This window comes from Bacillus norwichensis, from assembly GCF_014836955.1.
In the GTDB taxonomy this organism is placed as follows: Bacteria; Bacillota; Bacilli; order Bacillales; family Bacillaceae_C; genus Siminovitchia; species Siminovitchia norwichensis.
Genome location: NZ_JACSPV010000008.1, coordinates 14,783 through 72,453, shown reverse-complemented (window position 1 = coordinate 72,453; position 57,671 = coordinate 14,783). Strand labels below are relative to the sequence as shown.

At 38.6% G+C, this 57,671-nt stretch carries 52 protein-coding genes (1 of these 52 cut by a window edge); 14 read left to right on the top strand and 38 right to left on the bottom strand.

Going from position 1 to position 57,671, the window contains the following annotated elements; translation table 11 throughout:
- The 3 genes from H9631_RS06680 to H9631_RS06670 all read right to left on the bottom strand — a co-directional run.
- Positions 1–482: the 5' end (the start) of an LTA synthase family protein gene (locus H9631_RS06680; RefSeq protein WP_191811189.1), read on the bottom strand. It extends 1,465 nt beyond the left edge of the window; only the first 482 of its 1,947 coding nucleotides appear in the window; the start codon lies at positions 480–482; its stop codon lies off the left edge, out of view.
- A gap of 731 nt (positions 483–1,213) precedes the next feature.
- Positions 1,214–1,438, bottom strand: coding sequence for a sulfurtransferase TusA family protein (locus H9631_RS06675; RefSeq protein WP_191811187.1), 225 nt, complete (start codon positions 1,436–1,438; stop codon positions 1,214–1,216).
- A 12-nt stretch (positions 1,439–1,450) separates the two neighbouring features.
- Positions 1,451–2,518, bottom strand: a complete 1,068-nt coding sequence (locus H9631_RS06670) for a YeeE/YedE thiosulfate transporter family protein (protein WP_191811185.1) — start codon at positions 2,516–2,518, stop codon at positions 1,451–1,453.
- Between the two features lie 509 nt (positions 2,519–3,027).
- Here H9631_RS06670 and H9631_RS06665 point away from each other — a divergent pair.
- Both H9631_RS06665 and H9631_RS06660 read left to right on the top strand, forming a co-directional pair.
- On the top strand, positions 3,028–3,708 hold the full coding sequence (locus H9631_RS06665) for a YjjG family noncanonical pyrimidine nucleotidase (protein WP_191811183.1): 681 nt from the start codon (positions 3,028–3,030) through the stop codon (positions 3,706–3,708).
- Positions 3,709–3,926: 218 nt separating this feature from the next.
- Positions 3,927–4,871, top strand: a complete 945-nt coding sequence (locus tag H9631_RS06660; RefSeq protein WP_225220904.1) for an MBL fold metallo-hydrolase — start codon at positions 3,927–3,929, stop codon at positions 4,869–4,871.
- Between the two features lie 85 nt (positions 4,872–4,956).
- Here the strand turns inward: H9631_RS06660 and H9631_RS06655 are convergent, their stop codons facing one another.
- The 17 genes from H9631_RS06655 to glsA all read right to left on the bottom strand — a co-directional run bounded on the left by H9631_RS06655 (position 4,957) and on the right by glsA (position 24,643).
- Entirely contained in the window at positions 4,957–5,295 is a 339-nt protein-coding gene (locus tag H9631_RS06655; protein WP_191811179.1) for a helix-turn-helix domain-containing protein, read from the bottom strand.
- 76 nt (positions 5,296–5,371) lie between these two features.
- Complete coding sequence (locus H9631_RS06650; RefSeq protein WP_191811177.1) at positions 5,372–6,328, bottom strand: ATP-grasp domain-containing protein; 957 nt, start codon at positions 6,326–6,328, stop codon at positions 5,372–5,374.
- Between the two features lie 22 nt (positions 6,329–6,350).
- On the bottom strand, positions 6,351–7,655 hold the full coding sequence (locus H9631_RS06645; protein ID WP_191811175.1) for a type III PLP-dependent enzyme domain-containing protein: 1,305 nt from the start codon (positions 7,653–7,655) through the stop codon (positions 6,351–6,353).
- A 71-nt stretch (positions 7,656–7,726) separates the two neighbouring features.
- Entirely contained in the window at positions 7,727–8,575 is an 849-nt protein-coding gene (locus H9631_RS06640; protein ID WP_191811173.1) for a GNAT family protein, read from the bottom strand.
- A gap of 20 nt (positions 8,576–8,595) precedes the next feature.
- Positions 8,596–9,525 carry a beta-1,6-N-acetylglucosaminyltransferase gene (locus H9631_RS06635; protein WP_191811171.1) on the bottom strand — a complete coding sequence of 310 codons (930 nt, stop codon included), beginning with the start codon at positions 9,523–9,525 and terminating at the stop codon, positions 8,596–8,598.
- Between the two features lie 159 nt (positions 9,526–9,684).
- On the bottom strand, positions 9,685–10,857 hold the full coding sequence (locus tag H9631_RS06630; RefSeq protein ID WP_191811169.1) for an aminotransferase class I/II-fold pyridoxal phosphate-dependent enzyme: 1,173 nt from the start codon (positions 10,855–10,857) through the stop codon (positions 9,685–9,687).
- Between the two features lie 83 nt (positions 10,858–10,940).
- Positions 10,941–11,555 (bottom strand): sugar transferase, encoded by a 615-nt coding sequence (locus tag H9631_RS06625; protein WP_191811167.1) that lies wholly within the window; start codon positions 11,553–11,555, stop codon positions 10,941–10,943.
- Positions 11,539–12,609: a UDP-glucose 4-epimerase GalE gene (gene galE, locus H9631_RS06620; RefSeq protein WP_191811165.1), complete on the bottom strand. Its 1,071-nt coding sequence runs from the start codon at positions 12,607–12,609 to the stop codon at positions 11,539–11,541. The genes H9631_RS06625 and galE overlap by 17 nt, the downstream gene beginning before the upstream one ends.
- Positions 12,610–12,661: 52 nt before the next feature.
- A complete protein-coding gene (locus tag H9631_RS06615; protein ID WP_191811163.1) occupies positions 12,662–14,611 on the bottom strand; it encodes a right-handed parallel beta-helix repeat-containing protein in 1,950 nt (649 codons plus the stop codon).
- A 46-nt stretch (positions 14,612–14,657) separates the two neighbouring features.
- On the bottom strand, positions 14,658–16,223 hold the full coding sequence (locus tag H9631_RS06610; RefSeq protein WP_225220902.1) for a lipopolysaccharide biosynthesis protein: 1,566 nt from the start codon (positions 16,221–16,223) through the stop codon (positions 14,658–14,660).
- 58 nt (positions 16,224–16,281) lie between these two features.
- The gene (locus tag H9631_RS06605; RefSeq protein WP_191811160.1) at positions 16,282–17,487 is read right to left on the bottom strand and encodes an O-antigen ligase family protein; all 1,206 of its coding nucleotides are present in this window, start codon (positions 17,485–17,487) and stop codon (positions 16,282–16,284) included.
- Positions 17,488–17,534: 47 nt separating this feature from the next.
- Positions 17,535–18,686 carry a glycosyltransferase family 4 protein gene (locus H9631_RS06600; protein WP_191811158.1) on the bottom strand — a complete coding sequence of 384 codons (1,152 nt, stop codon included), beginning with the start codon at positions 18,684–18,686 and terminating at the stop codon, positions 17,535–17,537.
- Between the two features lie 4 nt (positions 18,687–18,690).
- Complete coding sequence (gene galU, locus H9631_RS06595) at positions 18,691–19,569, bottom strand: UTP--glucose-1-phosphate uridylyltransferase GalU (protein ID WP_191811155.1); 879 nt, start codon at positions 19,567–19,569, stop codon at positions 18,691–18,693.
- 12 nt (positions 19,570–19,581) lie between these two features.
- The gene (locus H9631_RS06590; protein ID WP_191811153.1) at positions 19,582–21,414 is read right to left on the bottom strand and encodes a polysaccharide biosynthesis protein; all 1,833 of its coding nucleotides are present in this window, start codon (positions 21,412–21,414) and stop codon (positions 19,582–19,584) included.
- A gap of 611 nt (positions 21,415–22,025) precedes the next feature.
- Positions 22,026–22,637, bottom strand: coding sequence for a CpsD/CapB family tyrosine-protein kinase (locus H9631_RS06585; protein ID WP_191811152.1), 612 nt, complete (start codon positions 22,635–22,637; stop codon positions 22,026–22,028).
- Positions 22,624–23,343: a YveK family protein gene (locus tag H9631_RS06580; protein ID WP_191811150.1), complete on the bottom strand. Its 720-nt coding sequence runs from the start codon at positions 23,341–23,343 to the stop codon at positions 22,624–22,626. Before H9631_RS06580 ends, H9631_RS06585 begins: the two co-directional genes overlap by 14 nt.
- A 370-nt stretch (positions 23,344–23,713) precedes the next feature.
- Positions 23,714–24,643 carry a glutaminase A gene (gene glsA / locus H9631_RS06575; protein ID WP_191811148.1) on the bottom strand — a complete coding sequence of 310 codons (930 nt, stop codon included), beginning with the start codon at positions 24,641–24,643 and terminating at the stop codon, positions 23,714–23,716.
- A 266-nt stretch (positions 24,644–24,909) separates the two neighbouring features.
- On the opposite strand from glsA, the gene H9631_RS06570 reads away from it, so the two are divergent.
- Both H9631_RS06570 and H9631_RS06565 read left to right on the top strand, forming a co-directional pair.
- Positions 24,910–25,185 carry a hypothetical protein gene (locus tag H9631_RS06570; protein WP_191811146.1) on the top strand — a complete coding sequence of 92 codons (276 nt, stop codon included), beginning with the start codon at positions 24,910–24,912 and terminating at the stop codon, positions 25,183–25,185.
- 130 nt (positions 25,186–25,315) lie between these two features.
- Positions 25,316–26,197 carry a DMT family transporter gene (locus H9631_RS06565; protein ID WP_191811144.1) on the top strand — a complete coding sequence of 294 codons (882 nt, stop codon included), beginning with the start codon at positions 25,316–25,318 and terminating at the stop codon, positions 26,195–26,197.
- A 146-nt stretch (positions 26,198–26,343) separates the two neighbouring features.
- On the opposite strand, the gene H9631_RS06560 is transcribed toward H9631_RS06565, so the two are convergent.
- The 5 genes from H9631_RS06560 to cyoE form a co-directional block, all read right to left on the bottom strand.
- On the bottom strand, positions 26,344–26,847 hold the full coding sequence (locus H9631_RS06560; RefSeq protein WP_191811142.1) for a PadR family transcriptional regulator: 504 nt from the start codon (positions 26,845–26,847) through the stop codon (positions 26,344–26,346).
- A 4-nt stretch (positions 26,848–26,851) separates the two neighbouring features.
- Complete coding sequence (locus H9631_RS06555) at positions 26,852–29,314, bottom strand: ABC transporter permease (protein ID WP_191811140.1); 2,463 nt, start codon at positions 29,312–29,314, stop codon at positions 26,852–26,854.
- Positions 29,283–30,002, bottom strand: coding sequence for an ABC transporter ATP-binding protein (locus H9631_RS06550; protein WP_191811138.1), 720 nt, complete (start codon positions 30,000–30,002; stop codon positions 29,283–29,285). The genes H9631_RS06555 and H9631_RS06550 overlap by 32 nt, the downstream gene beginning before the upstream one ends.
- A gap of 403 nt (positions 30,003–30,405) precedes the next feature.
- On the bottom strand, positions 30,406–32,547 hold the full coding sequence (locus tag H9631_RS06545) for an ATP-dependent helicase (RefSeq protein ID WP_191811136.1): 2,142 nt from the start codon (positions 32,545–32,547) through the stop codon (positions 30,406–30,408).
- 86 nt (positions 32,548–32,633) lie between these two features.
- Complete coding sequence (gene cyoE, locus H9631_RS06540) at positions 32,634–33,548, bottom strand: heme o synthase (protein WP_191811134.1); 915 nt, start codon at positions 33,546–33,548, stop codon at positions 32,634–32,636.
- A 259-nt stretch (positions 33,549–33,807) separates the two neighbouring features.
- Here cyoE and H9631_RS06535 point away from each other — a divergent pair, with 259 nt between their 5' ends.
- Complete coding sequence (locus tag H9631_RS06535; RefSeq protein WP_191811132.1) at positions 33,808–35,853, top strand: bifunctional diguanylate cyclase/phosphodiesterase; 2,046 nt, start codon at positions 33,808–33,810, stop codon at positions 35,851–35,853.
- Between the two features lie 116 nt (positions 35,854–35,969).
- On the opposite strand, the gene H9631_RS06530 is transcribed toward H9631_RS06535, so the two are convergent.
- The 3 genes from H9631_RS06530 to H9631_RS06520 all read right to left on the bottom strand — a co-directional run bounded on the left by H9631_RS06530 (position 35,970) and on the right by H9631_RS06520 (position 39,258).
- Positions 35,970–36,581 carry a response regulator transcription factor gene (locus tag H9631_RS06530; protein WP_191811130.1) on the bottom strand — a complete coding sequence of 204 codons (612 nt, stop codon included), beginning with the start codon at positions 36,579–36,581 and terminating at the stop codon, positions 35,970–35,972.
- Position 36,582: 1 nt separating this feature from the next.
- Positions 36,583–37,719 carry a sensor histidine kinase gene (locus H9631_RS06525; RefSeq protein WP_191811128.1) on the bottom strand — a complete coding sequence of 379 codons (1,137 nt, stop codon included), beginning with the start codon at positions 37,717–37,719 and terminating at the stop codon, positions 36,583–36,585.
- A gap of 486 nt (positions 37,720–38,205) precedes the next feature.
- Positions 38,206–39,258 (bottom strand): fatty acid desaturase, encoded by a 1,053-nt coding sequence (locus H9631_RS06520; RefSeq protein ID WP_191811126.1) that lies wholly within the window; start codon positions 39,256–39,258, stop codon positions 38,206–38,208.
- 244 nt (positions 39,259–39,502) lie between these two features.
- Here H9631_RS06520 and H9631_RS06515 point away from each other — a divergent pair, with 244 nt between their 5' ends.
- Positions 39,503–40,858, top strand: coding sequence for an Nramp family divalent metal transporter (locus H9631_RS06515; protein WP_191811125.1), 1,356 nt, complete (start codon positions 39,503–39,505; stop codon positions 40,856–40,858).
- A 47-nt stretch (positions 40,859–40,905) separates the two neighbouring features.
- On the opposite strand, the gene mnmH is transcribed toward H9631_RS06515, so the two are convergent.
- From mnmH to H9631_RS06495, 4 genes are read right to left on the bottom strand one after another with little or no spacing between them, the layout of a single operon-like run.
- Entirely contained in the window at positions 40,906–41,949 is a 1,044-nt protein-coding gene (mnmH, locus tag H9631_RS06510; RefSeq protein ID WP_191811123.1) for a tRNA 2-selenouridine(34) synthase MnmH, read from the bottom strand.
- 16 nt (positions 41,950–41,965) lie between these two features.
- Positions 41,966–43,015, bottom strand: coding sequence for a selenide, water dikinase SelD (gene selD, locus H9631_RS06505; RefSeq protein WP_191811121.1), 1,050 nt, complete (start codon positions 43,013–43,015; stop codon positions 41,966–41,968).
- A gap of 59 nt (positions 43,016–43,074) precedes the next feature.
- Positions 43,075–43,554 (bottom strand): DMT family transporter, encoded by a 480-nt coding sequence (locus H9631_RS06500; RefSeq protein WP_191811119.1) that lies wholly within the window; start codon positions 43,552–43,554, stop codon positions 43,075–43,077.
- 12 nt (positions 43,555–43,566) lie between these two features.
- A complete protein-coding gene (locus tag H9631_RS06495; protein ID WP_191811117.1) occupies positions 43,567–43,998 on the bottom strand; it encodes a DMT family transporter in 432 nt (143 codons plus the stop codon).
- A 147-nt stretch (positions 43,999–44,145) separates the two neighbouring features.
- Between H9631_RS06495 and H9631_RS06490 the strand changes: the two genes are divergently transcribed.
- The 7 genes from H9631_RS06490 (at position 44,146) to adhP (ending at position 49,208) form a co-directional block, all read left to right on the top strand.
- Positions 44,146–44,337 (top strand): YbxH family protein, encoded by a 192-nt coding sequence (locus H9631_RS06490; RefSeq protein WP_191811115.1) that lies wholly within the window; start codon positions 44,146–44,148, stop codon positions 44,335–44,337.
- Between the two features lie 310 nt (positions 44,338–44,647).
- On the top strand, positions 44,648–44,692 hold the full coding sequence (locus tag H9631_RS22815; protein WP_106408210.1) for an erythromycin resistance leader peptide: 45 nt from the start codon (positions 44,648–44,650) through the stop codon (positions 44,690–44,692).
- A gap of 291 nt (positions 44,693–44,983) precedes the next feature.
- Positions 44,984–45,844 (top strand): 23S ribosomal RNA methyltransferase Erm, encoded by an 861-nt coding sequence (gene erm, locus H9631_RS06480; RefSeq protein ID WP_191811113.1) that lies wholly within the window; start codon positions 44,984–44,986, stop codon positions 45,842–45,844.
- A gap of 374 nt (positions 45,845–46,218) precedes the next feature.
- Positions 46,219–46,542 carry a PadR family transcriptional regulator gene (locus H9631_RS06475; protein ID WP_191811111.1) on the top strand — a complete coding sequence of 108 codons (324 nt, stop codon included), beginning with the start codon at positions 46,219–46,221 and terminating at the stop codon, positions 46,540–46,542.
- A 4-nt stretch (positions 46,543–46,546) separates the two neighbouring features.
- Complete coding sequence (locus H9631_RS06470) at positions 46,547–47,209, top strand: DUF1129 family protein (RefSeq protein WP_191811109.1); 663 nt, start codon at positions 46,547–46,549, stop codon at positions 47,207–47,209.
- A gap of 19 nt (positions 47,210–47,228) precedes the next feature.
- The gene (locus H9631_RS06465) at positions 47,229–47,978 is read left to right on the top strand and encodes an HAAS domain-containing protein (protein WP_191811108.1); all 750 of its coding nucleotides are present in this window, start codon (positions 47,229–47,231) and stop codon (positions 47,976–47,978) included.
- A 219-nt stretch (positions 47,979–48,197) separates the two neighbouring features.
- Positions 48,198–49,208: an alcohol dehydrogenase AdhP gene (gene adhP / locus H9631_RS06460; RefSeq protein ID WP_191811106.1), complete on the top strand. Its 1,011-nt coding sequence runs from the start codon at positions 48,198–48,200 to the stop codon at positions 49,206–49,208.
- 248 nt (positions 49,209–49,456) lie between these two features.
- Here adhP and H9631_RS06455 read toward each other — a convergent pair whose 3' ends face one another.
- The 6 genes from H9631_RS06455 to H9631_RS06430 all read right to left on the bottom strand — a co-directional run bounded on the left by H9631_RS06455 (position 49,457) and on the right by H9631_RS06430 (position 56,949).
- Positions 49,457–50,896, bottom strand: a complete 1,440-nt coding sequence (locus H9631_RS06455) for a sigma-54-dependent transcriptional regulator (protein WP_191811104.1) — start codon at positions 50,894–50,896, stop codon at positions 49,457–49,459.
- A gap of 13 nt (positions 50,897–50,909) precedes the next feature.
- The gene (locus H9631_RS06450) at positions 50,910–52,568 is read right to left on the bottom strand and encodes a sensor histidine kinase (protein WP_191811102.1); all 1,659 of its coding nucleotides are present in this window, start codon (positions 52,566–52,568) and stop codon (positions 50,910–50,912) included.
- Between the two features lie 11 nt (positions 52,569–52,579).
- Positions 52,580–53,728, bottom strand: a complete 1,149-nt coding sequence (locus H9631_RS06445; RefSeq protein ID WP_191811101.1) for an iron-containing alcohol dehydrogenase — start codon at positions 53,726–53,728, stop codon at positions 52,580–52,582.
- Between the two features lie 335 nt (positions 53,729–54,063).
- A complete protein-coding gene (locus tag H9631_RS06440) occupies positions 54,064–54,213 on the bottom strand; it encodes a hypothetical protein (RefSeq protein WP_191811099.1) in 150 nt (49 codons plus the stop codon).
- Positions 54,214–54,233: 20 nt separating this feature from the next.
- Positions 54,234–55,115, bottom strand: a complete 882-nt coding sequence (locus tag H9631_RS06435) for a helix-turn-helix transcriptional regulator (RefSeq protein WP_191811097.1) — start codon at positions 55,113–55,115, stop codon at positions 54,234–54,236.
- 166 nt (positions 55,116–55,281) lie between these two features.
- Positions 55,282–56,949 carry an ABC1 kinase family protein gene (locus H9631_RS06430; RefSeq protein WP_191811095.1) on the bottom strand — a complete coding sequence of 556 codons (1,668 nt, stop codon included), beginning with the start codon at positions 56,947–56,949 and terminating at the stop codon, positions 55,282–55,284.
- A 211-nt stretch (positions 56,950–57,160) separates the two neighbouring features.
- On the opposite strand from H9631_RS06430, the gene H9631_RS06425 reads away from it, so the two are divergent.
- A partial coding sequence (locus tag H9631_RS06425; RefSeq protein WP_191811093.1) for a coiled-coil domain-containing protein occupies positions 57,161–57,671 on the top strand: 511 nt, incomplete at its 3' end.

Below are 57,671 nucleotides of genomic sequence, written 5' to 3'. Positions count from 1 at the left end.
ACACCTGAAGTCAAAACGATCAAAGGCTTGCGAATCTTGATACGATCCGTGGACCAATTTCCCTTCGCCTTGACAAAAAAGGCAACCATGATGATAATATCCAGCGCATAAAAAATATCATGCCAAGCCACTAGGTTCGCGATACTTCCACCAAGACTCCCAAAATTGCTTGTTTGGGTCAAAGTCGGGATGGTGATAAAATCGCTATTAAAGCGATAAAAAACAACATTGGCATACAGTAAGAAGCTAAGTGCTGAATATATAGAAATCAGCCATACACCAATACGTTTACCCTTCGCAAATAAAGCTAGGCCTAAAAAAATCAGCGCGGAGTTCAGCGGGTTAAAGAACAGCAGGAACTGCTGCATTCCATTTTTTATTCCCAGGTTAAATTCAGTTTGATAGATAATATACGTTTTAATCCAGAAGAAAAGCACCATTACAGTAAAAAAGCCCGTTTTTGTACTCAAGAATTTCTTCATTGGTCTCACCTCAAATATTTTAGGGCTGTTAAATTACAAAAAATAACCCAAAACAGAGACATTAAACATCCTGCCTTGGAGTTTTAAAACTGTTACATTTTACTTTATATGAAACTCATCATTAAAAATTGATACCTAACTATTAAACCACATGTTGGTCAATCAGTAAACCCAAAAGATAAAGTGCAAACGCTATTATCGAAAATAAATTTGTTAAATGGTGGGGAATTAGCGGGGAAACTGCGGTAAACCAGCAAAGAAAAAGCTGTCTTAGTACTGATTGAGGCAATGTGATAAAATGTCGAACTTTTTCTTGATCAAGTGCTCCTTGGCATATCTGCGCCCAGATTTTATCGAGCTTTGCTCAATAAATTCCCTCTGAAAATCTGTGGCATCCGCTGGAGACCTTAACTTCTTTCAGCCGGGGGTTGAACCCCCAATTCATCTCACTACTTACAGAAGCGGGAGACGTCTGCCAAATAAGTTCTCCATCCCTAGAACCATAACGATCGTGAGTGAAAATATCGGATATCCCGATTTTAGTGTAGATAAAATAGGATAGCTGACTTTTGTTTACTATATTTAATAGTAAAATCAGGCTAATACCTAATCAAAGAAAAAGGCAGTATTAGTATTTAAATTAACCGCATCCTTAATAAATAAAAGAATAAAAGCAAAAAGGCATGATCAAAACTTGCACGCTTTGGTCATACCCCTTCTAAATGTGCAGATTATTTCTTTTTTATGGTTATTGTCCAAGCAGCCTCACTTAGCAATTCAAAGTTAGTGACTTCATAGCCAGATTCAGCCGCCCAGCGCGGAATGCTTTCAGTCGCTTGTGTACAGTCAAAATTGATAACCAACTCATCTCCAACTGAAATCTTCTCAATTGCCTCTTTTGCTTCCACTAACGGAAATGGGCAAACTTGCCCCATTACATCCAAAGTTGTTGACATTTGAAACTCCTCCTACGCGGTGACAGTTGTATCGGATACAACTGTATTCTTTTTGGTTTTTGGGCGGACAAAGACAAAATACGAGGCCGTCCACGTTCCTAAAATGATAAATAATAGAGAAACCCAGCCTTGCCATGTCATCATAGCAGTCATGACCAAGCCATTTCCGATAGAGCATCCCCCGGCAAGGCTTGCACCGAATCCCATTAAGTTACCGCCAATGAAACTTGAGATTCCTGTTTTTACATCAGGCATTCTAAAACGAAATTCCCTGCTTCCTTTTGCTGCAGTAAAAGAGCCTAAAAATATCCCTAGTACAAGAAACACACCCCAGTTAACATACTCCTGATTGCCACTTATAAGAAACTGAAGAATATTAGCAGAAGGAGTTGTGATTCCCAAACCAGCCATTCTTCCAGTCGCTTCACTAAGCGGCCAAGCCAAAATGGCAATTCCTCCGATGAGAAGAGCTGTAAAAAATGGATGCCAACGTTTTTCGAAAAGCAAATGGCTCAATCCTGTACGTCTAGGCTTCATTGTCGGAATGGCAATCTTAGGTTTCTTCAATTCTCTTACAATAAGCCAAAGAACAATCGCAATAAATCCAACAATATAGATCCAAACAGAAATTCCAGTCGATTCTGCAATGGAGTTAGTAGATATTTTCACAGACTTCATTGATTGATCAATCGGAACCAAGACTCCTGACTTCATCACTGCACTCATAAACATATACCCGAACAAAGCAATCCAACTGCCAAGAAGTCCTTCTCCTGCGCGGTACCATGTCCCTGTCGCACAACCTCCAGCAAGCACAATGCCTACTCCAAAAATAAAAGATCCACTGATAGTAGCCACCCAGGAAAATTCTCCTGCCGTAAATTCAATAGCTCCAAATTGGATTAATGTATAAACACCGATGCTTTGAACAGCAATGGCGATTAATAACGCATAAAACATGCGGTAATCTTTAGCAATATACATATCACGAAATCCGCCAGTTAAGCAAAAACGACCCCTCTGCATGACAAAACCTAGCAGCGCTCCGCACAGAAGACCCGTGACAATCATTTGAACCATTCTTTTATCCTCTCCTTCTCAAATGAGCCTTGACGTATTTGCGCCCAGATTTTATCGAGCTTCGCTCGATAAATTCCCTCTGGAAGTCTGCGGCATCCGCCGGAGGCTTTAACTTTGTTCAGCCGAGTTTTGAGCCTCCACTGAATGGAATAGCAGTAAGCTTTCATCTCACCACTTGAAGTCGGGAACTTCTTCTGAAGTTAAACCACAGTAATTACATTGGTTTTATAAGATAATTTTAATTGTTTCATAATCTGTCGTCAAGAGCGCAATTTTCTTAGAATAATATATGGTAATGTGGATTAGATTACTTAGTGCTTTCAAACTTGATAGTGGCCACGGTCAACCGAGAAATCTGAATAAATCCCAACGATCGAGTAAAATCAAAAATAGGCAATTGTACTTATTGTTGTCATTCAGAGATTTAGTGTGAACTATCCCCTAAAATTATTGGTATGTCGTCGAAGCTATTTCAGCTTCTACAATCTCGATAAACGATGGAGGTAAATATGCAATACGAAGTAATACTGTTTGACATGGATGATACCTTGTTTGACTTTAGACTTTCAGAAGAAGAGGCTTTTGAAAAAACTTTTTTGGAATTTGGTATGACAGAAGGTGGAGTAGCTTACCGTGCAAGTTACAGAGACATCAGCTCTATATTGTGGAGGGAGCTGGAACAAGGTATGATTAGGCTGTCCGAACTGAAGGTGGAGAGATTCAGGAGGCTTTTCCTGAAGCATGAGCTTGAAATAGATGCCAAAAAATTCGGAAACAGGTACCTAGAAAATTTAGGAAAAGGCGCCTACCTTAAGACAGGTGCAGAGAACTTATGTAGAAAACTTTCTGATTACCGCCTAGCTGTTTTATCAAACGGCTTTCATGCTGTCCAAGATTCCCGAATCAAAAGATCGGCTCTTCACAATACATTCGTGGATTTAATTACGTCCGAAAGTGCTGGATACCAAAAACCAGACTCAAGGATTTTTGATTATGCCTTTTCTAAACTCCAAATTGAAGACAAAGATCAAGTGTTAATTGTTGGTGATTCTTTGACTTCTGATATTAAAGGAGGATTAAACTACGGAATTGATACGTGCTGGTTTAATCCCGATCACCGAAAAAACCTTACTGATGTTCAGCCAACCTATGAAATTCAGGAGTTGACAGACCTGCTAAAATTTGTCTAAAAGTTCAATAAGGGACAGCTTAAAAGTTTTATTACCGAATAATCATTTGAAAAAGGATCGGCATCAAATACCTCCAATATTTTTAAACAAAGCAATGACAAAAATGAATGCGAAAGAAGCTTTCTGCATTCATTTTTGCCTTACTTTGAATTATAGGAGAGCTGCATTATATTTAACCTGTGCTATCATAAAGTTATCTAATTTAAGGAGTGACTAGATTGTTAGAAATATTCCCGATCATCGTTCCGGTCAAGTCTTCTTTAAAAAGTATTAATTTCTATTTAATTAAAGCTGATCAGTCCCTCCTATTGATTGATGCTGGTTTAAATAATGACGATTGTTGGAGGGCTCTAAACAAAACATTAAGTAAAAACGGCTTTGACATAAGCGACATCACCCATATTTGCCTGACTCATCATCATATTGACCATGTCGGACTCGTGAACAGAGTGGTCTCTGCTAAGCCAATTCCGGTATTCGCGCATCCTCTCTCTTTTCCTCGATTAAAAAGGGAACCGGAATTTATTCAAATGAGGATTGAATTCTTTGATAAACTTTACAGAGAAATGGGATGCGGAGAGGCTGGACAAAAACAGGTAGAACATCTGAGAAAAGCGGCGAAAATGAACCAGTCGCAAAAAATCGAATGTGATTTGCATGAATTAGCCACAGGGTCCTTTGAAAATTTCAAAGTTCTGGAAGTACCTGGTCATGCTCCTGATCAAATAGCATTCTACCATTCGAATACACGGAAACTTTTTGCTGGCGATCTTCTAATCAGCCATATTTCCAGCAATGCCCTCGTGGAGCCTACCGGAAATGGGAAGAGAACCCAATCACTCTCTCTTCATTTAGATTCAATGAAGAAATGCTTAGAACTCTTTGTTGGCACTGTTTTCTCAGGGCATGGCGTGGTAATAGAAAATCATCGTGAACTGATCGAAAGAAGAATCGCGGGGGTTGACAGAAAGGCGGATAAATTTCTTTCACTGATTGATGCAGGCTGTGTAACTGCTAGCGAGGTGGCAAAAAGATATTATGGGGATACATATGAACAGCAATTCTCACTCGTTATGTCAGAAGTAATTGGACACCTGGATTATTTAGAGGAAAAGGGGAAAATTGGGAGATCTCTTAAAAATGGGGTTTGGACTTACGAATAACGTTTGATACATATCGCCAAGTAGTTTGTGATACTTGGCGATATATCAAGTCTAGATATCCATAACTGATTTATATTTTACAGAATCATTCAGTCATTTTTTCTTTCTGCCATTTAATAAATTCAATTAATGTTCTGTATTCTTCAATTTGATTTTTATCAATTCCTGTTTCTTTTAGCTCACTGACAAATTCCCACCATTCACTTTCTATACATTCCTGTGGCTTCCCCTCCGATTCGATTAGTGTTGTTACGTTCACTTCCAAAATAGCAGCTATTTTGTTTATGACTTGAATAGAGGGGTTATCATTTATATTTCTTTCAAGTCCACTTATATAAGATTTTGAGATATTTGCTCTCTCTGCCAGCTCGGATAATGTCATGCCTCGCTTCTTTCTTAATTCTACAATTTTTCTCCCTATCATAGATTCATACCTCAACGTTCTATAAATTTTTTCGGAAGTGAAAGATCAAGCTTCTCCCGTCATTTTGCATAATGACTTAGATAACCATCACATGATCATATTTGACCATGGTACTTCCCTCTGTATAATCGCCTGCCGGAATATTGGCTTCTCCCCGAATATTATTGATAATATTATTAACGAAATTCTGCCCCATTTCGTGGGCGTGCAGGTATCCTCCTCCGAACCTTGGATTGATTTCTGATACAGCATACCCGGCTTCCGTTTTAAAACAGTCAATATCTATAGGGCCCAAAGGCTGTAAAGCTTCAATTAGCTTTTCAATCACTTGCTTTAGTATGGGATCTTTGACAGCTATGGATTTATCAGTTTCACCGGCTCTCATATTAATCTTTCTTTTGAGAAAAACATTAGTGGTTTCCTTTGAAAGTAAATCTATATAACAATCAGCACCAAATTCCTCCCCATCCATATAAGGCTGAAAAATATATTCCTGCTGTCCTGTCTTGAAAGGCTCCATTTCTTTTATACAATTCACTAGATGTATTCCGATACTGGCACTGCCATTTCTAGGCTTAACGATGATAGGAAAATGGATTTTTTTGCTGTCTATGTCTTTTAGAACATCATTCATATTAATATAGGTTGGAACCGGAGCTATACCATTTGCCCGTAAAAATTGGTAGGTCCGATACTTGTCATAGCAAATATCAACCACTCTTTTTTCAGGGACTATAATTTTTATGCCATCATTTTCAAACTGTTCTTTAACACTGGCTAATAAAGATAATTCAGGATCTATCAATGACAAAATGCCCTTGATGTGATATTTCTTGCACAGTTTTTTTAAATATGGAATATAATCGGGATGGTCTATACGAGGTACAATCTCAAATATATCAGCGTGATATAAGGCCGCTGCAGTCTGATCACAGTCTGCAGCAACTACTTTTCCGCCAATTTTATAAAGCTCCTCTTTAAAATATTGAATCAGCTTCACCCTGCGCCCAACACTGCAAATTAATATATTCATAAACATCCCCCTTCAAACGTTTTTAGAAAACATATATTTCTTCATTGAAAAACTGCCTAATCGTCTCTTTTTTCCGTGCGACAACGACTTTTCTATTATCCATGGCTACTATTCCAGGGCGTTCTTTAATAAAAGGAGGATTAAAAACAATTGTATAGGCTCCGACATTTTCAAAAATTATATAGTCGTCTTCCATTGGCAGCCTGTCTTTGATTTCAGAAGCAAGATAATCCTTCTCCATACATGTGTATCCCACGATATTAAAAGTTTTCTTCCCCCTACTGCAATCATGCTTTCTTCTTATAATCCTCATCGGAAGATTATTTTTATGCAGGGTTGGTTTTACGTTATGGACACTACCGTCCACCAGCACAAAATAGTCATTCCTGATTTTTTTGCTTTCGATCACTTTTGCAATAAATAAAAAAACATTGGCAACCATCGCTACTCCTGGCTCCAATATCAAAAAAGGCTTCTTATCAACATCCTTGAATTCTTTATTCATAATTCCGCAGATTGTTTCCGCATAATCGTCAAATGTCGGAACGAATAGGTCATAAGGTTTTGGCAATTCTCCGTATATCCCTCCGCCGATGTCAATATACTCCAGACTGTCCAAAATATTTTCTTTAGCCAGTTTGCAAAGGTTCTGGGTAATAATTTTATAAGATTCTATGCTCCTGTCTTTCGTAGAAAAGTGCCCATGTAACCCTATTATTCGAATATTTTCTTGCTCTCTTAATTCTGATAAAGCATATTCCAAGTTCCCATTGTCGACACAAATTCCGAACCTGCTGTATTTATAGCCTTCCTGAAGTTCACTGACACCATTTTGAGAAATATCAAAGTTAACCCTTAACCCAATCGGCACCTCGATTTCGGGGTTCCTAGCTGCGAAGCTCTTTACAAAGTCGATTTCATACAAGGAGTCGATATTGAGAATACTCTTATTGCTCAAGGCAAAATAGATATCATCTATATTTTTTAAGGGGCCGTTGAAAATAATCCGTGTTGGATCCTCACCTATTTTCAGCGCCAAATCGTACTCCAGGCGTGAAACGACCTCAGCGTATGCTCCTAACCTAGATAATTCCTTGCACAAATGCGGTAAATAATTTGTCTTATAGGAATAGCCAATAATCAAATTTTTATATCTGCTTCTAAAAGCCTCATCTATTTTTCTGTAATTCTCTTTTAGCTTGTTAACGTCTAACACATAAAAGGAAGAGCCAAGTTCATCCTCTAGTTTCTGAATACCGTCATAGTCTAACAATTCATGTTCCAATCTCGGGCTGCTTCTTACTGTACTTGTAATTGAACGTTCCACAAATTTCCCTCCATTAATTTCTCCGTAACTAGTCGCAGAAGCAACCAGTCTCTTTTTTTCAGGAAATACGTTTATTTCTGTGAATTGGACACAGTTTCAAAAGTAAAAGCGTACTCTTCTTTTCGTCTCCATTTATAGTAAAAATGTAAAATGAGTAAAAAGAGCTTTCCACGAATTCCATTCGCATTATATATTCTTACATCATAGCCATTAACAGATCCGAAAGATTTTTTATATTGATTGACATTTCTTCCTTGTTCATTATTTTCTCCGAAAATCTTTCCACCAAAGTTATACCAACTGCACCCTCGTTTTTTTGCACTTTGTATATTTTTCCAATCCAAATATTTATTGGCCCTGCCAATTATCTGGCCATTTTTGGAATCACCCTTTTTATATCGTCTCAATACAGAATAAATCCCGTATGCCTGCTTGGTATTAATTAAATAGGCGTGTGCACAAAGAACTTGATGATCCTGATTCGTGATATATGAAATCACTAATGCCTCTTTATCCCTTATTGCTTTTAGCTTCCTTATATTGCATCTCTTTATATTGATTTCTTTTGCAAACTCATTGTAAAATTCACTAAATTTTCCGATCTCTTCATCTGTAGGATTCTCAAGCTCTGTCAATATAAACTCCTCATTATTAATAGCCTTTCTGATATTCCTTCTTGTACTCCGACTCATATTACTGAAAATTATTTCCTCAGACTGCCTTAAATCAATTAAGTAATTAGGGAGTAATAAACATACTGATCCCTTAGGCTTAACAAAATTATCTAAATCCTCATCTGAAGTAAAGAGCCTCATATTTAATGAAACCTGCATTCTAGATTTCATTAAATTGGGAGCACTTCCTTTTCCAACCCGCTCCATAACATTTAAAAATCCTATTTTATAATTAAAAGTTAACATTTTTCCTCCTAAACAATGCTTCAAACGGAACGTAGTTCTTGTTTGTCATAATTGATGGTTCCAACACTGACCTTATGCGCGAAATAATCTACCACTGAACAGTCGATATCCTCATCAAATTTCCGGGCAAAATATTGACCTGATTTCTCAATTGACTCTATATCCTCTTCTTTTAAATAAAGAGGGGAGTTGCGCGTTTGAATGGTATTGCCCCAATTGACATACATAAAATTCTCATTGACTACCTTTTCCCTGTAATGGGAATTCATAATGAGTGTATGAAAGAACCATTCATCTGGACATAATGTATTCTCAAAATATTGGTAATACCAAGGGTTTGCATCCATAAAATCGATCATATATTGAGCTACTTCCAACGGCATAGAAAACCATTGCGCTCCATTATACAGTTGATAATCTTCTGGCCACTCATTTTTGTTTGGAAATAAGTTGAGCCCCTTCCGGTACAAGCTTTGGACAATGCTCCTATATACTCGAACAGGGTGAAATGATGTATACCTTCTTCGTGTGACCTTGGGCCAATGTATCTTCATCAAACCTGAATTTTTTTTATCTACTTTTCTCAAAGTCATATAAATGTTTTTTTTGTTCCTTTCCAATGCCTCCTTAAACCCATTCTTGACCAACAGGTCCTGACCGCTTCTCAAACATATGAAATCATAATCCTTCTGCGCAGCTAAAACTTCTCTTATCAATAGAAGAGTCGTATCAACTTGACTAATATCGCCCCATTCACATACAATCGCCTTGTCTAATACTTTTACATTTTTATTTTTTATCAATTTACTGCCAATTTGATCGTTCCTTTTATCAATATGGATATACACATCTGCCTGATCATTCGAAATCAGCTGATGAATAAACTTGTTTACTTGCCCAGGATTTTTGTGTATTTGTAAAATAAAGGCGGTCTTTTGAGCAGCACTCACTTTCATATCCCCTTTTCATCTAAGAAAATGATCAATGACCAAGTTTAGATTCAATCCTTCGAATAACTTCATTGATTAGTTCCTTTAATCCCAACTCTTCTGCTTGTTTAACTCTTTTTTGCGTATACAGTAAAAGTTGATATAGCTCACTCTGCGTCATTAAATGATTTCACCCTTGCAAATGTCATTTATGGAAAAGAAGTCCAAAATTCTATTAATCACTTTCGCTTGCTGTCCTTTAGTCATCCCAGAACCAGAAGGAAGACAAATACCTTTTTCAAATAACTCTACCGCTACATGTTCGTCTTCATTATGAGGGTAGTAGGCAGTCCCTTTAAATAGAGGCTGTAAATGGAGAGGCTTCCAAACATGTCTTGCCTCTATATTGGCTTCATGTAAAAAATTCAACAAGTCACACTTTGAAACTCCCTGACTCTCATCTATCAATAATGATGTCAGCCATCGATTCGAAAAGGAGTTTTCCAGCTCACTCATGAAGGTGATCCCGGGCAATCCTGATAAATAAAATTTATATTGATTGAAAATCAATCTTCTTGACTGAACTCTATGTTCAAGCACCTCTAATTGGGCCCTTCCAATGCCAGCCAGAATATTACTCATCCTATAGTTAAAGCCTATTTCACTATGCTCATAATGGTCAGCATTATCTTTTGCCTGCGTTGCCCAAAACCTGGCTTTATCTAAGGCATGCTGATTGTTCGAAACGAGCATCCCCCCTCCAGATGTTGTGATGATTTTATTTCCGTTAAATGAGTAGATTCCGAATTCTCCCATCGTGCCGCCCGCTCTACCTTTATAAGTAGAACCAAGAGACTCCGCTGCATCTTCTATGACTGGCACTGAAAACTTGTTGCATATATTTAAGATTTCATCCATCTTTGAAATTTGACCGTAGAGATGGACAACTAGAATCGCTTTCGGGAGTGCACTATCCGCCTTCGCATCTTTTAAGGCCCTTTCTAATGCTTGTGGTGACATGTTCCATGTATCCGGTTCAGAATCAATAAATACTGGCTTTGCCCCTAGATACAAGATGGGATTAGCGCTGGCTACAAAAGTAAGCGTTGAGCAAAGTACAGTATCTCCGGGGCCAACGCCCAGAAGCCGTAAAGCCAAATGAATTGCCGCAGTTCCTGAATTGACAGCAACAGCACCTTTCACCCCTACTGAGGATGCAACCTCCTTTTCAAACTGATCCACATTCGGTCCCAATGGTGCAATCCAGTTCGAATCAAAAGCATCTTGTATATATTTCTGTTCATTTCCACTCATATGTGGCGGTGAAAGATAAACAGTCTCTTTTTTATTCATCACTTTTTCCCACCTCGCAAAGCTGATTAAAGAATCATTCTATTGAATTTTTCCGCATGGTTCTTTTAACGCATCAATCAAAATTAATAGGAAGTTCGTTTCTTATTTCCACAATCTCCTTCAAAGTCTGGCATAGTAACATGGCTGCCATTGTTAATCCCCTCAGATTTCAATACCTTTTTAATCGTTAGTAAAAGTATCTTACAATCTAAAAAAAAGCTTTGATTCTTGACATACCAAATATCCAGCTCAAACTTTTCTTCCCATGTTATCGCATTCCTTCCATTTACCTGAGCCCACCCTGTCATTCCTGGTTTGACCAGATGCCGTTGGGCCTGTTCCTCAGTATATAGCGGGAGGTATTTCATCAGTAATGGCCTCGGCCCTATTAAACTCATCTCTCCCTTCATAACATTTACCAGCTGCGGCAGCTCATCCAAACTTAACTTTCTAATCACTTCGCCAAATAGACTCAATCGTTTATGTTCAGGCAGTAAATTTCCATCTTCATCTCTTTCATCTGTCATCGTCCGAAACTTATACAACATGAATGGTTCACCATTCAAGCCCGGCCGCATCTGTTTGAAAATAACCGGACTGCCTAGCTTCATTCTGATTAACAAAGCCGTTAACACTATTAAAGGTAGGAAAAAAGTAAAACAGGTTGTAGAGACAATTAAATCAAAGGCTCTCTTCATAATTCACCACCGTATTTGCACTCGTAATGTAATGAAGTTTATGCGTAATATATCCCTCTGGATTATAAGACTGCCATCTCCATGTATCTTCGCACATTTCAATAATTCCTTTTGAAGCTCTCCAACCAAGCTCTCTTTGTGCTTTTGCTGGATTTGCATAACTAATATCGATATCCCCAGGTCGCCGCTCTACAAAACAGCATGGGATTTTCTTTCCAGCTGCCTTCTCAAACGCACCAACCATGTCCAGTACACTGTGCCCCTTTCCAGTTCCAAGATTATATGTTTGAATCCCTGTTGATCCCAACAATTTTTCAAGTGCTTTGACATGCCCGGCAGCCAAATCGACCACATGAATATAATCCCTGACACCCGTCCCGTCTTTAGTTTGATAATCTTTTCCAAATACTTTCAGTTCATTCAGCTTTCCAATGGCCACCTGCGAAATATACGGGATCAAGTTATTGGGAATCCCATTCGGATCCTCCCCAATCAGTCCGCTCTCATGAGCCCCAATCGGGTTGAAGTAACGCAAAAGGGCAACATTCCATTCCGGATCAGATACTTGCAAGTCACCGAGCATGTTCTCGATAATCTGCTTAGTACGTCCGTACGGATTTGTTGCCCCTACTGGATCGTCTTCGGATATGGGTACAGAAACAGGATTGCCATATACCGTAGCCGAAGAACTGAACACCATTCTTTTTACTCCATGCTTTGTCATCGCCTCACACAAACGCATCGTTCCAGTTACATTATTATGATAGTAGGCAAGTGGAAAATTCACCGACTCTCCAACAGCCTTGAATCCTGCAAAATGAATAACAGCCTCAATCTTATTTTCTATGAAAATTTCATTTAAAGCAGTGCTATCCAATATATCTGCTTTATAAAAGCTCAAAGACTTTCCTGTAATTTGACGAACCCTCTTCAATGACTCCTGTTTGCTGTTTGATAAATTATCTACTACTATGATCTCATAACCAGCATTCAGCAATTCCACACAAGTATGACTGCCAATATATCCTGCTCCGCCTGTCACTAATATTTTCATTGGCCACATCCTCACATAAAAAGTGCTTCAGACAATAATATGCTGAAGCACACTAATTAAACTTATTTTCTTCAACTGATCCTATTAATGATTTTGGAACCCTGATTTCGTTCACTTTATTACCAATTAACAAGTTTCCTTTTATCACTACATCCTTCACCAACATAGATTCACTGGATAATTCAATGACTGCCTCCATAGAAGAGTCGTTCGTTTCACCTGTTGTATGTTTGATAAAATTATTTGAAATGGTTAGGTCTTTCAAGGAACCTTTTCCATTATCGCTCTGGTATATTCCTCTTTTTCCCCCAGTTATTACATTATCCTTGATCAAAACATTATTTATTGACATGTGTGGCTCTATTAAAATAAATACACCCGAGGTATCCTTGATCTGATTACTAACCATCTTTATATTGAAATTCTCCCCCTGCAGCAATAATGCGTATCCGCTGTTGGTCTCAAAAGTGTTAGAATCGACAGTCAGCTCTGCCGTTGCTTCATTCTTTGTACTGGAGGTTTTAACACCATCCAAAAAATTTAAAAATATATTATTTGATATTGTTGTATCAACAATAGAATCGGAAGCGAATAAATACACTCCGTTCCCCTTACCTATTCCATTAAATTTATTACTAGAAATAAAAGTTCTTTCCGCTCCAGCTGTAATGTTTATTCCATCAGCAGCCGAACTAATCGTATTGTCAAATATGCGAGTTCCTGTTGAAATTAATCGGCCGTTATCGCCCCCCTCAATCTGAATCCCACTTTCTCCTTTTATAAGATTGCTATAAATAGATAAATCTTTGTTTCTTCTCCAAACAAATATGTCAGATACAAATAGCTCGTTATTATAAATCTCTGCACCAGATGTATCCATCACAAGCATTGAGCATTCAGGGCCCTCGACGACATTGTCTGCAAAAACAACACCATGAAAAAAATAACCCGAGTGACCCTTGCGAGCCGTTCCTGAATCGGAGCCAGCCAATAATACACAATATTCACTCGAGTTGGTGCTAATGTTATTGCCAGTGATCACTGCATCAAAAAGTTGAATTTCTTCCCATGGTTCAAAATGGATGGCTGGCCGACCAGTCTTGGATGTTATTTTATTGTTATAGATAAACAGATGATTCGTCTGCTCTATTACAAGTTGCGACCGCTGATTCTCAAGGATGATGTTATTAGACACAGTTACGTAATTGCTTGTTTCTTTGGAACCTGATATTGAAATACCGTCTCCAACCGCATTCATCAGTCGATTGTTTTCAATCACAAGATTATTTTTATCAAAAGCAAATATACAATGCATATGTTCTGTGCCATTTGGATGCTTTTGATAATTGCCATCACAAGTAATGGATTGAACTTTAGTATCATTATTCATTGTGATTAAACGGGTATATTCGTCGTTTGCTCTGTCCGACAACTTCAATATAACCTGGTCTCGACTTTGACCGACTAGGTTTATTTTGGGCTTAAGGAAAATGGGCTTTAAAATATATGTCCCGTAAGGAATAAAAATATCTCCCCCACCTTTGGCTGCCAAATGATCAATTGCTTGCTGAAACGAACTTGTATCGTCATGGATTCCGTCACCATATGCTCCGTAATCTTTTACATTGACCGAGAGCCTTTTTTCAGAGACTGATACTGAAAAAGTTTCCGTCAGTCCTTCAAAAAAAACACTTACCTTTGCTGCTCCCAGACCAGTACCTGTGATGGCACCGGAAGAATCGACAGTAACTACTTTTTCATTAGTGGTAGTATAAGTTCCAAGTTTTGATATATTTTTTTTGGAACCATCAGAATACACAGCCGTTGCAAAAATAATTTCCCTTTCTTTCATTATCAATTCATAATGGGCTTTGTTGAGACTAATTGATGTTGGGACGGCCTTTTGTTCTTTTTTATTCCCATCAAAAATAAAAAGGGCCATAATTAAGAGTACAGACAGCAATAATATAATGAAGATGTAATATCTACTAAATAAATTCACATTCCTTTGTCTCACCATTCTTTCGTTAAAAAGTTCATTATCCACGCTATAGATTTTTAACTTCCGGGAACTTTTTCTTAAAAACCGCCTTTCCAATCACTTCAAAAATTAAACCCTTGAAATATAGGAATTCTTCAGACTTTCTAAACATAATGAAAAATATTAGATTAGTTACTACTATTGAAATTGTTATTTTAGTAACTAAAACAAGTACGTTTGTCTCCGGAAGCAACTCACAGAATCCATAACTGATCATTGCAGCCGTAACAGTAGTTAATAAATATTTAGCATAAGCAATGAAATATGCTTTTGAGCTAATCTGAAATCCATGCTTATAAAGTACATACGGCTCAACCCAAAAGCACGTTGTCACTATGCTAATAATGGTTCCAAGAAAAATGCCTCCTATTCCCATTATTTTCAACAACATAATAGACCCTATTAAATTGATCAAGGATTCTGCTACCGGTTTATAGCGGTCATACCAATATAATCCCAAAGCATCACGAAAAGTTAGGGAAGCTCTCCTCATTCCATCTAGAAAAAAATGAATGACAATCAGTAAAACGATCTCCATTGAAAAAATAAATTTTTCCCCCAACCAAAGTTCAATCAAAGGATTTATAGTACATAATATTCCGACAGAAGCAAAACCATATAACCAAAAATTCATAAAATAGATTTTCTTAAAAACTTCCGTGGTCCTTGCCTTGCTTTCTGTCACTCCGAAATTCCCAACGCTTGACTTAACAGCTTCAAAAAATTGCATGAGCACAATATTTAATGCCGTTAGAATTAATCGGTAATTGGAATATAGACCTACGGCAACAAGACCAACGAAACTTGAGATAAGAATATTATCTGTTGATAAAACAACGACATTCCCCATTCTATGCATGGCCATGGCTTTCACGTTCTTATAAATACCTTTAATAAATGCTTTGTTCAGTCGCGCAACTTTTTTACTCTTCAAAAAAGGATACAACTTATCAGCAGTCCGTGAAGCTAGGATATTCTCCACAATATTTAAGATTAACTGGCAAATGACAAACAATATGAAATTTTTCCAGGTAATAAGGACAATACACTGGACAATATTAAGTAAAATAAAACCGCCGTACCGATATGTTGCGTCAATATATTTTCTTTGATCAGCAATAATCAGCGATCTTTTATATGAATAGAAGTAAGTGACAGCAGAATTTAAAACAAACAATATAAAAATAAAATGTATATAAGGTATGGCAGGCATATCCTTAATTAAATAATGAATAAATGGCGCCACCGTAATCCCAAGAAGAATAATCAGCGTTCCGATAACTAGGTACGCCTTCTGATACAATTTTAGAAGTGACTTGATTAACTCTATATTATTTTCGGCTATAGGTTTATATAGACTAAAAACCAAAGCGGGACCGATTCCCAATTCCACCAAGGATAAAATTGTGATGATATTTGTGAATAAACCGTCCAGCCCTAAATACTCAACCGAGAGCGTTCTGACGAAGACGATTCTAGCAATAAAACTGACTGATATCCCTAGTATTTGGCCAACCATTAGATAGCTTAGGTTTTTCAGAGACGAATGGGTTCTTGCCTGATTATTCATCATAATGCTATACAGAAAGCAGGACCACATAAAGGTTCAGTCATGCATAGGTACATTATTCTCACCTTTTCCCTATTTTTTCTTCTTGTTCTTTCATACCTAAAAAATAGAATAAAACAAAGTAAAACCAAAGCACTGTTCTTCGCAAATCATTGATTCCAAGACCGTACATAAGCAATGTAAAAACTGCACATAATATAAAAACATTCACCTTTGTTATTCTGATCATTCTAAAAATCAATAACGCATATAGAATCCCTCCCAATAATCCCCCCTGTGACAACACCTGCAAAAAGGTATTATGAGCTTCAGTTCCTTGAAATATTTCATTACCAGAAAAAGAACCGGGTCCAAGACCAACGATAGGTGAATGAAGCCAAACTTTTAAAGAATTAATCCATAATATTATTCGGTGTTCCCCATTTGAACTTCCTTCGAAAAAGGATTCCACAATTCCAGCTATCGTATTAAAGCTAAAGAGCAAACCTATGAACATTAGACAAATAAAAAATGCGATAATGCTAGATGACCGATATTGTCTTCTCAATTTTCTCCAAACAAGTAAAGCAATAAGAAGTATGGATGTATTCACCCATGATGACTCTAATGTGTTCGATGAAGTGGATAACCCCATACTAATTAATAAAACTATACTCATGGCTGTAATTAATTTCACAATAATGCTGATCTCTTTTTGAATAATGTAGAGCGCGACAAATGGAAGAGGAGCTATAAAATAGGCAAATTGATGATAATCTGCAGCAAATGGTGAAAAAATCTCCGCATGGTCGTACGTTAAATAATGTCCAGAGATATTGTCTATCCCCATTAAATACAATAAATAGAGAAATCCGATTACTAATAATCCGCCCCAATAAACAATTTTCAGGAGCTTATAGAGATCCATCGAGGACTTCTTGTTAAACATTGCTTCGAAGGTCAAGCACAAGAACAAAATGACGATGTAAGAAGTATAGTCAAACAAAACAGGCTGTGGTGCTATATCGAGAACATTATTCACAACAAAACCAAGTGTAATGATATACAAATAACCAATCCAAAAGAATGTATATCTATGCTCTTGAACTCTAATTACATTTACTCTATTTCTAAAAAATTGACCTATACAGAGCAATAAAAGGATGATTTCTCCAATTCCAAATCGGCCAAATCTTAATGTTGTAAACCCAAAGAACAAAACCATTATGAGTATGACTATTTTTTCTAGGGAAAATGTAACTCGATGCTTTTTTAGTTTGTATTCCATGTCAACACCTTTTCAGATTCTCCTTTCTGCCGTTTCTCAAGCTCCCTCTACCGAACCTCCCACTTCCGATCTTTCTCTTCCCCCATCACCCTACGGTACACTTTCTTTTTTTCTTCCAATATTTTTTCAAGAGAATATTTTTCCAGGATAATCTCCCGCCCGTTTTTGCCCAATCGAGTGCTTAACAGCTTATCTTGAGCAAGGATCATTAACTTTTCGGATATTTCTTCGGCATTTCCCTTAGTTAGCCAACCACTTTTATCATTGAAAACCAATTCCCTGTGTCCTCTGTTATCGACAGCTACCACTGGTAATCCACATGCCATAGCTTCCATAATATTCACAGGCAGACCTTCCCTTAAGCTGGAGGCGACCGCTACATCGCTGATATTTAATAATGCCTGTATATCGTTTCGATATCCAAGAAAGTCAACCACCTCATCCACCCCCAGCTCTTTTGCTAAATCCACGCAATCATTGAACATTGGTCCTGTCCCGGCTAACAATAACCTTGCATTCGGCAACACATTTTTTATGAGAGCCAGTGATTCGATCAGTACTTTCTGATTCTTATTTTTGTTAAATTCCGCTGCATAAAAAACAATAAAAGTATCATTACAGTAATGATACTTTTCTCTTAATTTCGCTTTATAAAATTTGTTTATAGGTATATAAAAATCTGTATTCACTCCAACACCATGCACATGTTCAATCATTTTAGACTTGAATCGTTTTTTTACCGCCCTTATAAAATCCTCTTCATTGATGGTGATTAAGCAATCTGTATAACGGGCAAGTACCTTTTCAATCGGATAATATAAAATCCAATTAATCAATGGTGCACCCTTGAAGAAGTGAAATCCATGAGCTGTGTATACTACTTTTGTTCCGTACTTTCTGGTCTTGCGAGCAGCTAATCTGGATAGCACTCCCCCCATTGGTGTGTGACAGTGAATAATGCTGTACTGATTTTTCTCAATGATAGATTTCAAGCTTTTATAAGCATCTATGTTTTTCCAATTAAAAGGTGACCGCTCGATAGGTATAGAATATTTCTCATCAACATAAGGCAGCGAATTGTCGCCGGCCGCAGCTACATGAACATCCCATCCCTGCTGCTTGAACCACTGTAAATAAGGCAAATGAAAAGAACTAAAATGAGTATCGACTGTGGCAACGAATAATATTTTCCTATTCATGGCGTCACCTGATTAGATGCCTGTCAACAACTGAAGCTAAATATTCCATTAATTTACTATTTAGATCTTCTCTTTGCAAGGCGAGTTCAATGGTTGTTTGTATAAACCCCATTTTTTCGCCAACATCATAGCGCACTCCTTCAAATTCATAAGCATATACAGCTTCACATTGGTTCAATCTTGCCACAGCATCTGTTAATTGTATCTCATCACCGGAACCCGGCTCTTGTTCGGCTAGTATTCCAAAAATTTTGGGTGTTAGAATATATCTTCCCATAATGGCCAAGTTGGAAGGAGCTTCGTCTTTGTCCGGCTTCTCAATCAAGCCTTCAACATTGTATAGACGATCTCGAATGTGAAGGCTATCAACAATTCCGTACCTCGAGACCTCCTCCTTTCCCACAACCTGAACGCCTATGATGGATGCATTGTACCTTTCATATTGGTCTATCATCTGCTTCAGACAAGGCTTCTCCGAAATGATAATATCATCACCCAACAAGACAACAAACGGCTCATCTCCAATAAACTTCCGGGCACACCAAACTGCATGACCTAATCCCTTTGGTTCTTTTTGACGAATATAATGAATATCTGCTAATTTTGATGGTTTCTGAACTTGATCCAACAACTCAAACTTTCCTTTTTCTATCAGGTTCTGTTCAAGCTCAAAAGAATGGTCAAAATGATCTTCAATTGCTCGCTTCCCTTTTCCTGTAACGATAATAATATCCTCGATTCCCGAATTTATTGCTTCTTCGACGATATATTGAATTGCCGGTTTATCAACGATTGGCAGCATTTCCTTGGGCATTGCTTTGGTTGCCGGCAAAAATCTTGTGCCCAGCCCTGCAGCCGGTATGATTGCCTTTTTCACCTTCATATCTCCACTCCCTTAACCGGAAGCTGAAATCAGTTGCCCCGGTATCAAATTCACGTTATTATTTGCTAGATTAATAAGCGTCTGTCTTAATGTCTCTTTATCCAGAGTGTTATAAAACCTAATGATTTCTTCAATCTCTCCAAAATACAAATCTGAGGTCTCTCCTATATAAATATTTGGGTGTACTTGCTGATCCTTTATTTCCTTATCGTGTAATAATTCTTCGAAAAGCTTTTCACCCGGCCTAATTCCAGTAAATTCAATCCCAATCTCATCAATCGAAAAACCAGACAGTTGAATCAGCTTTTTGGCCAAATCCATAATTTTTACAGGTTCACCCATATCCAAGACAAAAATCTCTCCGCCCTTTGCCAACGCTCCTGCTTGGATTACCAATCTCGAGGCTTCCGGTATCGTCATAAAATATCGAACCATTTCTGGATGAGTAACAGTGACAGGACCGCCTTTTTCAATTTGTCGTTTAAAAATTGGCACTACGCTGCCACGGCTGCCGAGGACGTTACCAAATCTGACCGCTACAAACTTCGTCTTGCTTTTTTTATCCATATGTTGAACAATCATTTCAGCAAGCCGTTTCGTTGCCCCCATCACACTTGTAGGGTTAACGGCTTTGTCCGTTGAAATCATTACAAAGACCCCTACATTGTGCCTACTGGCTGCTTCCGCAATATTCATCGTGCCGATCACATTGTTCTTGACGGTTTCTGCCGGATTTCGTTCCATTAACGGCACATGTTTATGAGCCGCAGCATGATAAACAACATCAGGACAATATGTCCCCATTATGGATAACATTCGTTTGGCATCCTTGAGATCCGCTATTTCAGTTAAAAATTCTATCGGCACTTGGCCGAACTTTTCTTTTAATTCCCATTCAATGGAATGAATACTGTTTTCCCCATGTCCGAGCAAAATTAATTTACTTGGGTTAAAGTGACAGATCTGGTGGCAAATCTCTGATCCAATAGATCCGCCGGCCCCTGTCACTAATATGGTTTTATTTGTCACACACCCAGATATACTTTCTATATCCAAATGGACAGGTTCTCTTCCCAGCAGATCTTCAACCCGCACATCACGGAATTGTTTTACTGAAACTTTTCCAGTCACCAGATCCTCCAGCATTGGTAAAATTTGCGTTTTAACTTTCGTTTCCGCACATTCCTGAAATACCCTGTTCAATTTCTTTTTAGATAGCGAAGGGATAGCAATAATAATGTTTTCGATTGCCAATTCTGAAGCAACCTTCTTAATATGGCTTATATCTCCAAAAACTGGAAGTCCTAAAATATCCAAGTAGTGTTTTTTAGGATCATCATCCATAAATCCAACTGGTTGCAAGTCTGCATCGTTTTCTTTTAATAATTGCCTTGCCACCATAGTGCCAGCCGAACCTGCCCCAATGATCAGTGTCCTTTTTTTATTATTTGTATTACCTGCATATTTCTCTCTGAATACACGCCAACAGAATCTCGAACCCCCTATTAACAGTAATTGAAGCAGCCCTGTCACTATCAGAAGTCTGAATAGAACCGTGTTGAAGATCATTTGCTGTATCAAGCCAGTAGCGATTATTGATAAAGTAATGACTTTAAATAGGATGATAGATTCTCCAACACTCGCATATTCCCAAGCTTTTTTATATGATCTGAAGATAAATGAAAACAAATGATGACTAGTGATCATGGAAATACAGCTGACTATAAAAGAGGTCGTAATATCGATCGTACTCCCATTCACCAAAAAACTGCCAAGTAGTAAGGCAAAAAGCACAATACAGGAATCTGCAATGATAAATAGTGATACTCTTTTTCGATAAGTCATAAGACTCCCCTCTTCTATTTGATAAAATATAAAGACCTTAATTATGGGGGTAATGATTGAATAAACGGAATTAAACCCCATAATTAAAATCTCTATAAAATACAGTTACCCAATTCAACATGTGTCTGTGTTTCTCATTACGTCGCCCCGTCTCGACCTTTTTGCTTCTATATGAACACAAATTTAAAAGTGGGCATCTAACCCGGCCTCACACCACACTTTTGACGACTGGCGTCTAAGGTTTATACAACCCACAGCATGATCGAGTGCCTCCATTGATAGCGGAAAGGAGACATTTCCGAATAGAAAGAACGTTTTTGTTCTTAATAACGAATTTACAATTCAAAAAAATATACTATATAAGTTGAATGAAAGAATTGCGGTTATTCCTAATCAAATTTCGGATAGGATTTTTGTATTTTGGACAGTATACTTGGACTTCGGATAGTATTTCCATACTCTGGACAGTATTCTCCACACTTCGGACAATATTTTCATATTCCAGACAGTATTCTTCGTCCTTTGGACAGTATTTTCATATTCTATATAGTTTGAACGAAAATCTTTGATTACGGAACTGAATCTAAGCATATGCAACAGTTTTATAATTTTTAATTTAAGACCGCACCCAAAACATTTGCTTGGGCATATTGAAGAATCCTTTTTGATTCCAGTGCATTCTCCATGCTTGTTTCATTTTGCTTGAACACCAACACAACACCATCGGAGATATTTGCCAATATTCTCGTGTCGTTTATTTCAAGAAGAGGTGACGAATCAATAATGACCATGCTATATTCTGATTTTACTTTATTGAAAAATTTCTCTGCTTCCTGAGTGGATAGACTTAAAGGTACGGTGCCGCTAGTAAGGATATGTATCCCTTGAACTTTTGTAATAGCCCTTTCAAAAGTGATTTTTTCGTCAAGTACATCCGTAAATCCAAAAATGTTTAATATATTGAAAATTTCGTGCTGTTCCGGGAAACGGAAATTCGCATCAATTAACAGGACTTTATTTCCTTGTTGTGCCAGTGAAAGTGCAATATTGGCCGCTGTAGCGGATTTCCCCTCCTCTTTTCCAGGTGAAGTAACAAGAATAATATTATTTCTATTAGTTCCTGTTATGAACTGGATATTGGTCCCGATTGTACGATATTGTTCAGTGATAAGCTCTTCTTCTTTTATGCGACTTTTCCTGGACCTTTGTTTACCTGATCTCAATTGTCTCACCCCTGAAATGCAATTCTCTTTTCTGTCTTCTTCTCTTCTTCGTTCCTCTTTTCTTCCTTTGAGATACACTGCCCAACACCTGAATTCCCAATATCTTTTCAATATCAGCCTCTGACTTAATAGAGTTGTCAAAATAATCCAGAAGGAAAATTAAGGCCAAGCCTGAAACGATTCCTAAAATAAGCGATGCCAGCATTATCTTCACTTGGTTATTTTGCATCGGTTTTGATTGAGCTTTAGCCTCTGAAAGGATACTCACTCCATTAATATCAAGGATATCTGGCACTCTCTCTTTAAATGCTTTTACTGTTGTATTTGCTATATCGGCAGCTAGGATGGGATCCTTTTCAACAACACTTATCTTCACCACTTGTGTGTCCTCTATGCTTTCAACCTTGACTTGTTTTGCTAGATCTTCCGAAGTTTTTTCCAGACGCAATTCCCTAATAACCGATTCCAAAACAGTAATATCTTTTATGACTACCTGGAGTGTATTTCTATATTCAGCTTCAGCATCAATAATAATATTTGTTGATGCCTGATACTTTGGAGTTTTGTTTTTGTATTCGATTAACAGCCAACCCATTGCAGTAAATAAAGTCATGATTAGAAAAAGTAACCATAAACGTTTAAAAATTAATTTATACAAGTTCCTAAGATCAAACTCTTTTACCTCACTGGTTTCAAATTGAGTCATATGAACCACCTTAATCATTATTTTGTTTCTAATTAAGAACGAAACAGTTTTAAATTTCCAAAACCAATTGTTGTTATTACCATTTTAAGTTCATTATAGAGAACAAGTCAACTATAATTTTATTTTTTTCTAATAAATATTTTTAGAAAGACGGTGATCAGCAAGTGACACCGTTTTCCAAAAAAACATATTGGTTATCAAATATGCCTTGGTGTATTTGCCCTCAAATTTTATCGAGCTCGAAAAACTTCCTCTGAAAATATGCGGCATCGGCCGGAGGCTTTAACTTTATTCAGTTAGAGTTTAACCCCAGTACCATCTGCTTTCACTCTCACCACATACAGAATTCGGAGACTTCTGCTAAATGAAGTTAAAACATACTCAGTTGATAGGTCTCAGACAAAAGCTCCAATAATTTTATTCCAGCGATGCTGTTCCCTTTTTGGTCTAGAGCCGGTCCAAAGATTCCAATTCCGAACTTTTGAGGAACAGCACCCATGATCCCGCCAGAAACTCCGCTTTTTGCCGGGATGCCAATTTTAATGGCAAATTCACCTGATGCATTATACATACCGCATGTGACCATAAATGTTTTACAAATACGGGCGATATTTTCAGGAATGATTTGTTTGCCGCTATCAGGGTCGAGACCATTCATCGCAAAAATCATTCCCATTCTAGCTAATTCCATGCAGTTCATTTCGATCGCACACTGTCTCGTATATAAATCCATCAAAGTTTCAACGTCTTCCTCAATGATTTTATGATGCTTTAAGAAATAGCATAGAGCTCTATTTAATTGAGAAGTCTCAAACTCTGATTGAGCCACCTCTTCATTCATTCCAACTAAAGAATTGTTTGTCAGCTCTCTAATGAATGAAAGTAAGCGATTGGTACGTTCTTCAATATGATTTCCCTGAATCATTTGCGTTACTACTAACGCCCCCGCATTAATCATCGGATTAAGCGGTTTGGCAGGTACCATCGTTTCCAATTTGGCGATGGAATTGAACGGATCACCCGTCGGCTCCATTCCAACTTTCGCAAATACTTCCTCTGTTCCTCTATCCATTAGCACAAGAGCCAGACTGATCACCTTCGAAATACTTTGAAGAGTGAATTTCCTTTCGATATCACCCGCGGAAATACATTTTCCATCGGGGGATTGAATGGCAATCGCTAAATCTTTTGGATTGGCTTTTCCTAATGCCGGGATATAATCAGCCACTTTTCCTTGCTCTATGCTTTTCCTAGCTTCTTTCACAAGCTCTTTCAATTCTTTCTTTGTACGGCATGCCATTATTCATCACCATTTCGTAGTATATGCGGGCATTTGGCAATTATAAGTCAAAAATCTAGTATAATGGGGATACGAGTACATCAAATGCGCTTTGGCGTATTTGCGCCCAGATTTTATCGAGCCCCGCTCGATAAATTTCCTCTGAAAATCTGTGACATCCGCCGGGGGCAGTAACTTTATTCAGCCGGCTTTTGAACTGGAATAAATACCTATATGCTTTCAGAAGTCGGAGACTTCTGCCGAATAAGGTTAAAAGGGGTGACGCTGTGTCTGCTCTGGTAGATCTACGAATACTTATCTTAATAGTTCTGACAATCCTTTTCTCTCTCACCCTCATCTTTGATAAAAAACGAATGGCCTTATCCATTTCTGTCTTCCTTCTTTTACTCGGGCTTTGGATGTTTGTAGCTGGCTTTGCCATCGTAATGGGATGGGAAGGTATGGGTATAACCATTACAGGCCTCATCTACTTTGCGACAGGACTGATTTTCATATTGCTTTTTAGCTTGAAAATGTACCTCAACTCAATAAAAATTGGTTGAAAGGCTTTTTTTTATTTTGTATTTATAATACGATATGAGGTAGGTCTTTATTTTTAAAGACAGCTTCTATCCACTGTTGGACGGAAGCTGTGTTTTATTTTTTTGAACATTTGGTTTTCGGAGGAAATTTATGCGTAAATATATTGGAGAAATTGCTCTTATTTTTACAGCCTTCATTTGGGGAAGCGGCTTTGTGGTCACATCGATTTCATTGGATTACTATTCGGCTTATCAGAATATGGCGATCAGATTTTTGATTGGCGGCGTCATATTAGGGCTGGTTTTTTATAAAAAAATGAAGGGTGTCAAAAAAGAAACGATCTTTAAAGGAGCTCTTCTGGGCAGTATTTTATATGTAGCCTTCGCCTTGCAAACAGTGGGCCTGGAGTTCACTACGCCTTCTAAAAATGCTTTTTTGACTGCAGTCAATGTGGTGATTGTTCCCTTGCTTGGCTGGGCTATTTATAAGAAACGGCTGGATAAATTCGAAGTCACGGGAGCCGTATTGGCCATGTTGGGGATCGCATTTTTGTCGCTAAGAGTCTCAGCAGAACTGAATATAGGGGACATTCTCTCTTTCCTCTGCGCGATTGTGTTTGCATTTCATATCATTTATACAGCAAAATTTGTAAAAAACGAGAACCCGATTCAATTAACAATTGTTCAACTTCTTACCGCTGCTGTTTTGGGGTTTATTATCCTGCTAGTCAGAGGAGAGGCGGCTGTACCAGTAGTGAACGGAGCTGTTTTCTCATTGGTTTATCTTGGAATCTTTGGTACAGCTACTGCCTTTTTATTGCAAACGATGGCGCAAAAATTCATTTCGGAAACAAAAGCGGCTATCATCCTCTCAACGGAATCATTTTGGGGAATGGTTTTATCCATTGCAGTGTTGGGAGAAGTCATCACATTCAAAATGGCCGTTGGAGCAGCTTTAATCCTGCTAGCTATCTTCATATCGGAAACGAAGCCTAAACTTTTCAAAGCTATGCCGTTGCGTGAAAAAGTGTGATATGTAGTCTTAGGAAACAAACATAAGTCGAATTTCAAAGTTAAAAAAGAAAATGCCACCTTCTTAGAAAAAAGATTGTGGCATTTTTTAAATAATGAATGACAGGCTACGGTAGAGCTTTTTAGAATTGAGGATCCTCTGCTACTTTAACTGTTTCGCTTTTCAACCTGATTTATCCAGTTTAAATCTGCTTCTAAATGCAGTAATATCCCCGCAATTAATAAATATTTATTTTCGTCACCCTTCAATAATAATTCCGTCTTTAATTTAGTTAATTCCATCACTTCATTAATAATCATCGTTTTTTGCTGTTCAAGCATTTGCTTTTCCTGGTCAAAACAAATTTTACGGGCACAACTCCATTTAAAAAAGAAATCCTCTTTTGTTGTATAATTGGGCACAGGTTCCAGTAACCATTTTTCTAATTCTTTTTTCCCTTTGGGTTTTAACTCAAACAATTTTCTTTCTTGATCATCTAATCCTGGTGATGAGACAAGTTGATCACGTACTAAGCGGTCTAGAGTGGTATAAATCTGACCTGGATTAATTTTCCCTTTAATTCCAAGCAAAGAATCCAATTCTAATTTCAATTCGTATCCATGATGTTTTTGACGGAATAATAACGTTAAGATACCATATTTTACTGACAACTTATCAACCTTCTTTGAGCGATGATTGAATATCTATTCTACTCGCACTTTTACTGGAAATCCAGGCTGCACAGAGACTTAGCAAAACACCTGCAATTATTGCTGATATCATATTACTGGAAGGTAATTGAAACGACATAAACCCTTCCATCAACTGAGATTTACTTGTTGCATATATGAAAATGATACCTGTTACAATGCCTCCTATTACTCCTGAAAAGCCAATGAGTATCCCCTCTGCTAATATCATATTTGTAACTTGTTGTTTCGTAAAACCAAGTGCTCGCATTGTTCCAATTTCGGATATGCGTTCTAAAGTATTCATCAAGAGCGTATTGGCTGTACCAATACTAGCTAATCCAATAATCATAAACAATAAAATTAGAATAAGTTTATTCATCCCTGAAATGGCCGATGTAGTGGATTCAATTTCGTCTTCAACCGTTTGAACCTTTGAAATATGTTCCCCAAAATCAGACCATAACTGGTCACGGATTGAATCATCCGCTTTATTGTTTACTGTCAAAAGCAAATCAAAGCTATTTTTCCATCCAAAATCGTCAGTCAAGTAGATACTGTCCATAAATGCGACATAACCAGAATAATGTGATGTCTTAACAACGTCAATAACTTCAAATCGTTGTTTACCATTTGGAGTATTCATTAGAATACTTTGTCCAACATTTCCACCCCATTCTTCAAATGCGCGTTCACCAAGCAACACAGAAGGCTTCTGTTTTAACTTTTTGTATACATCATTTTCGCGATGTTCTGCAAATAATGAGGGGCCATTTTCGCTTACAGAAATAACGGAAAATTGTCTACTTATTCCATTACTTGTTTCCCAAGTAATCGGAGTTGCTTCGGTTAACATTTCAACACTTGTAACATCATGATAAGAAGATATTTTTGCTATGTCTTCTGAAGACCATGGTACCTCAGAAGTAACTCTCAAATCCCCCCCATATGTATTTCTAATCTCTTTTTCATACCCTTTAGGAGCTGATTCTACCGCCGCCCCCAGTAACAATATAACCGATATTCCAACAGCTAGAATAGCAGCTGTATTAGCATTACGGTTTAATTGCTGCAAGAGATTTTTTGTAGCCATAGTGCCGGGGTAATTAAACAGTGATTTAAAAATAGGCTTTATCATTTTACTTAAACCCAATAATAGTAGAGGGAATAATAAAATAACCCCTATTAATATAGCTACATATGAAACTGGATGATCTATAAACACAAAGCATAAAAGTATCGTACCAACAATGGCTCTAAGAAGATACCAGCTGGATGATGTGGCCGTTTTATTCGGCATTTTTAATGACAATAAAATGGATGTTTTACCTGCACTATAAATAGGAAATAATGAAAAGACTACAGGGAATAACAAACCTATGATGATCGCCATCATCGTTGGAAGCTTCCAATTTAACTTGTAGACCATATCAAATTCAAATACACTTAACAGAGCTTTCATAAACAGGTCTCCAAGCCATATACCAATCGGTACTCCAACAGCTGTACCAATCAAAGCTAAAAGCATCATTTCAATCAATACCAGCTTAGAAACAGAACTTTTTGTATAACCCAAGCTTTTCATTATTGCAAATTCTTTTTTTCTTTCTATAACACTTGTATAAATCATATTAAAAACAATAAATCCACTAATAAACATTGACAACCCAGCTATTAAGTAGAAAAAGGTATAAAGGCCACCTATATCGTTGCTTTGGAGATCATCTGCTACAACAGGCTCTATGTATACACTAGACCCACTAAACTTCTGTTGAAAAGAGTCAAAGAGCTTCGTGCCGTCACCTTCGACTTGAAAACGCATATAGGAAATCTCATCATTCTTCCCTGTCCAATCTCTTAACATATCTAGCGGGGCCATAATGCGAAAACTTGTTGATTCAGCACGTTCCCAATTACTAGGACTTGCAAGTAATTGCGTGTACTCAACAATGGCCGATACCTTTGCTTCTCCCATATCGGTAAACCCAATCCAGTCTCCAACCCCGACCTCTAATAAATCGGCAACAGCCTTTGGTATAACTACTCCCTCATTATCTAAGCTACCTTCAATAACCAGCAGTTCCAGCAAGGGGCTGTTTTGATCATTTACTCCTGTAATTCGTACAGATCTTTCATTTAAAGAATGATCACCTTCAAGCTCAAAGAAAGCTTGTTTATCAAGGGCAAGCAGTGTATGAGTGACAGCGGGATCCTTTTGAATAGATGAGACCATCTTTTCTGGATAGGTATGTTCATCACTTAAAACCCAATAATCTGCATTAGCGACATACATTTGCTCATAGTATTCAAAAACGTCATTGGTTGTTTTGTCAGCAATCAACATAGATGTTAAAAAGGACGTCCCTAGTATTATCGCAAGTAATGTAAAGAAAAACCTTTTTTTGTTTTGTGTTACATTACGCCATGAAATTCGCCAAATATTTAGCATAGTCACTATCCTTCCTAGATATAACTTGATCGATAATCCCATCTCTAAAAAGTATGATACGATCTGCAAAACCAGCTGCGAAAATATCATGTGTAACCATCACAATGGTTTGTTTGTGATTACGATGGAACATTGACAGTAGACCAAGGATTTCTTCTGCCCTTGCCCTGTCTAAATTCCCTGTAGGTTCATCAGCTAATAAAACAGTCGGATTATTCACAAGTGCTCGAGCTATAGCCACACGTTGCTGCTGACCTCCACTAAGCAGATTGGCTCGCTTACAATTTAAACCCGTTAATCCTACAGAATCGATCAATTCATGGATCCATCTACTTTTTTCATTTGTCAATTTTCCATCTGCATGAAGAGGGAAGGCAATATTTTCTTCAACAGTTAAATTAGGCAGTAATTGATAATTTTGAAAAACAAAACCAAGTTTTTTTCTCCGGAATATTGTTCTTTCCTTTTCCTTCATTTGGTTTATTGAATGATGTTCTATTTGTATTTCCCCATCGGTGGGTACATCAAGCCCTCCTAGCAATTGAAGTAAAGTGCTTTTACCAGAGCCGCTTGGGCCCATTATAGCCACGAATTCTCCTTCTTCAATATGCAAATCAACACCTTTCAATACTTGTGTTTTCTCTTGCCCTTGTATAAATTCCTTTTTGAGCTGGCTAACTTTAATCATCTCGTTCCCTCCCGTTCAATCTCACTACACAGTATATACTAAGTATATATAATAAAAAAGAATTTTTATTTATAAATCTTATTTTTGTATTGAAATCACAAATAAACCCTATAAATGTATACATACTTAGTAAATAAAATTAACTCCCATTAAATGTATCAAAAAGCTTATTGAGAAGCCGAAATACATATCAATTACTAAATAAGAGGAACAGAAAAGGTCTCTCAGCAATTCAGTGAATTGCTGAGAGACCTTCTTCATAAGGGTTTTTTACTGATGAATGTTGCTCTAACCCTTGACATATTTAAATTTCCCCTTACATCATGCCGCCCATATGGAGCAACCCCGCCCAACAGGCACTTTTCCTTCTCATATCCCCCGAGTAAGGCTCACACTCCCTTTCTCAAACAGGCTCCAGCAAACCACGTTCCAAACACATTTTAATAGAAAGAGATTTTTCCTGCTTAGAGAACTGAATCCGAATCGTTTCTTCGCTGAGTGATTTGATACTGCCCTCTCCAAATACTCTATGCTTTACGGGCATTCCTTTTTGGAGGTTGGCCATATCAAAAATAGCATTTGGATTAGCCTCAACTGGCTTTGTTTTTTCTTTTAGTTCCCGTCCTTGAATGACGATTTCCTTCGATGGGTTCATGATGTTCCAGACGTCGCTGACAAATTGGGATTCCATTGTTTTCGCCCCATCTCTTTGTTGATATGAAATCAATTCCAAGTGCCTTTTTGCTCGGGTCATACCGACATAAAACAAGCGCACAGCCTCTTCTATGTCTCCCTTTTTGTCCTCGGATGATGGGATGACACCGTCAACTAAGTCAATCATGTACACTTTATCAAACTCCAATCCCTTCGCACTGTGAAAAGTGGAGAAGGTCACTGCATTTTCATCCTTCTTGAATTTGGATGTTTTTAGTTTTTCTTCTAAATGTTTTAATCGCGCGGCAAACTCTTCCATTGTTTCGAGGTCCTGAGCGATTTCTTCCAAAGTATTTAAAATCCCCAGGAGATATTCTTTTCGGAATCCCAAGCGCTCACACATGTTCTCCAATGCCTTCTCGTATCCCAGCCGATCCCTAATAACATGGATCGCATGAAGCGGTGGCATTTCTTTCATTTGACGAAAGGTATCTTTGTTATCCTTCAGCTTTTCCACCTGATAATCTTTCAATGGAACGTGGTTGAGAAGATTATCAAAAACAGATTCATTATTTTTGATCTGCTTTAGAGCCATCATCTGTTTTTTTGTAATATAACCATTAAGTTTTGTGTGGATTTTCTCTAAAATATCCGGTCTTTTATCCGTAAAAGTCATCCGCATAAAATTTAGGATATCGCCAACGACCCAATGAGAGAAAAAGCGATTGTCAGCATCTTTCATGAAAAAAGGGATGCCCGCCCGGTCAAATTCATTCATCAATGCGATGGAAGAAGCATTGTTCCGATACAATACCGCAATATCCGACAAACTTTCTTCATCCCTGATTTCTTTCACCAAATATTTTACCTGCAACTTGTAATCTGAAAATTTTTTAAATACAATAGGCTTTGACGAGAGATTTTTCGTGAACATATTTTTGGCATACCGTTTTTTGTTTTGCTTGATAAAATTGTTTGCAGTTTCTACGATCTCCTTAGAAGAACGGTAATTCTGCTCCATAAACAAAACTTCTGCACTCGGATAAGCCTTCTTGAAATCCAGCAAATAAGACGGCTCTGCCCCCCTCCAGCTGTAAATGGATTGATCATCGTCAGCCACCACACAAAGATTGCCATGTTCCCTTGTCAGTTTTTCAACGATTTTATGCTGTACCAATGATGTATCTTGGCTCTCATCCGTCAATATGTAATCGTATCGGCTTTGATATTTCATCAGAAGCTCTTTCTCATTCTCAAAAATATCATTTGCCATTGTCAGCATGTCGTCAAAATCCAGCAACAACTTGTGATGACCTGTCTGCTTGAATTTTTCGTACCTCTGTAAAATCTTTACTGCCTTTGGAACAGTGCATTTAACCGACGGCCACTCATCCTGAGCAATCATTTTATTTTTTATAAAACTGATATAGGTCATAAGCTCTTCCAGTTGATCGTCTGTCATTGTCTCACTAACAACAGATTCAAACAGCTTGCGCAAAATCAACTTCTTATGCAGTCCATTTTCCGTATTCCCCTCAATAATCTGGTAATCGACCCGTTCCTTGTATAATTGCTCCCGTACAGTTTCAAAGGCAAGACTATGAATCGTAGAAAAATCTACCGGAGGAAGTTCTGGAAAAAATTGTTTAAAACGCTCTTTCATATCAGTGGCCGAAGCCCTACTAAAGGTTACCGCTTTTATCCGGGCAGGAGGAACCTTCTTCTGCTGAATAAGGTATCCAATTCGCATAATAATGGTCGTTGTTTTTCCCGAACCTGGCGAAGCAAGCAGAAGAAGCGGCCCTTCGGTCTGAAGCACTGCCTTTCTTTGAACCTCATTTAAGATGACAGCCGTCCCCTTCTGCATTTGGTCAAAAAAGTCTTGAGACATTGCAAAAAACCCCTTCACTTACTATTCATTCCATTATACCTGCTATAATTGCATGAAAAAAGAGGAGTTCAAACAACTCCTCCAGTTTACAAAGTCACTAAAAACATCATAATAAAAATAATTGCAATATAGTTGACTGAAACTACAAAATTGATCCGTGCCCATTTAATATCATCTTTTACAAAAAATCCCCTAATCACCAGTCCAAGCCATGCTAAGTTCATTAAAGTTGAAACAATAATGAATGCTGTGCCAAGCGGTGCCAAAAAGAAAGGAAAGGGCAACAGACAAGCGACATAAACAAACATTTGGCGCTTTGTCATCTCAAACCCGCGGATGACAGGAAGCATCGCCACTCCCGCCGCTTTATATTCATCATGCCTTTTCATCGCAATTGCAAAAGTATGCGGCATTTGCCAAATGAATAAAATCATAAACAGAACAATAGGAACAATGTGGTTGACAGAAGCAACCGCGGCCCATCCAATCAACGGTGTAACAGCTCCAGAAATGCTCCCCACAATCGTATTGAAGGTATATTTGCGTTTTGTCCACATCGTATACATAATCACATACGTAAACCATCCAATAAACGCATAAAGAACGGCTTCCCACGTTGTGAAAGCCAAAAAAACAAATCCAATGATGCTTAATACTATCCCAAGTATCAAGGCTGCTTTCAGCGAAATCCTCCCAGTAACGGTAGGGCGTATTTGAGTCCTGTCCATGGCAGTATCCAAATCAACTTCATACCAGTTGTTCAGGACAAGCGCACCAGCCATGACAAGTGTGCTGCCAATGATTGTCAGAAAAAACAAATTCACGTTCACGGAAAAGGAAATATTGGTAAAAACCAGCGCTAACCAGAAGCCTATAAAAACGGGCAGCACGTTGGCAATTAGTACAATCCCTTTAAAAAGCGCCATCATATCCGCAACGAATGTCGTAATTTGTCCGGTCTTCACCTGTCCTTCGCGAGACTCCGTCTTGCTCAATATCATGCGATTCGTCCCCTTAATAAAGCGGGTCTTTTGAACCCGCCATTTAATTCAGGCCAACCAGGCCGTTATTTCAACTTATATACTCCTATTATATATGAGATTTTCTTATTCGCATAAAAGAGCAAACAATTTTCACCAAAATGTTGAATCTCCTATTTTATTTTTAAATAAAGACATTTCACTTTACAAAATTCGATAAAAGCCGATAAAAAACTTAAATGGTTATTTATCTAAATCAGTTGGAACGAGGGTTTTATTTATGGTGGAAATCACATTCGTATACAACTACTCTATTGTACTCATTTCCAGTGTCATTTCCATATTCTCATGTTTCATAACATTGGATTTATTAAGAAGGGTTCACAGGGTAAAAACGAAAAAAATGAGAAAGCTTTGGCTTACAGCAAGCGCCTTGACGATGGGAATCAGCCTTTGGTCCATGCACTTTATTTCATCGCTATCTCTGAAGTCTGAAAATGAAGTTATTTACAATGGCCCGATATTGCTATTTTCGCTTTGTGCCACGATGGCTCTGTCATATGCTGCCTTTTATTTTTTCACATTCAAAAAAGAGACCACTTTTTCAACTCTAGCTCCTGCTTCTGTTCTGCTAGGTACGGGCATTATAATCATGCATTATAGCGGCACATATGGAATTGTTACAAACTTATTCATTGAATATAATTATTTGCTAGTTGTCATCTCTATTGCGTCTGCAATCGGACTGTCATTTATTTCAGGCTCTTTGTTCACAAAAACAATCAAGGAAACTTTCTCCCTTTTTCATATACCTGCTGCGCTCATATTATCTCTTGGAGTATACACCGCCTACTATTTCGCAATGAAATCAATGACAATCTATGTAATCCCTCATCAGGTTGTCCAGCCAAAGAATTGGGAATTCTTTATTGGAACAAATTCTATACTAATTGGAATCGTTATCATCAACATCATTATCATAAGCTTGATGCACACCCTATCATTGAGAGAACGAAGGACCCACGAAACAAAAATGCATTACATGGCCTATTATGACCAATTAACCGGAATCCCAAACCGAATGAAGTTTCAAAACACTTTACAGGGTGCTATTATGCGTAATGAAAAAAAAAACCAACAGCTTGCAGTTATGTTCCTGGATTTGGATAGATTCAAGGTCATCAATGATGTACTGGGACATCAACTCGGGGATCAGTTGCTCATTAAAGTTAGTGAACGATTAATTGAAAAGGCTCCTTTGAATGCCTTGCTTGCAAGATATGGCGGAGACGAATTCATCCTTTTTATAGAGAATACGGATGAATCGAAAGTAAAAAAAGCTGCTGAACAACTCCTAGGACTATTTGTGGAGCCCTTCATTATGAACGAAAAGGAATTTTTCACAACAGTCAGTATCGGTATCAGCATATATCCAGATGATGGCAAGGATGTAGGCACTCTGATGAAAAACGCCTATAAGGCAATGCATTTGGCTCAAAAAAGTGGATATAATAACTTTCAATTTTTCGTACGTGAAGATGATGAATTCCATGATCGAAAAATAAAAATAGAGCATGGGTTGAAAAAGGCCCTCCGGAATAATGAATTTGAATTGTATTATCAGCCTCAAGTACATTTGAAAAGTAAGCGTATCATTGGAGTAGAAGCACTGCTTCGTTGGAAACATCCAGAATTGGGGATAATTTCTCCATACGAATTTATTCCCGTTGCCGAAACGAACGGCATGATTATACCGATTGGAAAATGGGTCATCCGAGAAGCATGCAAGCAAATCAAGCTCTGGCAAAGTACAGGAATTCGGATAAAAATTGCCGTAAATGTCTCGGCTTTGCAATTTGAGGATCAACAATTCATCGAATTGATCAATGAAACATTGAGTCAAAATTTGCTGCCTCCTAAATATCTGGAGCTTGAAATCACCGAAAGTGTTATGCAGAAGATCAACCAATCGTTTGCAATAATAAGCAAACTGAAAAACATTGGCATTAAAGTATCCATTGATGATTTCGGTACCGGATACTCTTCTTTAAGTGTCCTGAGCAGCCTGCCGATTGATGTCATCAAAATTGATAAATCTTTCATCCAAAAAATGATGACTAATGCAAACACTGCCTCTTTAGTCAAAACAATTATTGAAATGGGAAGCAATTTGAATTTCGGATTAATTGCTGAGGGCATCGAAACAGAAGAACAAGCAAATTTCCTTATTCTAAATGGCTGCCAAATTGGGCAGGGCTACCTTTACAGCCCTCCAGTAACAAAGGAGGAAATCGAGAAATTGCTTCATAAAGAAAACGTCATTTAAATCCAACGGGAATAACGGCTTAGTCAGTCGCCCTGCCGTCTGTTCCTAAAAACAAACAAGAAGGCAGTCACCCGTTTCAATGGTTAACTGCCTTCTTGAGCGAAGAGAACTGCCCCCTATTTAAACCATCCCTTTTCCTTGAACCTGGCAATGGCTTCAATCCGATTACCAACATTGAGCTTTTCAAGAATGGAAGATATATAATTTCGGATCGTACCTGGCGTCAAATATAACTCCTTCGCAATCTCTTTTGTTGTTTTTCCTTCTGCGACAAGAGAGAGAACTTCACTTTCACGTTCAGTCAAAGGATTCTCCATATAATCATCGTCACCATAGGCAATGTCTACCAATTCGGGAGCGTACATCCGCCTTCCATCCATGATTAAACGGATAGAAGAAACCAACTCTTCAATGGGACTATCCTTCAATAAATAGCCCCGGACTCCAGCTTTTCGGGCACGATCAAAATATCCGGCCCTCGCAAATGTGGTCAAAATGATGATTTTACTAGAAGCCCCTTTTAGTTCTTGTGCTGCTTCCAGTCCTGTTTTGACTGGCATTTCAATATCCATGACACAGACATCGGGTTCAAGCTCTTTTACGAGCCTAACTGCTTCTTCCCCATTCCGTGCCTGTCCGACAACTTCCATATCTTGCTCCATATTCAACAATGAACCAAGGGCTCCGAGCATCATCCCCTGATCTTCGGCAATGACAATGCGAATCATATCAATCAACCTCCTTCATGATATGTGTAAGAACTACAGGTACGTGAATTGTAAGCTTTGTCCCTTTTCCACCCTCAATGTGGAGACTGCCATTCACAAATTCTAACCGCTCCCGCATCCCCCTCAACCCACTTCCAGATTCTACTTTTCCTTCATGATTGATTCCAATACCGTTATCCTCGACAGTGAGGACATATTCATTTGGTGTTTCTTTAAACGTAATCCGGCAAGCTGTACCACCACTGTGCTTCACCACATTCGTTACTGCTTCCTTCAAACACATACTCATTACGCTTTCAACGATTGCTGGTACCTGTCCCGAAGAAAAGTCGCCTTCAACTGTTAATTTCATTTCAGCTGCTTTGAACATCTGCTTTGTCCTGACCAGTTCATTGTCAAGCTTCTCTGCACGAATATCAGCAACAAGCTCCCGCACTTCACGCAATGCGGTACTGGCGGTTTGCCTGATATCTCGCAGCTCTTTTTCTGCAGCCTGCGGATCGCGGAAAACCAACCGTCCTGCTAAATCACTCTTCAATCCGATTAATGACAGCTTTTGACCGAGAATATCGTGTAAATCCCTAGATATCCGTTCTCGTTCTTCCAGTACAGTCAATTCTGAAATCCGCTCGTTTGCATGCTCCAGCTGCCCTTCTAGATTGATCTGCTTATTTCTATAAAAGAGATTGAAAGGAAGCAGCACAGTTCCAAGAACGGATACGAGGATAAAATGAATTTGCGGAAGGAACAGACCAATTTCTATGAAAAACCCCGCAACAATCGCCCCCACAGTGAATGCGATATGCAGACCGTAAATAATATAGAAACCGACTGGATTGCGAATGTTCCCGATAAAAAATGCTGTAAAGATAGCCAAATACACATAACCAAATAACAGGGTCATGAGAATATTTATGACAATTTCAAAGCTGACCCACATATAGACAAGCCCACTATTTTTAGCCTTGTAAGAGAACATGTATGATAAAAAATATAATAGCATTAAAGTAATACCGATTGAGATTTCCAATGGTGACGATGACCTAAAAATGAAAAAGAATGGCAATAAGCAAAATATAATCCATACATAGATACTCAACCATTTATTTCTTGGAAAAATGCTGAACCAACTAACCATATCAAATAGTCGCTCCTTTCAATCGGACATATTATATCAATGATACTTAGGAAAAACGCGAGTACTTGTCATCGATATATAAAATCGAGAAACGATAGAGGTTGTACAGCAGGTGAAGACATCCTTATCTTAAAGGCGATTGGCTGCCCTCATGGTACATTTAATAAATGAAGACGTCCATCTCGTGAGAACCGATATCGGGCTGCTCGTAAAAATCTGTTCGTCAATATGCACCGATCGATACAATCATACCATTATTAGCTTCATCTAATTATCAAATGCACCTTGACGTATTTGCGCCCAGAATGTATCGGGCTCCGTTCGATAAATTCCCTCTAAAGATCTGTGGTATCCGCCGGAGGTATTAACTTTTAAACCCTCACTGAATTTAATATTCATCTCACGACTTGAATCTGCTGAATGTGGTTAAACCTTCTATAATGTGAATGAAAAGCCATTCCACCAATATGGAATGGCTTGGACTAACTATTTTGTTTCAAAACTTATATGTTTCGGTTTCAAATTCGCACGTTTTCTTTCTGTCTGAATCCTTCGCTGCGCTGCTTTGAAGGTTATAAATGTTTTATTTTCTGGATCATATAATTTATATTTCAAAGATTCAAGACTTGTTTTGAGTGTGATGGTCGTAGCATGATGAAGCGGCGGTGTCGTATCATGAGCCTCTTCTAAATGATAGTTTGGTACACGCGGCGCCAAATGATGCACGTGATGGAATCCAATGTTCCCTGTTACCCATTGCAATACTCGAGGCAGTTTATAATAGGAGCTGCCCTCAATCGCTGCTTTTACATAATCCCATTCCGTCTCTTCCTCAAAATAGGAGTCTTCAAAAGTATGCTGAATATAAAAGAGCCAGACTCCGAGCATTGCAGCAGTAAACATGATAGTTCCTTGGACAATGAGAAAAGCCTGCCAACCGACAATTACAATCATCAACGTGTACAATAATACAATTATAAGATTGGTCAAATATGTATTCAACCGTTCTTTTCTTCTAGCGTCTTTCCGATTGATCCGATTAGCAATCAAAATCAGATATAAGGGACCCAATCCGAACATGACAAACGGATTTCTATAAAATCTGTACCAAAGACGCTGCCCTTTTGAAGCTTGTTTATATTCTTCAATAGTCATCACCCAAATGTCGCCAACGCCTCTTTTATCGAGATTCGAACTGGAGGCATGGTGAATTGCATGCTCTCTCTTCCATTTTGCATATGGAAACAGCGTTATAATTCCTGAAATTGTTCCAAGTATATCATTTGCTTTTTTATTTTTGAAAAAAGACCCGTGGGTACAATCGTGAAAGATAATGAATATACGAACTACGAACCCGGCAGCCACTACTGCCAAACCAAGTGTAAGCCAAATGGATACAGATAAGCTCTGATACGCCAGAAACCATAACACCAAGAATGGCGGAATCGTATTTAATAATTGACCAGTGCTTTTTTTCAGATCAGATTTAGCAAAAGCTGCAACGCTTTTACGCAGTTGTTTCGTCTTCTCTTTATTCATGTGACCCACTCCCAATTGATGTTACATCTAATATTAAGAGCAAGTACCAATTTGGAGTAGACATAAACGTCATCACTTAAGTATGACATTTGTCATTTTTTGTGATTAATTTCACAAATAAAACAAACTGCTTGTGAATGAAATAACTTTATGATATTTTTACAAAAAAAGAAATCCATTTCACTCATTTTTTTGCCTTAAGGCAATCTTGTTTCCCTCGGCTTTAACTTTAGGAGATGATTGAATGTCTGATGAACAGGAAGTAAAAAAACATAATGGATGGCTGCGCAAAAGTTCTAATCTCAGCTTGGAAGAAGTGAACAGCTCCATCCATGTCCCTTCAAAAGCGGGTTTTTGGAGAAAACTCCTTGCCTTTGCAGGACCTGGCTCGTTAGTTGCTGTTGGTTATGTGGATCCAGGAAACTGGGCAACTTCCATTGCAGGTGGAGCAAGATTTGGTTATACCCTTCTGAGTGTTATTCTCATTTCTAATTTGATTGCTATGTTGCTTCAAGGACTATCTGCGAAACTTGGGATTGTTACTGGAAGGGATCTTGCACAGGCCACAAAAGATTCGACCGGAAAAAAAACAGCGTATTTCCTTTGGATACTCACCGAAGTTGCCATCATTGCAACGGATTTAGCAGAAGTAATCGGCTCCGCGATAGCACTAAACCTATTGTTTAACATTCCTTTATTACTTGGGATTTTGATTACAACATTGGACGTCATGTTATTGCTGCTACTGCAAAAGAAAGGATTTCGTGTCATCGAATCCATTATCATTGTACTGATGGCTACGATTTTCATTGTATTTGTGTTTGAAGTAATGGTAGCAAAACCGGAAATATCTTCAATATTGGCTGGATATATTCCAGAAGCTGAAATTGCCGCCAACCCACAAATGCTGTTTATCGCTTTGGGAATTCTTGGGGCAACCGTGATGCCGCATAACCTCTATTTACATTCATCCATTGTGCAAACAAGGAATTTTGAGCGCAGTCAGGCAGGGAAAAAGGAAGCGATCAAATTTTCAATTTTAGATTCCACTTTTTCACTTTCAATTGCTTTTTTAATCAACTCAGCCATCTTAATTCTGGGGGCAGCTGCATTTTATGGAACGGGATTAGATGTATCGGAAATTGAAGCTGCATACAAATTGCTTAGCCCGACTCTGGGGATAGGAATTGCCAGCACTTTATTCGCTGTAGCGCTCCTTGCTTCCGGCCAGAATTCAACGATTACGGGAACCTTGACTGGGCAAATCGTCATGGAAGGTTTTATCAACATGAGGATTTCTCCATGGCTCCGCCGTTTGATTACCCGTTTAATTGCGGTTATCCCCGCCTTTATCGTGACATGGATAGCGGGGTCTAAGGGCGTAGGCGAACTGCTTTTATGGAGCCAAGTTGTTTTGAGTCTTCAACTTCCTTTTGCAGTCATTCCTCTTGTTTTATTCACGAGCAGTAAGGACAAAATGGGTGAGTTTGCAAATAGTACATGGGTGAAATCGCTAGCTTGGATTTGTACGGGAGTTATTATTGCTTTAAATATCTTTTTGGTCGGATATATTATCGTAACGGGACATGATTTGGGTTAAAAATCAGAAGATCCTCCAAAGCAATGTGGAGGATCTTCTGGTTTTGTTTAAGCCCCCATTTTACTTTGGGGTATTCCTTCAAGCACCTTATTGAAGGCCTCATCAACAGACTCCGCCTGAATCATAATTTTCTGAGATTCAGGATAATGGGAGGCGGAATATTCATATCTTGGATCATAATAATATTCTAACAGTAACTGAACAGCCTGCGTGAATTCTCTTTCTCCTAGATGGCCTTCTATCTGCTTTGCGACAGGAGTATGAATCTTCTTTTTAATATAACGGAATGCCTCTTGAAACCGTTCTGGATGGTTCCAGGGTTCATATTCTTCGATGATGTTTTTCACCCGCTCTTCCAGCGGCAAGTCAATAAAGATTTGTAGACCCTTTTCTTTTTTATCATAAATAACATCCGGCAAATACACTCTGCCAATCCTTTTGCTCTCTCCCTCGATAAAAACAAACGGCTCACTTTCATATTCTAGCATTTCTGTTACAAGTGCTGAATCAAACTTCTTTTGATTGCTTGGCGTCAGTCCGATCTGACCGAAGATTGATCCGCGATGTCCCGCCATTTGTTCAAGATCTATGACTGGAAATCCTTTTTCTTTCAGTTTCTGTAAAATATAAGTCTTGCCAGTCCCGGTATATCCATTCAAAACAAAAAACTTCGGACGAAATTCCTTTGTTTCCAAATAATCAACAATCCAACGCCGGTAAGACCGGATACCACCGCTTAGCCGATTGGAACGGATTCCCATCAAATCAAGGACAGTTGCCGCAGTTTTGCTCCGCATTCCTCCACGCCAGCAAAATACTGTCATAGGCGTTTCAATCTTTTTGAATTCACCGATAAACTTGGGAAGCCTTTTTGAGAAAAGTTCCAAGCCTCTTTCCATTGCAGCTTCTTTTCCTACTTGTTTATAAATCGTTCCAACTTCAACTCGTTCTTCATCGTTGAAGACGGGGATATTGATGCTGCCTGGTATCGTCGCCTCTTTGAATTCTTTTGGAGAACGAACATCAATGATTGTATGCGGCTCTTTATCTTTTTTTGAGAGTAAGTCAGATACGGTAATATCATGAAACATTCTTTTTCACTCCAAACTACTGGACCGTAATCCTTCCTTTATTTTCCCCAAGCACTTCTCCGATCACCTGTGCCTCAACTTCATTGTCACGCAATTCCTCTGCAAGCCGCCCTGCTTCTTCCGAATCAACTGCTAAAAGTAATCCTCCAGATGTAACAGCATCGCATAAGATCCATCTCTCAATCTGATTCATGGATTCAGGGTAAGTCACCACATCTTCCAAGTGAGCAAAATTATTTTTAGTTCCTCCAGGTACAGCACCAGATTCAGCTAATTCTTGCACACGTTCCAGTATCGGAACCTGCTCGTAAAAAATTCTGATTCCAACATTACTTCCTTTCGCCATTTCAGACGCATGTCCCAGAAGTCCGAATCCTGTTACGTCTGTTGAAGCATGAACCGTGTACTTCTCGCTGATTTCAGCTGCTTTCCGATTTAACGTTGTCATCACCTTTGTAACACGTTCGATCTCCTCTTCTGAAAGCAATCCTTTTTTCAATGATGTCGTCATGATTCCGACGCCGATTGGCTTTGTTAAAACAAGACTATCTCCAGGACGAGCACCGGCATTCGTTCTCACTTTATCTGGATGGATAAGCCCAGTGACAGCCATGCCAAATTTCGGCTCCTGATCATCAATGGAGTGTCCCCCAACTAGAACAGCATCTGCCTCTTTCAACTTGTCGCCCGCTCCTCTTAAAATGTCCGCCAAAATACTTTTATCAAGTGTTGCAATCGGAAAAGCAACAACATTCAAGGCTGTGATTGGCTTCCCTCCCATAGCATATACATCACTAATCGCATTGGCAGCAGCAATCTGACCAAAATCATAAGGATCATCTACGATCGGAGTAAAAAAATCAATTGTCTGGACAATAGCTGTCGTATCATTTAAACGATATACACCAGCATCATCGCTTGTATCCAAACCCACTAGAAGGTTCGGATCAGAAATGCCCTGCGGGAGTTCTTGCAAAACCTTTGCCAAATCCGCAGGTCCGATTTTGCAGCCACAGCCTCCTTTGGAAGACAAAGAGGTCAATTTTACAGGTGAAGAACTTGTCATGATTATATCCATCCCTTCATTATGTAGTTTAATAATTTTAACACACTAGGAACGTTAGGTTATTGGGCTGATTTTTCTAAGTCAGAAACGGCTTTTTCCTTCTCCCTATCTTTATACACAAAAAAGAGCGATCCTAACAATAACATAATCCCCAGCCCTTTTCTCAAACTGAATGAACTTATATCTGTAAGGAACCAGCCATTATGATCAACCGCCAAACTAGCAATCAACTGTCCAATAATAACCGTGACTGTCGTTGCTGTCACTCCGATTCTTGGAACAATAAAGACCATAATCGTAATGAAAAGGATTCCACACACAGCCGCGAGCCATTGCCACGCTGGCACTTCTTTCACTGCAAGAATGTCGCCATTTCCGAAAAGTATAACAGCAACAGTAAGCGAAACAGTTCCCGTCAGAAATGATAAAGCCGAACTCACCAGACTGCTCGTCTTCGCTCCCAGATTACCATTAACCGCCGATTGGATGCTTATACTTACTCCGGCAATTATTGGTATGAGCATCATTAATAAAATCAAGAAAACCACCACCTATAGAATGAGAAATAAAGCACCTATTAATAGAGTTACAGCCGTCAGTCGGTTTCGGTCAAATTTGATTTTTGGCATCCCAAACCAGCCAAAATGGTCAATTATGATACTTATGAAAATTTGACCAATAATAACAGCAACCATCGAGGCTCCGACACCCATCATATTGACACTGAACAGGAGCATTACTAAATAAAACGCTCCCAGAAATCCTCCAATCAATTCCCATTTAGGAAGGTGAAATACCTTTGTTATATATGTTTTTTGAAAAATGATAGCCACTGGAAACAAAATAACTGCACCAACTGCGAAGACAAACAGAGAAGCTTCCAATTCACCAATATTTTTCCCGAGCGCACCACCTATAGCCGCTTCGATACTTAATAAAATACCGGCGGAAAGAGCAGCAACAAAAAATAAAATTCTTTTCATTACCCCACCTCCAATTCCAAAATGAAAATTATCCGAGTGTTGTTTCATTCATTTTATAAGTAAATCGCCTTGTTTGCCATGCACTGTATGGATTCAATGGGGATGGACAGGATAAGTTCATATATTTCGATAAGGAGTTGTTGAAAAGTGGGAGCCATTGAAAGAGATGGATATAGATTTGAACCGGAATATAGTGTTATCGAGCAAAATGGAGCTATTCACGTTTACCATGAAGGTGAGTTCATTGAGGAACTGCCATTTTCCTTTTCAGGCAAGCAGCCAGAATTAGAACAGATAGAAAAATTGGTCGATGAGTATTGTGAACAAAAAGAGCTATGATTTTTTCTCTTGTTATTAAATTGTTGCTTTGATTTTATTGCTGATCTTGTATTTTAAACAAAAGATACTTCCTAAAGTCGCCATGAAAAAAATGCAAAAGTCAATTCTTTGTGGGCAATGCTATATATGCTGTGAAAAATACAGGGTTTTAAGCAATGCATCAGGAATTGCAATTAATATAGATCTATCCAATTTTTTCATAGCAAAACACGTGTAAAAATTTACATTTCTTTCCCTTTTTGCTTTGACTTATTTCAAAGGGAAACCTATAATGAAAGTGTATTCAAAATTCTAGGAGGATTATTAAAAAATGACACATTCTATAAGACTTCGTTTCCCAACTTTGAACCAGTAATTAAATACGTTCAAAGGCTCTGTTTTGTGTTTACAGAGTAAATGGGATAAGTCTGTCCTTTTTTAATAATCTTCATTTCATTCAAAATATGTGATATGTAGAAAGGCGGATTGTTCTGTCTTTCTTTATTTTCGTTTCCATTTTATTCCACTTATTTCCTTTTTTATCAAAGAAGGTTTATTTGCTGGCGGCTTTTTATAGTTCACATCTAAAAAAGTTCGGGCTTCTTCCCCTTACTCTGAATCACAGGCAGATGCATGTGATTTTTTATTTAAGGAAGGAAGATGAAACATGACCACCAATAAACATAAGAGTACGAAGAAAATCACCCGTGGAGCCCCACGCAATTTTTCTGGACAACATTTAATGCACAACAATAAATTGATTCATTCGATTGTCGATCTGGCAAAAATAAGCAAAAATGATACAGTTTTAGATTTAGGTGCTGGAAAAGGAGCTTTAACTTCAGTTTTAAGTCAAAGAGCTAGAAAAGTTTTGGCGGTAGAATATGATAGTGAGTTTGTTGAAGTTTTGAAGCGTAAATTTTTTCAACAAAAGCATACTAAAATCATTCATGAAGATATTTTGCAATTTCATTTGCCAAAGGAGCCATTTATTGTTGTCTCCAATATTCCGTATTCCATCACAACACCTATTATGAAACTGCTTCTTAATAATCCCTTAAGTGGATTTCAAAGAGGAGTCATTGTGATGGAAAAAGGTGCAGCTAAAAGGTTTACTTCAAATATGGTAAAAGATCCATATGTGATTGCTTGGAGAATGTGGTTTGATATTCGATACTCTAAAGAGATTTCACGAAAAAATTTCTCTCCACCGCCAAGGGTGGATTCAGCTATGATCTCGATAAATAGAAAAGCAAGACCATTTGTACCGACTTCGGACTATTTAATCTTTTGGGGAATGGTTAATTATTTGTTTAAAAGCCCACGGTCATCTATTAACTTAGCATTCCAAAGAATATTTACACCACCTCAAATAAAACAATTAAAAAGAAGTCTTGGGGTAAAAACTGATATGCCAGTTACATCCTTATCAGAACAACAATGGGGTATCATCTATAAAACAATGGTAAAGCATGTTCCAAAATTTAGATGGCCAAAGATAAAAAAAGAGAAATTAGACCATATTTGACATACATCTCAAATGCGCCTTGGCGTATTTGCGCCCAGATTTTATCGAGCTCCGCTCGATAAATTCCCCCTGAAAACCTGTGGCATCCGCCGAAGGCCTTAACTTTGTTCAGCCGGGGTTTGCCCCCCGCTGAATGGAATACAGGTGGAGCTAACCGCTCCACCTTATTATCCGATTACCGAAAAAATTGCGATTCTGTACTTCGGATTGACAAAAACAAAACTTACGTATATATTTAACATGACTACTTTGCAAAACCAAGTAGTCATGTTTTCACCAAGCTATCTTGTATAACCAAATACTTAATCAGAGAGGGTTTTGTTTTTTGCTTTGCTATCTTGTATAACATAATAGCAATAGAATGGATGGTGCATATGTCTGTACGAAGTCAGTTATTGAAAGGAATATTAGATGGCTGTGTATTGGCGGTCATCGAAAAAGAAGCAGTTTATGGGTACGAATTGTCCAAAAAATTACAAGACATCGGCCTACAAGATGTCAGCGAAGGCACCATTTATCCGGTTTTATTAAGGCTTCAAAAAAATGGGTGGATACGGGGAGAAATGAGGCCGTCGGATTCTGGACCGAACCGGAAATATTATTTTTTAACAGATACGGGCCATGAAACTTTGGCAACCATTATTGAGGAATGGAATCAAATATCTGTTCCTGTCAATGAACTATTAAAAAGAAGGTGAAACCATGGATGCAGAAAAACTGATTGAAGAAAACAATCGAAAAAGAGAGTTATTGACACCTCGAAATGAGGCTTATTACAGTGATTTATTGATCTATATACGTCTACAATTAACCCTTTCAGAACAACAGTCGGAAGAAATACTGATGGAAATACTGGATCATTTGCTCGATGGCCAGGAAGAAGGAAAATCAGCCAAAGATATTTTTGGCGATGATCCGAAAGCTTTCGCCGATGAAATTATCGAGCAGCTCCCAAAAGAGAAAAAAAGGGCTGCTATACCCTTTGTTGCCGGGATCGTAGGTAATATAGTTAGTTGGGTTCTTATCATACGGGGGATTCTTATTTTGGTCCTTTCACAATTTCTTGAGGTTAAAACGGAGATCAACTTATTTGTAACTGGCGTTGTCTCTTTTGGCATCGCATGTTTCGTCAGTCTTACGATCTGGCTCATTTTAAGGCTAATAAATAATTCCTTGTTCAAAGAACAACGAAACACAAAAAGGAATATGTTGATGGCTGGAATAACGGCAGCCGTGGGCATGGGTGTTGTATTGTTATTAGCAAAATTCACTCCGGAAATCGGGCCATCCCTCGATTTTCCATGGTGGGCTTCATTAATAGGAGGGGCAATCCTCTGGCTTATTATGTATGTAGAAAAGAAATAGACCTATAGGAGGGAAAAAATTGTTATCCGCCAAAAGCGAAACCTTTATTGAAAACCTTCGGCTTTACTTAGTGACTTCAGGTAAAAAAGAAAAAGAGATAAATGATCTAACCGAGGAATTAAAGGTACATTTAATAGAAGCCGAAAAAGACGGTAAAAACATCGATGAAATTATTGATTGCACACCAGAACAGTATATGAATTCATTAAAAAGAGAGATGGATACAGACTTTAAAAGCCTTGCAAAATATTTGCCCATATTCTTTGCCGGTGTCACAGCATACTTTATCATGGGACCTGCCATTAGAGGAGAGTTAACCTTAAATATCGTGCAAGTCATAGGCTTTCCCCTAACCGCCATTGCTGGTTTGCTTATTTATGTTTTCTTTTTGCAGCAGGCGGGGAAAAAACAATTTTCAACAAATACGTTTTTTCTCAATGGAATGATTGCCAGCGCCTGTGTGACAACCCTATTTTTACTTTTATTGTTGGGAAGCGGGCTTTTCGTTCAACCTTTTTATACTGGGAGCGCCACTGTAAATTGGATCATTGTGGGCATTTGTTCAGCTATTTTTATCCTGCTTGCCGTATGGAGTAAAACATGGCTGACCATTTGGCTACCTGCCATATTGTTCATACCAGATGTTCTGTTCCGATTTTCTAATTTTTCGGACACCACAATCCTAATGATCGGTATAGCAACATTTGTTTGTATGTTTATCATAATATTATTAAGTTTATTCCTAAAAAACAAAAAACGGAGCGTCTAAAAATGTGAAGCGTGCCTTAATAGGGACGCTTCACGTTTTAATTTTCGCAGAAATTCTTTAACAAAAATTCGGCCATCTAAGCCGAATTTTCGGCAAAATGAAACAATAAAACGGCAGAGAAAGCTCTCATTCTCCCAATTTATGCACAATCTCAAGTTGGCATTATTTTTGCAATATTAAATTTATAAGCAAGCCATCATACACAAGGAGGAATCAGTAATGAGAGCAGCTGTCGTCAATGAGTTCCAAGAAAAGCTTGAAATCAAGGAGGTGGAAATTCCTCAACCAAAGCTTGGTGAAGTATTGATTAGAATGGAAGCCTGCGGAGTTTGTCACACTGACCTGCATGCCGCACATGGAGACTGGCCAGTCAAACCAAAGCTTCCAGTCATTCCTGGTCATGAAGGGGTTGGTATTGTTGAACAAATTGGACAAGGTGTCACTTCTTTGAAAAAAGGAGACCGCGTTGGGGTTCCTTGGCTTTTTAGAGCTTGCGGAGAGTGTGAATACTGTCTATCTGGAAATGAAACGCTCTGTCCCAATCAATTGAACGGCGGCTATTCCGCTGATGGTGCCTTTGCCGAATATTGCGTGGCGCCCGCCGATTACGTCGCAAGAATTCCGGATGGCGTCGATCCAGTAGAAATTGCCCCGATTTTATGTGCAGGAGTAACCACTTATAAAGCTTTAAAAGTGTCAGGTGCCAAGGCTGGTGATTGGGTGGCCGTATATGGTATCGGCGGGTTAGGTCATATTGCACTTCAATATGCAAAAGCCATGGGCTTCAATGTAGTGGCCGTTGATATCAACGACGATAAGCTTCAACTTGCTAAAGACTTAGGTGCTGATTTGGCTGTCAATGGAAAAACTTCCGATCCAGCCCAGGTCATTAAAGATCAAGTAGGCGGTGTGCAGGCTGCTATCAGCGTTGCCGTAAACAAAGCCGCGTTTGAACAAGCTTACCATTCCGTCAAACGAGGCGGATCGGTAGTACTTGTCGGGTTGCCTAACGATGAAATCCCTGTTCCAATTTTCGATACAGTTTTAAACGGTGTCACTGTCAAAGGCTCGATTGTTGGTACGAGAAAAGACATGCAAGAGGCCCTTCAATTTGCTGCAGACGGGAAAGTGAAAGCCATCGTCTCTACCGCAGAGCTTGATGAAATTAACCAAGTGTTTGATCGAATGGAAAAAGGACAAATCAATGGACGTGTTGTGTTAACATTTTAAAACTAGACAGCTTTATTTCAGAGTGGGTTCTCCCCTGTAAATGGAATACCAATATGCTGTCACCTCACTACTTACAAATGTGAGAGACTTCTGCTGAACGAAGTTTAAAAAAATAGTTCACGGGAATACATTTTTGCAAGGAAACTCTGGTCATCCGCTTCCAACTGCTGATCCAAATATGCCGTCACAAGTGTATCATCCAGTTCAGAACTAGTTACAACATATTTCCCACAAAAAAGGACAGCCAGTCATTTTATCGACCGCTGTCCTTTTTCATTCAATAAATATCGAAGCTTTCTCATGCTTATATTCAATCTTCTAGCAGCATCCTGACGATCCCCCACTGTTTCCTTTAAAACCTTCATAACAAATGCTTTTCCAATTTCACGCTCAAGCACCTTCACCTTGTTGAGGACCATCTCCATTTCTACTTTCCTTTTATCATTCCAAGCTTCCAACATATCATTAGTCCAATGTCTTAAAAATTCCTCAAAGCTTTGTTCTGTTGATTTAGTTTTTTCAATCAATAGCGGCTTTCCCGACAGAACTTTTTTCGGTAAATGTTTTGGAGTTATAAGTCCTGTACCTTCATCCATAATCGATATGGCTCGCTTAATAACATTAGACAACTCCCTTACATTCCCAGGCCAATCGTACTGTTCAAGGAGAATTGCAGCGTCTTCACTTAACTGGATGGTCGCTCCCGCTTTTTTTAACAGATGTTCAGTGATCAGTCGGATATCTTCCCGCCTCTCCCGCAATGGAGGGATTACAAGTTTTACAACATCCAGCCGATACAGTAGGTCCTCACGAAACGTTTTACTGGCAACTGCTTCAGTCAGGTCTACATGAGTGGCAGAGATAATGCGAGTATTCGTCTTTTCTAAGTTTTCTCCGCCCACCCGCATGTATTCTCCAGTCTCCAAGACCCGCAATAACTTTACCTGTGTGGACATTGACGCCTCTCCGATTTCATCCAAAAACAGAGTCCCTTTTTCCGCAATTTCAAACACGCCTTTTCTTTCCTTCGCGGCTCCAGTGAAAGCTCCCTTTTCATGGCCGAATAATTCGCTTTCAAGCAGCGTCTCCGATAAAGCACCGCAATTAATACCAATAAATGGCTGACCGTTTCGCTGGCTCGCTCGGTGAATAAATTGGGCAAAAAGCTCCTTCCCCGTGCCTGTCTCCCCCTGGATAAGGACGTTTATATTTTTCGGCGCGATTTTATAAGCAAGCGTCAGTAACCGATTCATCACTTCGCTTTTTTCTGTTATGATCCCACTCTGTCTTGCCAATCCATCAATGTTGGCTTCAGCTGTTGTCGCCTTATTTGCCAGGAGGTGATCAATTGTTCCTTCCAAACCATCCAAATCATCAAACGGTTTTTCGATAAAGTCATTGGCGCCAAGCTTTATTGCTTCAACTGCAACTTTAACCGTACTATAGCCAGTCATGACGATTGTTTTGCATGAAGGCATTTGCTCCGTCAAACCCTTTAAAATGTCCAGCCCACTTGTATCAGGAAGCTTAACATCAATTAATGCCAAATGATAAGCCCGCTGCACAAATAGCTGACTGAAGTCCTTTCCACTATAAGCTATGTACACCTCAAAACCTTTTTCCATAAAAAAATAACGTAAAAAATTTCCGACCTCTTGATCATCATCAACGATCAAAATATTGGTCACACTTTTCACCACCCTACATTGAATCTTTTTTGACTGGCAAACGAAGGGTAAATTCGCTTCCTTTTCCCAGCTCACTTTTTACATCAATCGTTCCTCCATGAGTTTCCGCAATACCAAGACTGACTGATAAACCGAGTCCCGTACCCTTCACCGCTTCTTTCGTTGTATAGAAGGGATGGAAAATTTCCTTTAATCCTCCTGAGGCAATCCCCGTTCCATTGTCAATCACCGAGATAGTGACTTCCTCCTGATTGGCGGCCGTCTGGAGAAAGATTTTTTTCCTTGTTTTATCCACATCATCCAGCGCATCTTTTGCATTTAAAAGTAAATTGATGATGATTTGTTCCAATTGTTGAATACTTCCATCAATAAGAGGAACTTTTGGATCCAGGTTGACCTCGAGTTCGATGTGGCTTTGGCGAATTTGATAGCCAATCAAGCTCAATACTTGCTCAACCGCTTCATTGATTGAACAGGTCTGGAAAAGATATTCGTCCTGCCTGGAAAAAGTGAGCAGATTTCGGATGATGTCCTGACACCGTTTGCTGCATTTAAAAATATCCGTCAGCAATACATGGGAAGGCTCGTTTTCATTCATTTTCCGCATCATCAGCTGGGTGTTTCCAAGAATAGCCGTTAACGGATTATTTAATTCATGAGCGACTCCCGCTGCCATTTCTCCCAGTGCTGCCAATTTTCCTGACTGCAACATGTGTGCTTCAAAGTGACGTTTTTCAGTTACATCTTTTATATAAGCAATGACTCCGTACATCTCTTCCTTTTCGTTCATAATCGGATATGTGTGTACTTCACAAATCGTTTCGTCACTCAAGATAACTTCCCGATAGGCCATTTCTTTTGTATTCCGGGTCTCTTGAAACGGACTGTAAGGTTCTGCTTGCTGACCATATAATAAATCATCCAATGTTATGTATGAGACATTTTTTCCTTGTAGCTGAAAAAAAGAATAGGCGAACCCATTACACCTTAGGATGTTCCCGTTTAAATCAACTAGCATGATAGGATCAGCAACTGCAAGAAATGTTTGTTCCCATTCTTTTTTACTGTTCAGGACTTCATTATACAAACGGACATTTTCGATACAGACCGCTAATTGGTCCGAAAGCTGCTGTAAAAAAGAGAGATCTTCTCCGTCATACTCTTTTTTACAGGTACTGCCAAGACTTAAAACACCCAGAATCCTCCCCTTTCCAAATAGAGGAAAGACAAGCACCTGGCACAATTCTAGTTTTTCAAAAGCTGATATTTCATTGTATCTCTTCCTATTATCCGTATTTACCACATACACGGAAGATTTGCCAGAATCCGCTACTTCCCAATAAAGAGACCCTTCCCTCTGAATCGGATTGCCGACATCAATATGCGCATAATCACTTGGATATACATTCGTCAATATTAGTTGACCGCTCTTAAAAATAGCCAGACTTAATCTTTTCAAGGGAAAGATTTGCTGCAGTTTTTCTAGAATATTTTTCAGCATATCATCCATCGACATATCGATATTGAAGCTTCGCATCACTTCATTTATGATCTCAAGCTGCGTATTTTTCTTTTTCATTTCTTCAATCGTTTTTTTAAGCTCTGTATAATAACTGATTTTTGAAGACGATACTCCGACCAATCTCTCAATCATCTGTAGTCTGTCTGACATAAGCTGCCCTCCTATAACGCGAGTTTAAATAACCGTTCAACGTCCGCTGCGGTAATATCACGCGGGTTCGTAATCATACAGGCATCTTCAATGGCTACCTGGCCAATGATAGCTGCATCAGATTCAGACAACCCCATTTCGGATAGCCTCTGGGGAGCTCCAATGTCCACTGAAAGCTTTTTGACATACTCAATCGCCCTCTGCCCTGAATCAATTGTAGTTCTGCTGCTGACCTCTTCGCCAAATAACTCCGCAATTTGTAGAAATTTCTCTGGACAAGCCAAATAATTAAATTCCATTACATAAGGAAGTAAAATGGCGTTCACATCTCCATGGGGCAGCAGGAAACGTCCTCCGATAGCATGACTCATGGCATGGACCGCTCCAAGAATCGCGTTCGAGAAAGCCAGACCAGCTTGTACACTCGCCATCGCCATCTTTTCCTTCGCCTCTTTATTCATCCGGGAAGCGACAGATGGCCGTAAATATTGGGCAACAAGTGCAATAGCGCTTTTAGCCTGCACATCTGTCAGAGGTGTTGCTGCAATACTGACAAATGACTCAATTGCATGAGTGAGAACATCCAAACCCGTCGTTGCTGTCAAATGTGGACTTTTAGTCGTCAAAGTCTGTGGATCAACAATCGCAATATCAGGGACAAGAGATTTCGAAATAATTGTCAGCTTCTTCTTTTTCTCTGAATCTGTAATAATCGAAAATTGCGAAACCTCTGATCCTGAACCGGCAGTCGTTGCAACCATCACCTGCGGAGGCAGGGGCAACTTGATTTTATCGACACCCTCATACTCTGGAATGTTTCCACCGTTCGTTGCCAGTACAGCGATTGCCTTCGCCACATCAATGGCACTGCCACCTCCTACACCGACAACTGCATCACACTCTTCTTGCAAATATTTTTGTACCCCTTTATCTACCTCATAATCTTTCGGGTTCGTCGTAATATCTGAGAAAATCACATAGGGGAGCCTCGCGTTATGACAGCTTTCCGTCACCTGCTCAAACCAATCTGAAGACAGAACCCCTGAATCAGTGGTGATAAAAACTTTCCTTGCCCCAAGCCTTGCACAGCTTTCACCTACCAGGCTAATGGAACCGTTTCCAAATATAAGCTCTGGCATGACAAATTTATTAATCTTCATAAAACGGTCGGTCCCCTTCCCAGAATCTTTTATTCTATTATATCATTAATTTTCTGTTAGTTTTTTAAAAATGAGAGGCGAGTAAGAAGGATCGTCTAAAGACCATTAAATTGAAGGAAACCAGATGTTTCTCCAGCTTATTCTGCATAGTTATCATTTTAATGATAAGCCGTTTTTAACAGCTACTTGTTCCCATTTTAATTGCACGCAGATAAGGATTGATTAGCATCTCGTTACGGCTTTTAATGGAAACAGCAAAGAACGGGCATTAAGCCCGTCAAAATGTCCATTTACCTTTCTATACATCCTCATTTTCCTGTTAACTTCTTCAGCTGCTAACCAGCCAGGCTTTCCCAAAGCCAGCCGAAGGTATTTTTTACAAAATAAATAATAACTGTACCTCCTGTAAACTTAAAAGCCGTGATGGTGATGACGATAGCCAAGCTTATAACGAATGATATTACCCGCTGTTGTGTATTTTTCATTTCGAGTTCCACTACTCCTCTCATTCATCGAACGATAAGTTGATTGGTTCATCCAAAAGATCACTGGAAAAATCTATATTTGTTGTTGGAATATTACGATCCACTTCTTCAAATGTAATTCCGTCTGCCCATACATTTCCTCTTCCCGAAAGCAGTATACCAAAAGCAATCACCGCACTATTTTCGGGTACATCTAAGACGATGGAGTAATGGTTCCATCCATTGTCACCTATTATTGAACGGTCGCTCATATTATCAAATTGCAGCACATCTTGAAGATGATCATCCACTCGCATCCAAAATCCGCAAAATCCCTCCACTGCTTCTGTTTTGATGAAACCAGAGAGCCTTAATCTTTTGCCAAGATATTTATCAGCTTTGAAATGTTGCATCATCGTTGCAAATTCCCCTTGTTCCTCAACAGTGACAGATTTTAAAAATCCCGATGCCTTTCCTTTATGGAAAACCTCACGGTCTATGCCCATTTGATAATTAAATGGGTGACTTCCACTCATTTGCCATCCTTTTAACAATTGATCATTTTTCACTTTCACTTCCTCCTTTTGAATAATCAATTTGCCCATCAACCGGCGATATTGTCCGGGAGGCAGATTATAATATTTCTTAAAGGCCCGAGAATAGGACTCTTGTGATTCAAATCGGTAAAAAAGAGCAATATCAATGATTTTTTCATCAGTATAAAGCAACAAATTAGCTGAATTTGCAATCCTTCGATATCGTATGTATTCTGATATGGACACGCCTACCTCTTTTTGAAAAACCCGGTGATAATGATACTTGGAAAAACCCGCAAAGTGAGCAATGCTTTCCAAAGTTAAATCTTCTGATAAATGACTTTCTATATACTGTATGGTCCCTTGAATAAAAGAGCAATAACTCATCTCCAAGCCTCCTTGACTATAAGATAACAAATTAAGACAGGTCATTTTTGATTTAAATTGCTATCTTTTGAAACACAAAAAACGCTCCTCCATCGCCATGGGCAGCGTTTTTCGATCTTGAAAATCTCGATAACTATTCCACATATACGAAAAAACTGGCTTTTCGCTACATCCTTCCAGATCTGAAAATAGAAAAAATCATAAATAAAAACATGAGTGTTGCAATAATTGAGCCTATCTCAATGACAGGGAGCCTAAATAATAGTGATTGCTTGTCAGCGATAGCAGTCCCGATAATCAAACCGACCATTAAGATGCTGAAGGAGAGCAAAATAATACTGAAGGAAAGACGGTTGCTGATTTTATCAAGCCTTTGCAGAAAGGTCTGCAAGTCTTTCACATTGATATCGAAACGCAATCTGCCTCTTTTGACTGTTGTCGCAATTTCCTTTAAATCCTTCGGCAATTCCCGGGCGATTTCAATATTTTCGAGAAGCTCGTCCCACGATCTGCTTAAAATATTTTTGGGATTTAACCTTTGTTTGAACAATTTTTTAGCAAAAGGCTCCACCGCTTTCATCACGCTGAAATCAGAGTCCAACTTTTTAATGATCTCTTCCATTGTAAGAATCGCTTTGCCTAAAATGGCAATTTCAGTTGGAATTCTCACCCGGTGCTGATAAGCGATGGCAAATACATCCGTGAGCGCAGCTCCCATACTGATTTCATTGAAAGAAGTATCATAGTATTTGGTGATTAAACCGTCCAAATCATATTTAAGCTCCGCCACATCCGTGTCCTCATTAAGAAGATCCATTGCGGAAAATGTCTTGATCATTCCCTTAGAACTTCCCTGTTGCAGGTTAATCAAAAGAGAGGAGAAATGATACTTCAAATCCTCTCTTAACTGGCCTACCATTCCAAAATCCAAGTAGGAGACCACATTATCGGATAAAATATAAATATTGCCTGGATGCGGATCACCGTGGAAAAATCCATGCTCCAGAATCTGGGTGAACATTGAATCAGCAAGCCGAGTAGCGATCAATTCCCGATCATAGCCTTTTTCATCCAGTGTATCTATATGCGTTACTTTGATCCCCTTGATCATTTCCATTGTCAGGACTTTCTTTGATATAAACTCCCAATAAACCTTCGGTATATGAATGGTTGGCACATTTTCAAATTGCTTCGCAATCCTTTCTCCATTATGGGCCTCCACTTCGTAATCAAGCTCATTGCGTAATGAAAAAGAAAACTCTTCTATCATTTCACGAATACGGTACCTTCTTGCCCATTCGACCCTTTTTTCGGCCACCCTGGCCAAATCGTGCAATATCTCCAAGTCTGTTTCAATAATTGACCTAATATCTGGCCGCTGGACTTTTACAGCTACTTCCTCACCTGTAAAAAGCTGAGCTACATGAACCTGGCCAATAGAAGCCGTAGCTAGCGGTTCTTGGTTAAAAGTCTGAAAAAGCTTTTCTGGCGGTTCACCAAGCTCTGCCTCGATAATTTCATGAATCTTCTCATAGGAAAAAGGCTGAACATCATCCTGTAGCTTTTCCAACTCAGAGGCAATTTCTTCCGGAATCAGGTCACGGCGAGAGCTTGCAATCTGGCCAAGTTTAATGAAAGTTGGGCCCAATCCCTGTAATGTGGAGCGAAGCCTTGTCCCTATGTCTTTCAGATTTATATTTTCCTCTGAACTTTGCGGTTTTTTTGAACGGTCAATCAAACCCATACGAAACAAAAAATGACTCAACCCATTTTTTAAAAAGGCATTAATGATTTCCTGATAGCGCTGGGTATGTTTGATTCTTCTCCTAATCATCATCATCCCCTCCGACAGCTTATGTAATCAATCAATTTTTGAAAGTTTCTTTCACGATAAAAAAACGCAGGTTTTATTGTAAAAAATAGATTCAGCTAGAGCAGAAGGCAAAAACACTCCCCATAATTGAATTTTGTCTTATTGCCGATATCTATCGTAATAGAATATAATGAGATCAAATGGCAAACAAGGATGAAAGGAGTCACTTAAATTGGAACAAAAGCTTGATTTTATTATCAGCGAACTGCGAAATTTGAATCAAAAAGTCTCCACTTTGGAAGAGAAAACAGCAACAAAACAAGACCTTAAAGCCGTTGAAGACAAAATGTCCTCCCTTGAGGAAAAACTGACTACCCGTATTAATAAAGTTGAAGGTAAGCTTTCTGACAAAATGGTTAATCTTGAAACCAATATTAGTAACGTCGAAGATAAGCTCTCTGACAAAATGATTAATCTTGAAACCAATATCAGTAGCGTCGAGGATAAGCTCTCTGACAAAATGATTAATCTTGAAACCAACATTAGTAGCGTCGAGGATAAGCTCTCTGACAAAATGATTAATCTTGAAACCAATATTAGTAGCGTCGAGGATAAGCTCTCTGACAAAATGATTAATCTTGAAACCAATATTAGTAGCGTCGAGGATAAGCTCTCTGACAAAATGATTAATCTTGAAACCAATATTAATAACGTCGAAGGTAAGCTCTCTGACAAAATGATTA

What these genes read in the sequence shown, in the direction of transcription:
- H9631_RS06450 (WP_191811102.1), bottom strand. Translation starts at nt 52,568, where the DNA reads ATGTCAGACAGACTACAGATGATTGAGAGATTGGTCGGAGTATCGTCT.
- erm (WP_191811113.1), top strand. Translation starts at nt 44,984, where the DNA reads ATGACCACCAATAAACATAAGAGTACGAAGAAAATCACCCGTGGAGCC.
- H9631_RS06545 (WP_191811136.1), bottom strand. Translation starts at nt 32,547, where the DNA reads ATGTCTCAAGACTTTTTTGACCAAATGCAGAAGGGGACGGCTGTCATC.
- H9631_RS06515 (WP_191811125.1), top strand. Translation starts at nt 39,503, where the DNA reads ATGTCTGATGAACAGGAAGTAAAAAAACATAATGGATGGCTGCGCAAA.
- galE (WP_191811165.1), bottom strand. Translation starts at nt 12,609, where the DNA reads ATGAAAATATTAGTGACAGGCGGAGCAGGATATATTGGCAGTCATACT.
- H9631_RS06650 (WP_191811177.1), bottom strand. Translation starts at nt 6,328, where the DNA reads ATGAATATATTAATTTGCAGTGTTGGGCGCAGGGTGAAGCTGATTCAA.
- H9631_RS06640 (WP_191811173.1), bottom strand. Translation starts at nt 8,575, where the DNA reads ATGTTAACTTTTAATTATAAAATAGGATTTTTAAATGTTATGGAGCGG.
- H9631_RS06475 (WP_191811111.1), top strand. Translation starts at nt 46,219, where the DNA reads ATGTCTGTACGAAGTCAGTTATTGAAAGGAATATTAGATGGCTGTGTA.
- selD (WP_191811121.1), bottom strand. Translation starts at nt 43,015, where the DNA reads ATGACAAGTTCTTCACCTGTAAAATTGACCTCTTTGTCTTCCAAAGGA.
- adhP (WP_191811106.1), top strand. Translation starts at nt 48,198, where the DNA reads ATGAGAGCAGCTGTCGTCAATGAGTTCCAAGAAAAGCTTGAAATCAAG.
- H9631_RS06655 (WP_191811179.1), bottom strand. Translation starts at nt 5,295, where the DNA reads ATGATAGGGAGAAAAATTGTAGAATTAAGAAAGAAGCGAGGCATGACA.
- mnmH (WP_191811123.1), bottom strand. Translation starts at nt 41,949, where the DNA reads ATGTTTCATGATATTACCGTATCTGACTTACTCTCAAAAAAAGATAAA.
- H9631_RS06580 (WP_191811150.1), bottom strand. Translation starts at nt 23,343, where the DNA reads ATGACTCAATTTGAAACCAGTGAGGTAAAAGAGTTTGATCTTAGGAAC.
- glsA (WP_191811148.1), bottom strand. Translation starts at nt 24,643, where the DNA reads ATGGCATGCCGTACAAAGAAAGAATTGAAAGAGCTTGTGAAAGAAGCT.
- H9631_RS06605 (WP_191811160.1), bottom strand. Translation starts at nt 17,487, where the DNA reads ATGGAATACAAACTAAAAAAGCATCGAGTTACATTTTCCCTAGAAAAA.
- H9631_RS06495 (WP_191811117.1), bottom strand. Translation starts at nt 43,998, where the DNA reads ATGAAAAGAATTTTATTTTTTGTTGCTGCTCTTTCCGCCGGTATTTTA.
- H9631_RS06435 (WP_191811097.1), bottom strand. Translation starts at nt 55,115, where the DNA reads ATGAGTTATTGCTCTTTTATTCAAGGGACCATACAGTATATAGAAAGT.
- H9631_RS06530 (WP_191811130.1), bottom strand. Translation starts at nt 36,581, where the DNA reads ATGATTCGCATTGTCATTGCCGAAGATCAGGGGATGATGCTCGGAGCC.
- H9631_RS06600 (WP_191811158.1), bottom strand. Translation starts at nt 18,686, where the DNA reads ATGAATAGGAAAATATTATTCGTTGCCACAGTCGATACTCATTTTAGT.
- H9631_RS06440 (WP_191811099.1), bottom strand. Translation starts at nt 54,213, where the DNA reads ATGAAAAATACACAACAGCGGGTAATATCATTCGTTATAAGCTTGGCT.
- H9631_RS06670 (WP_191811185.1), bottom strand. Translation starts at nt 2,518, where the DNA reads ATGGTTCAAATGATTGTCACGGGTCTTCTGTGCGGAGCGCTGCTAGGT.
- H9631_RS06520 (WP_191811126.1), bottom strand. Translation starts at nt 39,258, where the DNA reads ATGAATAAAGAGAAGACGAAACAACTGCGTAAAAGCGTTGCAGCTTTT.
- galU (WP_191811155.1), bottom strand. Translation starts at nt 19,569, where the DNA reads ATGAAGGTGAAAAAGGCAATCATACCGGCTGCAGGGCTGGGCACAAGA.
- H9631_RS06610 (WP_225220902.1), bottom strand. Translation starts at nt 16,223, where the DNA reads ATGATGAATAATCAGGCAAGAACCCATTCGTCTCTGAAAAACCTAAGC.
- H9631_RS06550 (WP_191811138.1), bottom strand. Translation starts at nt 30,002, where the DNA reads ATGATTAAAGTTAGCCAGCTCAAAAAGGAATTTATACAAGGGCAAGAG.
- H9631_RS06630 (WP_191811169.1), bottom strand. Translation starts at nt 10,857, where the DNA reads ATGAATAAAAAAGAGACTGTTTATCTTTCACCGCCACATATGAGTGGA.
- H9631_RS06555 (WP_191811140.1), bottom strand. Translation starts at nt 29,314, where the DNA reads ATGCTAAATATTTGGCGAATTTCATGGCGTAATGTAACACAAAACAAA.
- H9631_RS06525 (WP_191811128.1), bottom strand. Translation starts at nt 37,719, where the DNA reads ATGGTTAGTTGGTTCAGCATTTTTCCAAGAAATAAATGGTTGAGTATC.
- H9631_RS06445 (WP_191811101.1), bottom strand. Translation starts at nt 53,728, where the DNA reads ATGAAGATTAATAAATTTGTCATGCCAGAGCTTATATTTGGAAACGGT.
- cyoE (WP_191811134.1), bottom strand. Translation starts at nt 33,548, where the DNA reads ATGATATTGAGCAAGACGGAGTCTCGCGAAGGACAGGTGAAGACCGGA.
- H9631_RS06535 (WP_191811132.1), top strand. Translation starts at nt 33,808, where the DNA reads ATGGTGGAAATCACATTCGTATACAACTACTCTATTGTACTCATTTCC.
- H9631_RS06470 (WP_191811109.1), top strand. Translation starts at nt 46,547, where the DNA reads ATGGATGCAGAAAAACTGATTGAAGAAAACAATCGAAAAAGAGAGTTA.
- H9631_RS06430 (WP_191811095.1), bottom strand. Translation starts at nt 56,949, where the DNA reads ATGATTAGGAGAAGAATCAAACATACCCAGCGCTATCAGGAAATCATT.
- H9631_RS06675 (WP_191811187.1), bottom strand. Translation starts at nt 1,438, where the DNA reads ATGTCAACAACTTTGGATGTAATGGGGCAAGTTTGCCCATTTCCGTTA.
- H9631_RS06625 (WP_191811167.1), bottom strand. Translation starts at nt 11,555, where the DNA reads ATGAAGAGAGCCTTTGATTTAATTGTCTCTACAACCTGTTTTACTTTT.
- H9631_RS06565 (WP_191811144.1), top strand. Translation starts at nt 25,316, where the DNA reads ATGCGTAAATATATTGGAGAAATTGCTCTTATTTTTACAGCCTTCATT.
- H9631_RS06590 (WP_191811153.1), bottom strand. Translation starts at nt 21,414, where the DNA reads ATGACTTATCGAAAAAGAGTATCACTATTTATCATTGCAGATTCCTGT.
- H9631_RS06665 (WP_191811183.1), top strand. Translation starts at nt 3,028, where the DNA reads ATGCAATACGAAGTAATACTGTTTGACATGGATGATACCTTGTTTGAC.